Raw genomic sequence first — 57671 nt, 5'->3', positions numbered from 1 at the left:
TTCTCGTGGAGATGGGCAATCTCGAAGACCCAGCCATGCGGCTGTCGGCCGGCGTGCTTGCGGGCGACGCGGTAGAGCCAGCGTTCGATCCCGCCCGTCAGCCGGAAATAGTCCGGGTCGATGGTCAGGACCAGCGAGCGGTCGATGACGCCGCGATAGAACCAGTCGGGCAGCACGAACTCCATGCCCTCGACGCGGCCGTCGTGGGTGGTCATCTCCTCCCATTCGTTGATCCAAGAGAACTGATGCCGACGCCAACGCTCGCCATGGCGGATGGTCGTGGCGATGACGGTCGATTGCAGGCGGGCGAACGCGCCCTTCAGCAACCGGTATTCACGCGCGCCGGTGCCCCGGCCGATCGCCATCAGGAGCTGGTACGGCGTGAAGCGCAGAAAGCGGGATGTCTTCAAGCCATGGTTCTCAGCCTCGACGATCTGGCTTGCAGCCCAGATCAGCACGTCCGCGTCCCAGATGGTCGCCATGCCATGTTCGGGCATGGCGAAGACCTCGACGCGGACGCCGCCGGATTCGTAGAGTATCGGCGTCACCCGCTTGGTCTTGGCGAGCGAGAAGAACGGCCGCTCCATGAGATCGCGCTGGTCGCGGGGCGACGCATCGCCCGTCGCGACGACGAAAGGATCGAGCCTCGCCCGCTCGCTGCCGACAAGGCGTTGCGAACACCGTCCGGCATCGGGAGATGAACCGGCGCGCATTCAGCGTACGCCCCGCTCGGCTGGCGTCAGGGCACGCGCTGGGAAAACACGGGTCGCATCCTTGTCGGTCGTGGATTTGCGGGCGGCGACCGCCGTCCAGGCTTGCAGATCGTCCAGTGCATAGACGACGCGCCCGCCGATCTTGCGATAGGTCGGGCCAGTGCCGTAGGTGCGGTGCTTTTCCAGCGTCCGCAGCGAGATGCCGAGAAAGCGCGCTGCATCGGGCGTGCGCAGGAATCGGGGCGGCAGCCCCGTCTTCGGGTCGATCATGATTGGACCTCCGGGTCGGGTTCAGCGGCTGTCGGCGGCGACAGCGGGCTATGGCGAACCGTGGCGGAGGATCGGCGGCTTGCAGCGTGCCGGAATCAGCGGGGTGTGAATCCGGCACCCCGGCGAGCCAGCCTGTCAGCAGCGCTGCCCTTACGAATTAGAATTACCGTGCTCACGCACTTCGTGACGCTGACGGTTTCGTCAGACTCATGTATTCGAGCGAGAGGGTGTAGTCGGGGGACTTTGCATGATGCGTGACAAGCTCTTTTTACTGAAGCCGGGATTTGAAGATCCGTCTTATCCCGGCCAAATATTTTACTGCTGGCATTGCGCTCTCATGGAAGGCGTATTGGCGTCGTTTCCTGAATTGAGCGAACGGCTTGATGTAGAACGGATTGCGTGGCCTCGACCGAGGAGGACCGTCATTGACGTGGTGGGATTGGAAAATCAGTCTTTACCGCTACTGGTCCTGGCGGAAGGAGAAACATCGTCCCACCAAACCGGCGCCTACCGAGGGCGCGCTTTCGTCTCTGAGAAAGACAATATCCTCGCCGCACTGACAGAGCGGCACGGTTTCCCGAATCCCCATCCGTGAGTTCTGCGCCACGCTAAACGCTGGGCACTCAGCGCCGACGCCGTGGACGGACGGGATAGGTCAGCAGCTCACGATAGCCGCCGCGCATGTAGAACAGGCCGTCCGCAACGAGGCGGCGGACCTTGTTCTTCAAGGGGCTGACCTCCCAATCGTTCTTGGACCGGCCTTGGAAGCCGAGCAGCGCCTCGGCGATGACGCGATAGCTGGCGCCGGCCAGCTTCGCGTCGAGGGCGCGCAGGATCAGGATGTGCCGGTCGCGGGTCTGGGCTGCAAGGTCGTGATGTCGGTCGCCGGGCGGGCGTCCGGCCAGCGCCAGCCAGAAGCGCAACGCCGCTTCGGCGCGCAACTCGAACAGGGTGTCGAGCGGCAGGATGACGACAAAGCCCGTTGGACCTTCGGGTGGAGCGTTCGCGAGCCAGAAGCGATGCTCCCCGCCCGATCCGCGCCGGAGGCCGTGCCAGGTGCCATCGACGGCCGATCGCGCCGCGACGCCGGGAAGCCTCGGCAGCACGATGGGCATGGCAAAGTTGTCGGGCGGATCGCTCGATGGCTGGAGCCGGAAGGCGTCAGGCTGAAGCGCGGGCGTCCAGAAGAGCGATGCGCGATCGGCGGGCTGGTCCGGGTCCGCCGCGAAATCGCAACCCCCATCGGTTCGTGAAGGCGGTCTGCGCGTCGGTGTCGTGACGGGATTTCCGCTTCAGACGATGGAAGTCGCGGCGATACTCGTCGTCGCGGCGGAGATACTCCCAAGCGAAGCCGGCGGCAGGAATGCTCTGGGCATGTCCATAGGCGGCCGGCGAGCGCCAATCAGAACTCGGCATGGCGTCACCTCTTTTCTTCCAGCATGGGATCGGCGCTGGAAAGACGAAGTGTCCACAACTTGGGATATGCTTTGAAGTCAGCGTTACCGGATATGTAGATCGCGCAAAGCGATCAATATTGGCTAATCATTACTTAACGTAGCAAAGTCGATCTGGCGAGCCGGGCGCAGCCAGGCGAGCGGCGGCCGTGGCGACGACACGGCCGCGCCGCCGATCCGGGTCCACGGATCGGCGGAAAATCGGACAGCCGGATACAAGCAAAGCCGTGCAACCGGAAACCCGGCTGCACGGCTTTACGATCATCCGTGTTTCAGGCGCTGCATCCCTTCGGCCAGCGTCCACAGCGCGCGGTTCAGTCCGACATTCTGGTCGATGCCGTTGATCGCGCGGGTTTGGCTGCGACGGATACGGCCTTCGGCATTGGTGCGGCGACCGTCCAGCCCGCCGCGTATCAAGTTCTCCTGAATGACATTGAACGTGCTCCACAGGCTTTGCCCGACATCCTCGCGGCGGCGCGGGGCGATGATCTGATCGGGGCGGACAGGGCTTTCGTCCTCGCCATAGCGGGCGACAAGACTGGCCTCGGCCAATACGCGCTGTTCGTCCTGCGACAGGCGCGTTTCCTTCATCGTCTCGGTCGCATCGATCAGGCGGGGGAAGTCTTCGGCAACGGTATAGACACCTTCGATGATCTGATCCTGTATGCCGCCCTTGTGGGGCACGCGGACTTCCTCGAAGCGCTCGCCCGCGATCATGCTGTTGGTGCAGACGAAGCGCAGCATCCCGGCGAACATCTGGTAGGCCGATGTCCCGTCATGGCTGTTGACGATGATGACTTCCGCCGCCTCGGGTTTGCCGATGCCGTCATTTCGGCGCAGGCGCAGCATATGCTTGGCGTGGCCGTGGCGGCTGCCGTCGCGCGGCACCGACTGGACGGCGAAGAACGGAAACCATCCTTCCCTGCGCAGCCCCTCCACGATCTCGATAGTGGGGACGTACACATATCGGTCCGACCGGCTGTCATGCGCCTCGCGGGCGAAGACGGACGGGACGTGTCGGTAGAGGGCTTCATTGTCGAGGGCTTCGCGGCCGCTGATCTGGTGAGCGTTCCGGCCGAACCGGGTGGCGAGTTGATGATACATGATCTGTCTCCGTGGGTCTGGGTTGGAGCGCAGCGCTGCGCTGCAACCCTGGCCGTCGCCGAGACCGGGGTAGCAAGGTGCAAGGGCGGCCGGGCCGGAGGGGGATCACCCGGCCTGCACGGAACGGAGGAACGACGTGGAGGAAGGCCGGGGACACCGGCCCGGATGAGCGTCAGCGATCCCTTGCACCGCGCGGGGGCAGCGCCCCTAGCAAAAGGCTTCGAGTTCCGTTTAGCATGCTCGTGTGGAAGTACATGGAAGTGCTTTATTATCTTTGAGACTGGCCAGCGCGGATAGCCACGTCAGAGTTGGGAAAGTGGCAAAGATGAGATTAGAAGTTAGAAGCGGCGATGAGAGTTGCGAAGACGCTGTTTCAATCCTGACGATCACGCAGGCGACTGCCGCGACATTCGCCGATCTATTTATACGCCTTACCTTTCTTTGCTTTGTTCAATCAGGCTCAAAGCGAGTGGTCTGTCCGGTTAATGGAGAGATGGTTGGACAGGAGGGTGACCTTCTCATCTTTCCACCCGGCTCAATGATGACGCTAGAAAACCGTCCGCTGCTGAATGCGAGCTATCGCGCGGAGGGTGTCTATTTCGCGCACGAACTCATGGAGACTGTCTTCGCCGATCAGCCGCAGCGCAACGGACCAACGGGTCTTCAGATTGTGAGGGCAAGTCCGCATCGCCCTTTCGAGATCCTCGGCTTGATCCAGCAGACGCTGGGCGATGCAACGCTGCCTTGGCCCATCCGCCAGCATCGCTTGCTGGAGCCGCTGATATGGTTGCGTCATCACGGCGTTCGCCTTCCGATCCCGCATGACGAGCGACCGTTCAGCAAGTTGCGCACGCTCATCGAAACCGATCCAGGCCGACCGTGGCGGGCGGCGGAGGTGGCGAAGCACTTTGCTATGAGTGAGGCGACCTTTCGGCGGTGGCTGGCGAAATCAGGATATGGCTTCTCCAAAATTCTTCAGAACACACGGCTCGAGAGGGGGCTGACCTTGCTCCAGACCACGGGCATTCCCGTGTCACAGATAGCATTGGAATGCGGCTTCACGACACCCTCGCACTTTTCGGATTCATTCAAGAAACGGTTCGGGATCAAGCCTATGGCCATACGATCGGCCGCCGATTGATCGTTTTTCGATAGTTTTTGAGCGGCGACCGGAAGTATCCCGTCCCGCCAGAGGCTAGGTTCGAAGCATCGTCACATCTGAAAAAGGAGAATGTGAACATGCTTCTGAAGAGATATTTCGTCGGTATGGCACTTGCCGGCGCCATCAGTACGTCCGCCTCTGCCCAGGATTTCCAGTTGGCCAGCGCATCGGTCGCCGAGGGCGCCAAGCTCGCGACCGCGCAGGTCTTCAAAGGCTTTGGCTGCGATGGCGGCAATCGATCGCCGGACCTGTCATGGTCGAATGCCCCCACAGAGACCAAGAGCTTTGCGATCACCGCTTATGATCCCGATGCCGCAACCGGTTCCGGCTGGTGGCACTGGAATGTGGTGAACATTCCTGCCAGCGTATCGGACATCAAGCTCGGCGCGAGCGGCACGTCCGAACTGCCGGGCGGATCAGTCGAGATCAGAAACGACTATGGAGTGGCGGGGTTCGGCGGAGCCTGCCCACCCCCTGGCGAGGTGCATCGTTATATCTTCACCGTCCACGCGCTCGGCGTCGAGAAGCTTGATCTGCCGAAGGACGCGAGCAACGCTCTGGCCGGGTTCATGATCCGTGCGAATTCGATAGGCAAAGCAAGCATCACCGCCGTTTACAATCGCTGACCGCGGCTGGGGATCACGGAGTCGGACGTGAATGTGCCGGTTGGTTCAGTGCGGTATCGCCGCCGCACAATCGCAACCCGGCGCTCAAGAACATGCTCGACCTCGCTACCGAAATGAGCCGATCCGCGCGTCTACCTGAAAAGCGTACATCCTGATCGCCGTATTCCCTGACAGGCGGTGACAGCCATGACCATGACGAAGCCCCGCTCGGGCGAGCGGGGCTTCTGGAGATGTCCGGTCTCAGTCGCCGTTGCGGCGCGACCAGATGAGATTGTGGGCTTCGCCGTCCTCGCCCTCGACCAGGCTGGCGTAGATCGGTGCGGGGAAGCTTGGATCGTCCAGCTTGACGGAGAGATATTCGCGCTGCGTCTCGCGGGCCGTCTTCTTCCAGGCCGCGCCAAATTCCGTGGCCCCGGCGAAGATGCGGAAGTCGGGGCCGCGCTCGCTGTCGCCCTCGGTGGGAACGAACTTGGCCTTGACGTTGAGGGTCAGGGTCTTGACCGCGCCGGTGAAGCCCGCGCCGTTTTCGTTCTTGGTGAAGGTGCCGATGGTCGCCATTGTCGTGTTCCTTTTCGCATCCGGCCGCGCCTATCGCGGCCTCGATGGTGGTCGTTCGACCGGGGACGCTTGGCCCCGCACCCGGAGGGCGGGAATGCAATGGACGGCGGACGGCGGCAGCTTTTTTGTCTCGCGATGCAAAGCGCGCTCGCGCGGCGGAAAAAAGCTGGCGACGGACGTTGCGGGGAGACGAGCGAGGCGCAGCCGGTGTTCGGTCAGACCCAATCCATTCGAGGACGCCGTGGGTGTGGCTGACAGGGAAAGCCGAGGAACACGGCACTGGTGACGGCCGGTCCCCGCGCCAGACGTGAAAACGGTGGTGAACCTGCGGGTCGCGTCAACCTTCCCTGACCTTCGACGGCAAGGCCCGTCCATCGTCCACGGGCGGACGTGGACGCTTCCCGATCTTCGCCTTCTTCGCAGCGCCAGTGTTGGCAGGCCGGAGATGACACTCGCCGCAGCAGCGTGACTGTTCTCGCCAGCGGCCGATCCAAGATTCCACGCGGTAGCCTAGCCGAAGGTATCGAGGCCGAGAACGGAGAGACCGCTGTATTGGCCTTGCCGCCATCGCTGTGAGCAGACATCTCATGCCCTTGCTCGCCCGAGCGGGGGGCTTCGCCAGCGGAAAGGCCAGCAACCGCCGCTCTTCGCGTTAGCGATTGAAGCCGAATGGCGGAAGCGCGCTCTTGGCGTGGTTCCGGCGCAGCCGAAAGCGCGGCCCGAAGGGCAACGCCCAGCCCTTCGCGCCTTATAGAAAAGTCCCCTTGACTTAGAGTGCGCTCTAACTCGTATCTGTTCATGCGTCGTGACGAGAACAGGTGCTCATGAAGATTGGTGAACTGGCGAAGCGTTCGGGATTGTCGGCCCATACCATCCGTTACTATGAGCGGATCGGGCTGCTTCCCTATGCGGACAGGAACCAATCGAGCCAACGGGACTACGACGCATCAATCCTGATCTGGATCGAATTCCTCGGGCGTCTACGAACGACCGGGATGCCGATCCGGGACATGCTGCGTTATGCAGCCTTGCGGGAGCGCGGCGTCGGCACGGAGACGGAGCGGCGCGAAATGCTGGAACAGCACCGCGAGCGCGTCCGCACCCATGCAGCCGAACTCCAGGCCTCTCTTCTCGTCCTCGACACCAAGATCGCCGGTTACGCCGGCCAGGAACAGAGGATGAAGGACTATGACGCAACACCACCAGAGCGTCGGCGAAAGCCGGCTGGAACGCGGACGGCGCGCGCTCGCTGACATCGACGGTCAGGCCGGAGAGAAGGTCGTCGCCTCGCTGGCGGATATCGCGCCGGACTTTGCGACCTATCTGATCGAATTTCCGTTCGGCGATATCTACAGCCGCCCCGGCCTTGACGTGCGTGCGCGTGAGATCGCCACCATCGCGGCGCTGACGGCCATGGGCAACGCGGCCCCGCAATTGAAGGTGCATATTGAGGCCGCCCTGAATGTCGGTTTGTCTCGCGGCGAAATCACCGAGATCATCATGCAGATGGCGGTCTATGCCGGCTTTCCGGCCGCGCTCAATGGACTGTTTGCCGCGAAAGAGGTGTTCGCGCACCGTCCCCCTCAGAAAGAGGAGCGTGCGGCATGATGAGCCTCCTTCGCTCTATCGCCATCGGCAGCGCTGTTGTCCTCGCTACGGTCTCAGCCTTCCCGCTCATGATCCCGACAGCCGGTCAGGCCAGTGCGGCGACACCCGAAAAACTCTGGGATGGCTTCAGTTCGCCGGTCGGCATGGCCTTCGATGCGGCTGGCCACCTCTATGTCGCGGAATGGGGCGCGGGGCGCGTCTCGCGAATCGCCCCGGACGGCACGCGCACCACCTTCGCGGATGGACTCTCAGGTCCATCTGGCCTCGCGGTCGGGCCGGACGGCGCGATCTATGTGGCGTCCTATTCCCGTGACGAAATCTACCGCTTCACGCCGGACGGCGTGCGCAGCGTGCATGTGACGGGACTGGCGACACCCGCCGGGATCGGTTTCGACCGCGCCGGCAGACTGCTGATCGCCAACCGCCGCACCAATCAGATTCTCGGGTTGACGGATAAAGGTCGGCTGGAGCCGGTCATCGACGGGCTGCAAACCCCGGTGGGTGCGGTGCAGACGTTGGACGGCGGCTATGTCGTTTCCAACATCGGCGGCGGCGTCACGATCGTCCGACCCGATGGCACACGCATCGAGGCCGGAACGGCCTTCAGCACGCCCGGACCCGGCGTCGCGATGACGAAGGACGGCCGCGTGTTCGTGGTCGATTATGGCGGCACGACCGTTCGAGAAATTCTTCCCGACGGCCAATCCCGCGCGGTGGCCGAGGGCCTCATAAGCCCTGTCGGTCTGGTGCTGGCACCAGATGGGGCGTCATTGCTGACGGCGGCATGGGGCGACGGAACGATCTATCGGATTCCGATCCCGCGATAGGGACAGGACAGGCGGCAGCGGGCCAGCCTGCAAGCTGAGATCGGTCAGCGACTTTCGGAAGGCACGGGCACAGCCAACCGCAACAGGGCCGATACGCCGACGAAGCCGCCACCGATGATGCAGAAGATCTGCCGCCACACCTCGGACGGCACGGCCTCGCGCGTGACGCCGTGGACAAGGGCATAGCCTGCGACAGCGGCGGGCGCGGCGAAGACCAGCGCCACGATCAGCCGCAAGCCCGGCGAGCGCAGCGAGGCGAAAGCGAACACCAGCAGGCCATAGGCTGCGGCCCCGGCGACGAGGCCTACGAGGCCCGCACCGATCAGGCCGGAGCCGCTGGCATAGGCCAAGCGCGCGGCTTCCACGCCAAGCATGAAGGGCAGCGCATAGACGGCGAGCGTATAGGCCAGGACGCACAGTCCCGCGATCAGCGCCACGCTCATCAACATCACGGCGATCATGACAGTTCTCCATAGCGCCGAAGACGGTGGCCGTCATCGGACAGTCGAGGTCAGCCGGTCGCGCGGTGAACACCGCGCGACCGGAATTTTGGAGCGTCGGACGGACGGAAGGCCGGGACCGCTGATGCGATCCCGGCCCGGTCATCACTCGGCGGCAATCTGGAAGGCGTCACCTTCCTGCTGCTGGTCCAGCCACGCGGGCCGCGCCGTGCGCAGGGCGGCGGGAAGCCAGCCGGTTCCGGCCAGAAGCTGTTCGGCAGCCTCCGCCATGTCCGTCTTCTTCAAGCCCGCGATCCGCTCCGCCGCCGCATCGCTGACGGCTTCCCGCACGGCGGCGAGGATATGCGCCTTGGTAACGCGACCCAGATAGGCCCGCACGGTCGGCGTCCAGTGCGCCGTCATGTCGAGCGCCACCGCCGTCGCCAGCTTCTCCGCCGTCGCATGGGCGTGGGGCTTGCGCTCCCAAGGCTGCTTGACCGCATTGACGGTGAGCGAGGCGCAATGGGCGAACAGCGCCATGACGCTGGCATGGTCCAGACCGGCGACGAAGCCCCACAGCTCGCCCGCGTCACGCGGCATGTCCGCCGCCCATCCGGCATGACGATCCGCCAGCGCCTTGCCCGCCGCCGTATCCTCGATGCCGTCCGCATGACTGGCGAGTGCGCTGCTCGTCGGGCGGATTTCGAGGCAGGTGGCGTCCACTCCGCGATAGAAGGTCTGCGCCGCCAGCGCATGGGTGACGGCGATCAGCGCCATGTCCGGCTGCTCGCCCAGCGCAAGGCGAAGGCCCAGCGTCCGGTGCGAGGTCAGGTCGCGGACGAGAAGGTCCGACAGCGGCTTGCCCGCATCCCCGGCATCCTCGTCCTCGGCCTCCGACACGGGAACCGGGTTGCCGTCCGCGTCATCATCGCCGCCCTCGATGATCTCGCCATCTCCGTTGACGGGAACGCCGTCCACCACGCTGCCGCCGTCACCGCCCACATCACCTCCGGTTTCCGGCTTTTCATCCTCGGGCCGAATGAAGCCGCGCTCGATGCGGGCTTCCCCATCATGGGAGAGGATAACGAACACACCACCACGGGCGATCTCGTCGGCATCGTAGGCGTGGCGAAGCGCGTCGATGCGCTCGATCTCGGCTTCCAACTCTCCGAACCGCTGATCCACATCATCAGGCAGTTCCTCGGCGCTGTCATACTGCTCGGTCAGCGCGCCATACTCTCCCTGCGCGGCGGCATAGGTTGCCTCGTCTTCCTCCGACAGCGCCACGGAATGCGGATAGGTGCGGCGAAGGCCGTTGCCGTGTGGATAGTCGATATGGACGGAAGCCCACTTCCAGCCTTCCCCGGCCTTCACGCTCTCCGCGATCCCCTCCAGCTTTGCGATGACCAGCCGGTCCAGCAGGGCGGCATCTTCATAGAAACCGCCGCGATCCTCGGTGAACAGATCACGCAGGATCACACCGCCCGCCTCGGTATAGGCTTCCGCGCCGACGAACACCGCCCGCCGATCCGTCGCCGCGATGTGCATCCGGGTCAGGTCGCGGCGAATGGTCGAGGGGTCCTTGTTCCACGACAGGTTCTCGTAGACCTGCTCCTGCCGGGCCGGATCGTCCACGATGGCGAAGGCCATCAACTGCTCCAGCGTCAAATCCCCGTCGCGATAGACCTGCATCAGCTTGGGGCTGACCGCACCCAGACGCATCCGCTGGCGCACGACATGCGCCGTCACGCCGAACCGGGCGGCGATTTCCTCCGCACCCCATCCGCGCGTTTCGGCAAGCTCGCGAAAACGCTCGAACTGATCGGCGGGCGAGAGGTCTTCACGGGTGACGTTCTCGTCCAGACTGATTTCGCTGGCATCGTTCACCGTGTCGATCACGCAGCGAATGGCTTCCGTCTTCTTGATCTGCTTGCGCTTCACGCGCAGCAACTGCGCCAGTCTGCGGCCCTCACCGATGCTGACGAGATAGAAGCCGGTCGCGGCGCCCTCGGCGTCAAACTCCGGCTCCACCACGAGGTTCTGCAGGATGCCCTTGGCGTGGATGCTCGCCGCCTTCGCTTCGATGGACGCCTCGCTGTGCGGCGTCTTGCGGGCGTTGTTGGGATGCTTCTTGAGCTTGTTGAGCGGGATGAACACCTCCGCGCCCGTCACGGTCACGGCGGCGGGGATGGCGGTGGTTTCTGTGGCAAGGGTCGTCATGGTCTTTCTCCTATGGGCTTGGGTTTCGCGCAGCGAAGCGCCGCGCTGAAACCCTGCCCGTCGGCGAGACCGGGGGGTGCAAGGGCCAGGGCGGCCGGGGTGGAGGGGGATCACCCGACCTGCACAAGCGGATGTCCGTCGTGACGGATGTGCTGAACATCCCATCCGCGCGGAAGGTCGGGGAGACCACCCCGGACGGCGCCGGCTTGCCGGCGCTTTACCCTTGACCGCGCCAGGGGGCGGCGCCCCCAAGCAACCCGCCCGGCGCGAGCGTCAGCGGGAGCCGGGGACAAAAATCGGATCAGGATGTGCAAAGCCTAGAAACCGGAAAGTTGTGCATCCTGATCGCCGTATCGTCTTGGGGCGTTGCGGGGTTTCCCCGGAGAAGGGTTCGGACGAGACTGTGGCTCGGCCGCAGGGGAAAACATTCCCCTCAATAGATATTAGTGCGTATTTAATCTGGGCAGACATGAGCATCGCAAATCGTAAGTGCTTCATGATGGTTCTGCTGTTACTTTAACGGTCTTGATGGGTGGCGCAGATAGCTTTCAGTTCATCGGATACGGGAGCATCTTTGTGGACTTTGAAGATCTCGTCACGGCGCTTTCGCCGCCACCAAACCGCATTGGGAAATCCGACGGGGAGCACGAACACCATCTCTATGAAGGGGCGGTGATGGTCGCCTACGCCATGCACCTCTTGCGAACCGAGGATACCCGTCATGTCCGCGTCCACCCCGATGGAGAACATGGCAAGCAATTCGACTTCTCGGGCTGGCTGCTTCGGCGCGATTTCGTCAAGGTTTCCAGCATCGGCACCACCAGCTATGGCGGCCTCTATCGGAATGCTGCGGGCCAGGAGATCACCGTCAATCCCAAATCGGGTCAGGGGGATGTGGTCGCGGAGGTCGGCAGCCAGGTCATTTCGGCCGAATGCAAAGGCGGAATCATCAACACGAGACATTCGGGTCAGGTGTCCCGGCTCTACAAGGGTCTGTGCGAGACGGTAGGCCTGTTGATGGCGACGCCATCGCAAGGGCGTCAGGTCGCGGTCGTGCCGTTCACGGAAGGCACGTTGCGTCTTGCAGAGCGACTGGCACCGCGCTGCGGGTTGGCCGGCATCGAGATCGCGCTGGTCGGAAGCCGTGGCGAGGTCAGGGATGTGCAGCCGATCGCGGTCCCAGGATAATCCTGCGAGGCTGAGAGGCGGCCGACGTTACACAAGAACAATAAGGGAGAGAGATGATGAAGCGCGTACTGACGGTCGGGGTCACCTATACCGGCGAGACGATCGAAGGGGTCGAGATCGAGAATCTCGGGCTGTGCCAGGCTGGGGTCAATAAAACGCGCGCGGCGTTCCCCCTCTACGAATACGACACGATCATCATTAATCCGCAGAGCTATACGCATTTCCTGTTCGGCGCAGAAGGCGAGTTCTCGAACGAGCCTCACGAACTGGGAAAGCTCAAGCGCCAGAACGAAAGCTACGACATCGACACCGCATTCGACGCGGAAGATCGGGAAAAGGAGATGGAGGCTGCGATTGCGGCCGGGGCAACCGTGGTCTGGTGCCTGTCGGAGCCGAAGCGGATGAATTTTTACGGCTATCGCGAAACCCATCTGGGCTATGTCGCCCCGAAAGTTGCCGCACTCGTGAAACGTTCGGCGCTGCTGGTGAAAAAGGGCCGGCGGATGGGCGCGATCGATCACGACAGCCCCTTCGTGCGCTATTTCGATGTCCTGTCGAAAACGGGCTGGAGCCTATGTCTGTCAGACCCGGCCGAGGGCATGACGTCGATCGCCTCGACGCCCGAGGGCTATAGCCTCGGCGGACACGTTGTGCGGGGAGCCACGGTCGGATGGTTGCTGACACCGCCAATATCGGCAGAGGCCGAGAACCAGTTGGTGCGGGACAGCCTGGCGCTGGAGAAGGCCGATCCGGCACATGAGAAATATCATGGCATATTCTTGAGCCATACCGGCGTCGACAAACCGTTCGTGCGTCGTCTGCGTGACGATCTCCTCGCGCATGGCGTGCCGCGGGTCTGGCTGGACGAGGCCGAAATCGACATCGGGGACTCGCTGATCGCCAAGATCGACGAGGGCATGAAGCTCAGCCGCTACATTGCCGTCGTGCTCTCTAAAAAGTCGATCGACGCGCCATGGGTGAAGAAGGAACTCGATGTGGCGATGAACCGGGAGATCACCAGCGGCGAGGTTGTCGTGCTGCCGCTGCTCTACGAGCCATGCGAGCTGCCTGAGTTCCTGAAGGGCAAGATGTACGCCGATTTCTCAAAGCCAGAGGAATATGAAGCCATGCTGGCAAAGCTCTTGCGCCGACTGCGGATCACCTGATGGCCGACATGGCACCCGCCCCGAACGAAGTAATGTTGCGGGAGATGGCGGAGCTGTGGCGGCTGAGCCCGCCCGGGCCTGACAATCTCCTCGCCGCACCGGCGTTCGAGCGGCTGCGCGACGCCTGCCGTGACGGCTATCCCAGTGCCGGCAAAAAGGGACCGGCTTTCGCACTCTCGACTGCGCTGCGCTCGCTCGGTCTCCCATGCGCGCTTCGCGCGGACGCGGCGCATCTCGCGTCTCCCGTCGAGACGGCGGCAATAGGGCTCGATATGGCGCTTCGTGCGACCCATGCGCGCCGCCTTCATCTCGCGCCGCTGGATATGGCGGAGGAAATCCCACCGTTGGCGTTCGGGTCGGCGCGGGTTGGCCGTTTCACGTCGGACGAGCTTCGCGCGTTCGTCGATACGACACGGTTGCAGCGCATGTTCCAGGGCATGGATTTCGATGCCGATCGATTTTCGGAATTCCACTGGCTGGTTGTCAAGGAGCATGTGGCGCTTGAAAAGGAGCCGGAGGCGCGCGCCGTGCCGGTGCTCTTCATGGATATGCGAGAGGACTTCGGGCGCGTCGAGCCGCACAAGGGGCGATTTCCAAGCGCGCTTGAAGACGCACTGTTCTTCTTCCTGCTCGCGCCTTGGGAAAGTTGGTCGACCATGCCGGAAGTCGATTGGCGCGGTTTCCGCGTCCCATGGGTTTATACGGTCGATAGCGACATCTTCGTGCGCCCCAGCTCACCGCCGTCAGCCGATACGCTCAACTGGGAAGACCGCATCTATGATGACGGCTACGGCGGGACGGTCGAAGTCGAGCGCCCGCTGGAATTGCGACTGTCCGACGAGGCCAAGACGGGGATCACCGTCTGGGATCAACATCGGTGGACAATCGTCGAACAAGCGAAGCGGACGGTCCTGTTCGAAACGCCGATCGCCCACTTCCTCGTCCGCGCATTCCTGGCAGAGGACGTCGATGAGTTTCTGGCGCATGTAACCACCATCGAGGCGGCTTTGGGCCTACAGGCCGACTACCAGAAGAGTTTTCGCGTCGCCCCGGATCGGCACAAGAAAATGAGTCCGACGAAAAAGATGCGTGGACGGGTGGCCGGACTGCTGGGCAATCGCGACTATGCCGACCAGTACGAGACGCTCTTCAACGTCAGGAGCGCTTTCCTGCATGGCCGCGCGATGGCGTCGATCTCGACTGACGAGCAAGTTCTGGCCCGGTCGTTGGCGCGTCGCATCGTCGAAGCGCTCATTCTGGCGACACAGGCCGGACCGATCACCTCGCGCGAAGATTTCTTGGACGATCTGCTCGATAAGGGGATTCAATTGATCCAGGCGCCCGCAGCGTCAACGATCTAGTCGTCTTCGCCATACCGACTACGATAGGCCCCAGGATATCCTCGCCCGAGAGCCGCAAAGTCTGCCTCGCCTGCGCTATGGACGTTTAGCAGCCTGTCCGGGCCAAGGTGCGAGGTGGCATATAGGTCGAATCCGCCCCAATCGGTGTGACATGAGAGGGAGCGCGCGTAGAGTGCGATCACCGCTTTGGCCGCTGAATAGGCGTCGGGCGTGACGCCGAGGGGGACGGCGATTTCGAAAGCGCGCGGGGTGCCTAGATTCGATAGCTTGTAGAGCATCTCGCCTTCTTCGTGATTGAAGTAGGCGGATTCACCACCCCAATGAGCGAGCAGAGATGTGACGCCGCCATCGTCGATGCGCTGCGGGTGAGATGTCATCCAGAACTTGCCGCCGCGCGAGCCGAGTTGGTCATTATGAAAAGGGCTGGCCTCGAAAATCACACGCGCCTCGTCGCTGGTGAAGTCACCATCAGCCACTCGATCAGCAAGGCGTGCGCGCAAGGAGTCCAACGTCGCCGGATAAAGACCATTGTTCCTTGCCGAGGCCACTTCGCGGTCGGTCATGCGCGTATGATGCCAAGCCCGGATCGTGCGGGTCTGCATGACGGCCATTAAATCATCGGCGAAACGATAATAGGCGCTGGCATGAGGGTTGGAGGGGGGTGGCCCCCGCCGGTCCGATGCTTCGCGTTCCAGGTAGTTCGCCCGATCGGTTGCAAAATAATCGACAAAGACCTGTTTTTGGCTGTGCAACACGTCGATCAACGCCGCGTCGAAGGTGTCGAGATTCCAGACGTCGATCGGCGCGGTCATTGTTCGGTCACCGCGTCCAGCCGTTTGAGAAGATTTCATGTCAATTCGGTCTGAATTCCGCCGTCCAAGATTTGGCTGACAGGCGCGATCAAGAGACCGTCCTTTCCGACGAGCGAGAGATCGCCGATCCGTTCTTGCTGTCTCGGCACAAGGGGTTGTCCTTGGAGATACGTAGAGAACAATTCTTCATCCAGGCCAACGAAGCGAACAAGACCAGGATCGGGAAGGAGTTTCGACAGCTCGTTGGCCTGGTCGAGGTCAAGATCGAGCGGCCCAAACGGCGTAATCACCACACCCGAGAAATGGCGCTTCTGATCATCGCCCTGTACCCGCACGCGCCGACTCGGCGTCAGGATTTTTCCACCCTCTCCGCCGGGCTTCAATAATCCGAGACCAATCGCCGTTTGTGCGACATGGGTGCGAGCGACCGCCTGGACCAAGTCTTCGATCTCTTCCGGTGTCAGCTTCTCTCCCTCCGTTTCAGGGTCGAGCACATAGAGATAGGGATCGCGCGACGGTGACGCCAAACCCCATCGCGACATGACGGCCCAACCTTTCACGCTCTTGGAACGCCAGCGCGGACCGCGAACAGTCGGTGTACGCTTTTGCACACGGACACCCATAATTTGTCCCTCCGCGGTCTTGATCGGACCAGGTTTACCGCCGCGCGTGGCATTCCCCTTTTGATGCGAGCCTTTTGCCTCGCCAATGGCGAGTTCGCCTGGCCTGGCGCATATCCAGTCGGGCATTTCCGTAAGCGAGCGCGGTTTCCGGCTGACGCGCCAGTTTGGTGAGAGGTGGAAATTGTCGCCATCGATCGCAGCGAACCAAACGAAATCATGGTTGAGCTGGAGATAGGCGCGCGCGAAGAAGCGTCCGAAGAGGGCGGAGAAAGCACGGCGCATTTCCGTACCGCGACCTGGACCCTGTTCGCGCCAGACGAGATTGGTGCCCGGTTCAAGCAGATCTTCGAGGAATGCAAAAAGAGACGTTGCTCGTGGCGCGGTCTGGAGAATCTCATTCCATGCGCATCGCGCGACATCGTCCATGTCGAAGGACATCTGACTCATCGGGTGCCCGCTTGGCATCCGCAGATGGGCTGGGCACGCGCTTGGAGGATCGATTATGTAGCGTTGGAATCTCGTGCTCATCCTGGGCGGGCCTATAAAAACGAATGCACGGTCAACGCGCCTGCGACGCTGGAGCCGACCCATTTCTCACCGTCCGCAGCCTTGAGGTCGATCGCATCGGTTTCATAGTTGACGCAAACGAGCGTCTGGACGGCCGGCTCGTCGAGCTGTGTCAAAGCCTCCACGAGACGGCGCTTGTTGTCGCTATCCAGGCCCAAAAACAGGCTGGAATCCACGATGATCATCCAAGGGGTCGGCTTTGGGTCTGCCCGGATCATTCGGAGAAGGACGTCGAACAGCGCGAAGCTATGTTCGGAACCAGCCAGTCCTCCCGTCTCATAAAAGAAGTCACTGCCGGCCGAGCGGACCTCCGCGCGATACTCGCCGATCCGGCGAATTCGCGATCCGAAGGTCGAGCTACAGAACAACTCTTCGCGCAGCGCGTCCCAGACCTGATCCTCGCTCATCCCAAGCTGCGGCGCGAGCGCGCGCAGATCTCGGCGAAAAGGGTCTTTGATCCGGTTGGGTTTCAGGCTTTGACTATCCAAGTATACGATGTTGAACAGCGATCGAGGCCAGTGTGCTGCGACGTTCCCGTTCACCTCTATATGAAGACGGGTCTGATGGAGTTTCGGGACACGTTTGAGGGCCACAGGCTCTTCGCTGAGCCGCACGGTTGTTCTCGCGCCGTTCACTGAGACGGCCGCCTCGATCATCATTGACGGAGAGCCAGCCCCGAAGAGGCGCCAGCGTTTGCGGAAATTCTCGAAGTTCACGCCGCCTGCAAAGGCCGCAATGCTCTCGCAAAGACTGGATTTCCCGGAACTGTTCAGTCCGAAAACGACATTGTGCCGACCAAGGGAGATGCTGGTCCGTTGGCGAAACGGACCGACATTCTCGATGGAGATGTTGGTAATTCCATGCTTGAGCAAACTGTCGGCGCTGGCGATGCGCGCGAAGACCCATTCCTGGTGTTGCGATTTCCAACGTTTCAGATCGTCAGCGGTGTGTCGGCTGGGATTGTCGTCGATCTGTTTTCCGTGGAGCTGGCACATCCAGATGCCGTTGGCCTCGCTCGCCCGTTCTTCAGACGTGAGGTTGCCGTCGTAGCGCGGCCCTCCTGACGAGGCGGCGGTGATATGGGCGCCCACTCCGACCATCGTCAGGCCCGACCTGCGATCGTCGGACGGGCCAATCGTCAGTTGTCGGCAATCAGGATAGGAACACATGTATCCGGTGCGCTGCGCCATCAGCCTAAGCGTAGGTTTCGTAAAATCATCGCGCGCGCCTGTCGAGGTCATAGGCGCCCCGATGCGCGCAACGGGTTGATGATCGTGACGCCGGCAAAGTCTTTCTCGTTATCGGTGACGACGGTGCATCCGTGAGCCTCGGCGACGGCGGCGATGATCGTGTCGAGCGCGCTGCGGGGCCGACCCTGCGATTTCCCCTCGGCCATCAGGCGTGCCCAGATCAGGCCGGCGTTTTCGTCGAAGGGGAGTATGCGGCCGACGAAAAGTGCCTGTGGACCCTCTGGCCCTGAGAACCATGCCTCAAGCTGATCGCGGCGTTTGCCGGCCGGCTTCTCCAGAACACCTCGACGGATTTCGGCGATGGTCAGCGAGGCGATGAAAAGGTCTTCGTCGTTTTGCTCCCCCATCCATGCGAGCAAGGATTCCGACGGGGCCGGTTTTGCGATGTCGCTGATGATGTTGGTGTCGAGCAGGTAGCGCATCAGATTTCGACGTCTCGCCCTTCTTTGCGGACCCGGACGAGATCAAGGTCAGCGCCCACGAGAGGGGAGCGTCGTAGCGCAGCCAGAATTCCCCCCTTCTTCGGCGGCTCGCCGCCGATGGTCTGGCTCACTGCCGCGCGGAGACGCGACGCCTCTGGGCCGTCTTCCGCAAGGCGACGGGCCAAGGACCGGATAAGGTCGCGATCGGCATCTCGCGCCAGTACCTCAAAGCGCGCCAGGCCGCGCTCGCTCAAGCGAGATCGATAGTTTTGAATGGCACGTTTTTGCGAGCTGCCCATGGCTACCTCCTGGATATTTCCAGTAATATAGCCGCACGGCACAATTTTTCAAGGATGCTCTGAAAGGCGAAGGCGCAGCCTCTCGCAACCATCGAAAACTTAGAAGGCCTATCAGATGAGAGGCATCTCCAAGGCCAGTGACGCGATGGTCGTGGCAATTGAAATGGGCGCAGTGCGGCACTAGAGGGCTATAGCGTAGATGTAGTGCTCATCATCGTCGGGCGCGGCCCGCCAGGTTTAAGGCGCTGCGGATAGAGGCTGCGATTAGCCGTATCTGAGCGTCCATGCCTCTGATTCGCCTCACGATTTAGGCTTTAGAGATTGCAGTGTAGAGGCACGATTTCTACAACTCAAAGAGGAAAGTGCCCGATAAATTGTGATGGTTTTGCCACATTTCTGAATGCTCTGCCTTAAGGTCAAGGTCTGCCGCGCCTTTTTGATGGTGGACTTGCGGACAATCCTGCACACCTTGCATGGTGCGTAAAATGCTACAGTCATGCTGAAGCTATGCGCTGTGTAATTTGGGAGAGGCCGAATGGCTCGGGCGAACGACGGACAACGCGAAACCGCAGGCTTGAACTCCGTTTCGCCGACTGTGCCGGTGATTGGCCCGGATTGCTCTACCCAGGATCGGCGTAAATTTCAGGGCGAAGCGGCACTTCAGCCTGTTTCCGTCGCCATCAAGCCCGCACAGCCAAGGCGTCCCGCGCGGCGGGGTGCGCTCCTGTCTTCGACCTTATTCCCGGCCCTGCGTGTTTCCGTCGTCATCGCCGGCGTTCTCGCGTGCAGCATTCCCGCTTTCGCGGATGGCGGAATAGGCGGCTGGGCGCAGGATTCTGGTTCTATCAGCTGGGCGGGCGCCGGAGGTGTGGATTCAACGACCGCTGCAGGTGGCGCGGGTGGTGGCGGCAGCGGCAGCGCCAGTGGCGGCGGTGGTGGCGGCGCAGGTGTCACCGGCGGTGTCGGCGGGGCTGGCGCCCCCGATGGTGGTGGCGGCGCCGGGGGCGTGAACCCGGGTGACGCCGGCAGCGTTGGATCAGGTGGTGCTTCGGGTGGCGGCGGTGGCGGCGGTGCGCACGGCCTCACAGTGACCACTGGCGGCAGCTACACTCAGACCGGCACAGTCACCGGCGGTGCGGGTGGCGTTGGCGCGATCGGGGCCGTCGCCGCTGGCGGTGGCGGCGGCGCGGGTGGTTACGGCGCAGTCCTCGGTGTTGGAGCAACGATCAACGGAAGCGTCATTGGCGGCGCAGGCGGCGCGGGTGGTTTTTCCGGCGCGGTCAACGAAGCCACGGCGGGCGGCTCGGGCGGCTCGGGTGGAATGGGTCTTTATTTCACCACCGGGACACTGACGATCAACAGTGGAGCCGCAATCCGCGGCGGCTTGGGTGGTGTCGCGGGCGACACCAATGACGGTAGTGCCGGGTCGAATGGCGCGGGCGGCATGGGCTTGATGGTCGCTGGCAATCTCGGTGCCATCAGCAATGCGGGAACGATCTCGGGCGGTGTGGGCGGGCCATTCGGCTCCGCTTCGTACGGCGTCAGCGGCATAGGCATGGAGATTGCCGGAACGGGTAACACGTTCAGCAACTTGAGCGGCGCCTCTATAATCGGTGCCTCGCGCCCCATGATGGCATCCGGTGTGGACAACGGCGGCGTTGGCCTGCTCATCTCCGGCAACAGCAACATCGTGACGAATGCCGGCACGATTGCGGGCGGTAGTGACGGCAATGGTCCGCCCATGGGTACCGGCGTCCCGGGGGTGGTCATTTCCGGCGATGACAACACGCTGACGCTTCAGTCCGGCCTTGTCTATTCCGGCGGCTTTGCGGTGATTTCGGTCAGCATCACCGGAGACAACAATACGCTCGAACTTTGGAGCGGAGGGATCAACTCCAGTACGCGTGCCATCTCGAGCGGGGCGTTAAATACCTTCGTGCTTGGCGGCTCGACCGACGGCACGTTAGATCCCGCTCTATTGCACCCAACCGCTCCGGTTTCCGGAGATCCCGGATATTCCGGTTTTTCCCTTCATCAGAAGGACGGCACGTCCACCTGGTCCATCACGGGCTCGTCCATCGCAGGCGAAACCACCAACTGGCAGGTGCTCGACGGCACGCTCGTGGTTGGCACGCTGGCCGGCTCCGGAACCAGCGCGACAGCCTTTCAGGCGAACGTGGATGTCATCGGCGGCATGTTGGAAGTCGCTGTCGTTGTCGGCGGTAACACCACAAATCTGATTGGCAATGTCGATGTCCGGTCCGGCGCGCTCGCGCGGGTGGTGGCCGGAACCGTGACAGGCAATATCACCGTCCACAATGGCGGCGAACTCGACTTCTTCCGCCCGTTCAATAACGGCGCGGCCACCGTCACCGGAAGCGTGACGGTGCAGAGCGGCGGCATACTCTCGGTTAAGTCCAATGCGCTGCCGACCACTGCGGTTTCGACAGTCGGATCGCTGGTGATGAACACGGGCGGCAACCTGAATGTGGAAATTGGTACTCAGGTACCAATAATCCAAACTATGACGGTTACCAACCTCACGCTCGACGGGACGATCAACGTTACCGGTGACGTCTCCTGGATCGGCGCCAACCCCTATCTCATCATAAATTACACGACGCTGGTCCATAACGGCGTGACAGCCGGCACGGCCCCAGCGGGCTATACATTCACGGTTAGCGATACCGGCTCGGCCATCTACTTGAACTTTGCCCAGGCTGCCTTGGGCCTCTACTGGAACGGCGGGTCCACCTCCGGCGGTCCCAATGGCGGGACGGGCACCTGGAATAGCACCAACACCAATTGGACCAACGCGGCCGGCACGGCCCCATCCGCATGGGATGGCAGCGTCGCCATCTTCTCGGTGGCGCAGGTGACCAACAATGTGACTGTCGTTGGTCCGACGCCCGGCGATATCAGCGTCAAGGGCATGGACTTCCAAGTCGACGACTACAACATCTCAGGCGACACCATCACGCTTGCGGCGACCTCGGGCCAGACCGGGATTGCTGTGGCAACCGGCGCGTCCGCCACCATCTTCTCGGTTCTGCGGGGCACCACCGGCCTGGAGAAGACCGGCGACGGAACCCTGCTTCTCACCGGCGCGAACACCTATACTGGCGGCACCACCATCACCGGCGGCACGCTCTCGATCGGCCATGGCGGGACGAGCGGTTCGGTGGTCGGAAATATCGCCGATAACGCGGCGCTGATCTTCAACCGCTCTGACGCCCTCACCTATGCCGGCGTGATTTCCGGCACTGGCACGGTCGAGAAGCTGGGGGCGGGGACGCTAACGCTGACCGGGGCCAACATCTATACCGGCGGCACCACGATCACGGCGGGTACGCTTGAGATCGGCGGCGGCGGCAGCAGCGGCTCGATCAGCGGCGCGATCACCAACAATGCGACGCTGGCGTTCAACCGCTCGGACGATGTGTCCTATGCCGGCGTGATCTCCGGTAGCGGCGCGGTGTCCAAGCTCGCCGCGAACACGCTGACGCTGTCCGGCGTGAACACCTATACCGGCGCGACCACGGTTTCGGCGGGAATATTGAGGATCACCGGCGCCTCCGGCCTCGGCACGAATGCGGCGGGCACCACGGTCGTTTCCGGGGCGTCCCTTCTGTTCGATAGCGGATCGGCCATGACGGTGGCGGAGGGCCTGACGATCTCCGGTTCCGGCGCCTCGGGCCAGAACGGCGCGCTCATCGGGGGCTCCACCTCGGCGACCCTCACGGGCGGGGTCGTGCTGGCGGCGGACGCGTCGGTCGACGGCGGCAACGGCCTTGAGATCGCCAGTCAGGTCAGCGGTTCCGGAAAGAATTTGAGCCTTATTGCCGGTGGCACGGTTTCCGGCGTGATCGCGACCGGAAGCGGCCAGGTCATCAAGGCGGGCTCCGCCATCTGGGTTCTCTCCGGGGCGAACACCTATAGCGGCGCCACCACCATTTCGGGCGGGGCGATCGTCGCCCAGAATGCGACGGCGCTCGGGACGACGGATGCCGGCACCACCGTGTCGGCCGGCGGGTCGCTGGTGATCGATGGCAACGTCGCCGTAGGGGCTGAGGCGCTTTCGCTGTCCGGAGCCGGTTTCGGCCCGTTTGGCGCCCTCACGGGGAACAACGGTGCGGGCAGCTTCGCCGGGGCGATCACGCTGGCCGCCGACAGCCGCATCCTCGTGGGGGTGGCGACCGCGAGCAACACTTTAAGCCTGAGCGGCGGCATCACCGGTTCGGGCATGAACCTGACGATGGCCGGCGTCGGCACCGGAACGGAATCCGGCGCGATCGCCACGGGCGCGGGGACGGTGACGAAGACCGGCACCGGCAGCTGGATTCTCTCCGGCGCTAACACCTATACCGGCGCGACGACGGTCTCCGCGGGGACGCTGGTGGTGGCCAATGCCACCGGTCTGGGCACGATTGCAGGCGGCACGACGGTCGCATCGGGCGCGACGCTATCCTTGACGGGCAATATCACCGTGGGCGCGGAAGCGCTGACGCTCTCCGGGACCGGCGTATCGAATGCCGGCGCGCTGAACAGCAGCGGCACCGGCGCAGCGACATTCCAGGGTGCGATCACTCTGGCGGCGGATACCACGATAAATGCCAACGGCGCGACCTCTCTGACTTTGTCGGGCGGGATCACCGGGTCAAACACGAACTTGGTACTTGGCGGGACGACCAACACGGCAGGGACCGTCAGCGGGGTCATTGCCATCGGCTCCGGCTCGATAATCAAAAACGACGCCGACATCTGGAACCTCTCGGGCGCCAATACTTATACCGGGCTGACGACGGTCGCCGCGGGCTCCCTGGTGATCAGGAACAGCCAGGGTCTCGGCACAACGGACAACGGCACGGTCGTGAGTTCGGGCGCATCTATGGCCCTCTTCACGGGCGTGAATGTCGGCGCGGAGGCACTGACGCTTTCAGGTACCGGTGTCGGCAATTTAGGTGCCCTTTATACGGGCGCCGGTGAGAGCAGCTATGCTGGCGCGATCACACTTGCCGCAAACGCCAGCATCAGCGCGGGTGTCAGCACGACATCCGGGACCGTGGTTTTGTCGGGCGGCATCACCGGGGCGGGTAGAAATCTGACATTGATCGGCCCCGGCACCGGCACGGTCTCGGGCGTGATCGGCACGGGCGCGGGCACGCTGACCAAGACCGGCACCGGCACCTGGGCGCTGACGGCCGACAATACCTATAACCGGTTCCACCATCATTTCGGCGGGCACGCTTTCCATCGGCAACGGCGGCACCACCGGCTCGATCGATGATACCGGCGGCATCGTCAACAATGCGGCGCTGGCGTTCAACCGCTCGAATGCCGTGACCTATGGCGGCAACATCTCCGGCTCGGGGACGCTCAACAAGCTGGGCGCGGGCGTTCTGACGCTGACGGGGGCGAGCACGTTCGCCGGTCTCACCACGGTGAGCGCCGGCACGCTCGAACTGTCCGGCGGCAGCCTCACCGGCGCGGTCAGCGTCGCCAGCGGCGGCGCGCTGAAGGGCGGCTCCAGCGCGGGCATTATCACGGGCACGGTCAGCATCGCCGCCGGAGGCACTCTTTCGGGGGCTTCGGGCACCACCGCGCTGTCGCTTGGGGATCTCACCTTCTCCGCTTCGACCTCGATTTTGTCGATCACTTTGGCCGCGCCGTCGACGACGGCGGCGGTGTCGGTTGGCGGCAACCTGCTGCTGGACGGCGTTCTGAACCTGAGCACGACCACGGGTTTCGCCTCGGGCACCTACCGGCTGATCGATTATGCCGGAACCATCACCGATTCCGGTCTGAACGTCGGCACCGCGCCGAGCGATTCCCTGTTCACCCTTCAGGTCGACACCACCAACAAGCAGGTGAACCTGCTGGTGGTGGCGGGACAATATTGGAACGGCACGACAGCAGGCAGCACCGGCCCGATCATCGGCGGCTCCGGCACCTGGACCGCCAGCAACACGGCCACCAACTGGACCAATGCCGCCGGCACGACGGCAGCGGCCTGGGGCAACGGCCTGGCCATCTTCAGCGCCGCAGGCGGCGATGTGACGGTCGACACCACTGCGGGTGCGGTCTCGTTCCAGCGTATGACGTTCAAGTCGAACGGCTATACCATCCTCGGCGGCAACCTGACGCTCGGCGCCACCAGCGGGCAGACGCAGATCAATGTCGATAGCGCCGTCTCGGCGACCATAGCTTCCGTTCTTGCGGGCAGCACGGGGCTTGAGAAGGCGGGCCTGGGCACGCTGATCCTCACGGGCGCCAACACCTATCAGGGCGGCACGACGATCACCGCGGGCACGCTGCAGTTCGGCGATGGAACCACCGATGGCCTCTTGCCCGCCGGCAGCGGCGGCGTGGTGAACAACGGCACCCTGGCCTTCAACATCGCCGGTCCCATGACCGTGGCGAACGTGATCTCCGGCACCGGCGCGTTCGTGAAGGACGGCGCCGGCACGCTGACGCTGAACGGCCTCAACACCTATACCGGCGCAACCTCCGTTCTCGGCGGGACGCTGGCGCTCGGCAATGCAAACTATACCGGCGCCATCACCATCGCCGCCGCCGGGACGCTCCAGTTCAATCTGAACTTGGCCGGCACGTTCTCGAACAACATATCGGGCGCCGGCACGCTGGAGGTCGCCAAGAACACCGCCAGCGCGATCACCACCACGGTGACCGGCGCCATCAATGTTGGCGCCGTCACGCTCACCGGCTCGAGCCTCAAGATTGGCAATGGCACGATTGGGTCTTTGGCCGATGCGTCTGTGACGACCTCGTCCGGCCTGAGCCTGCGGTTCAACCTGCCGGGCGCGGTGACGTTCGGCGGCCTGATCTCGGGCGCCGGGGGCCTCGCCAACGATGGCCCCGGCTCGCTGACCGTGACTGCGGACAACACCTATTCGGGCGGCACGACGATAGGTGCGGGCCTTACGCTCCAGGTCGGCAACGGCGGTTCCACCGGCGACATCGGCGACGGCAACGTGACCAACGGCACGGCGGGCAACGGTGGTTCGCTCATCTTTAACCGCACCGGCACGCTGAGCTATGGCGGGGTCATCACCAACGGCAAGCTCAAGGTCACGGGCGGGGTGAACCTGGAACTGACTGGGGCCAACGCGCTCGAGGCAGCGGCGGACGCGGTCACCATCGACAGCGGCAGCGCCATCACGCTGTCCGGCGGGCGGCTCGGCAACGCCGCCAATATCGCGGTCGTGAACAATGGGACCCTGACGTTCAACATCGGCGGCTCGCCGTCGGCCAGCTATAGTTTCCTCAACGATGTCAGCGGCACCGGTAAGCTGGTTAAGAACGCCACCGGTAGTTTCGTGGTGCTGAACGGCAACCTGACCATGACCGGCGGCATTGAGGTCAATGCCGGGCTTCTGATCATCGCCAACGGTCCCACCGGGTCCTACGACGGCGACGTGGTGATCAACGGCGGCGACTTCGCCATCAGCCGGACCAACAATTACACCTATTCCGGCAACATCACGCACACCGGCAGCGGCGGACGGTTCGGCGCCGGCGCCGGTTCCGCAGGAAGCCTGGCCGCTGTCACCACCATCCTTGGCTCGATCGATGCGGGCATTTCCTCCTACATCTCCGGCGCGACGCTCCAGATCGGCGACGGCACCTCCACGGCGGGCACGATCGCCGGCCCGATCGCCACGGACTATTTCACCGTGATCGGCCGTCTGGCGATCAACCACAACGCGGACGAAGTGTTCGCCAACGTGATCTCGGGCCTTGGCCAGTTCCAGCAGATGGGCGGTTCGCTGGGCAATGTGGTGACCGTGACGCTGACCGCTGCGAACACCTGGTCCGGCGGCACCATCATTGACCAGTATTCGGTGCTCCAGGTCGGCAACGGCTCGGTCAACGGTGTCGTGGACGGCGTCAACGCCATGGGCAATGTCCTGAACGACGGCGCCCTGATCTTCAACCAGCCGAACGCCTTCACACTGGTGGGGGCGGTGAGCGGCACCGGCAGCCTGACCAAGCTCGGCGCCGGAACACTGACGCTGACCGGTGCCAGCACCTATACCGGCGGCACCACGATCACAGACGGGACCCTGCAAATCGGCGACGGGGTGTCGATGGTCGCGGGCATCACCGGCAACGTGCTGAACAATGCGGCCCTGGTGTTCAACCTCGTGGGCAGTTCCACGCTGACCGGCGACGTAACCGGCAGCGGCACCGTGACCAAGCTGGGCGCCGGCACCTTGACGGTGGTGGGGGACATCGGCTCCGCGGGCGCCAAGTCGGTGCAGGGTGGCACGCTACAGGTGGGTGATGGCGTTACCGTCGGCAAGGGCTCGATAACCGGCAACGTCAGCGTGAGCTCGGGCGCGACTTTGGCGTTCAACCGGCCGGACGTCGTCTACGCTTATGGCGACGTCATCTCCGGCGCGGGCGGCGTGCAACTGCTCGGCAGCGGCACTGTCACCTTCACCGGCGAAAATCAATATACCGGCGGGACCGAGATTTCCGGCGGCGGCACGCTCGTGGTGGGCGACGGCGCCGTTAGCGGCTCGATCATGGGCAATGTCGCCACGAGCAACGGCTCCACCTCGGGCACCCTGGTCTTTAACCGGACCGGCACGCAGACCTTCGCAGGGATCATTTCCGGTACCGGCCAGGTCGACCAGCGCCTCGGCACCGTGATCCTCACCGGCGCGAACACCTATACCGGCGGCACCACCATCGCGAGCGGCGCGACGCTCAAAATGGGCGACGGCTCGGTCGACGGCGTGGATACGTCGGTGGCCGGGGTCATGGGCAATGTGGCCAATGACGGGGCGCTAATCTTCAACCAGCCCGACGACTTCACCTTGTCCGGCAACCTGACCGGCGCCGGCACGCTTGAGAAGCTGGGCGCGGGCACGCTGACGCTGTCGGGGACGAACAGCTACAGCGGCGCGACGACGGTTTCGGCGGGGACGCTGGTACTGTCCGGTGGTTCGGCGATTGGAGATCTGAGCGCCGTGACGGTGGCTGGGAGTGCTGCACTGACCGTAGGTGCAGGTGCAAACGAGACCGTCGGTTCGCTGGCTGGTTCTGGTGCCGTGGTGCTGCATGCAAGGTTGGTTGCCGGCGGCGACAATGTCGACACCACGTTTTCCGGTACGATCTCTGGTGACAGCAGCATGGACAAGTTCGGCACCGGCACGTTCACGCTGGTCGGCACCGACCCGTCCGCAGCGGCGTTTTCCGCCACCGGCGGGTTCAATGCGGCGGCCGGGACGGTGATCTTTTCAGGCGGCAACGCGATCGCCGACAACGTGGCCATTTCGGTTCAGTCCGGCGCCACCGTCGTTCTGGCATCGAGTGAGACCGTCCGCGCCCTTGGAATTGGCACCGGCTCGATCGTCCTCGGCGCTAATACGCTGACGGTTGCCTTGGATACTGGAAATTCCGGCTTTTCAGGCTCAATCAGCGGCACGGGCGGGATCACGAAGACTCTTGCCGGTGCGTTTAGTTTGACCGGTACCAATACCTATACCGGCGCCACCACCATCAATGGCGGCATTCTGCGGGTTTTCGGGGGACACGCGATTGCCGATTCCAGCGCCGTCATCGTTGGCGCAGCAGGCACCTTTCAGCTTTATGGCAGTGAAACGGTGGGCTCCCTCTCGGGTGCGGGCGCGGTCACGTTTATGCTCAATTCCCCGACCCTGAGCGTCGGCGGCGATGCCACCAGCACCACCTTCTCCGGCACCATCGGTGGTGCGGGAAGCCTGACCAAGATCGGTGCCGGCACACTGACGCTGGCCGGCGCCAACACCTACACCGGCACCACCACGATCTCTGGCGGCACGCTCCAGGTGGGCGATGGCGGGACTGCGGGTAATCTGGGCACCGGGGCGGTGGTCAACGACGCGGCGCTCATCTTCAACCGTTCTAACGCGTTGATCGTTGGGAGTGCTATTTCGGGCACGGGCACGCTGACCAAGCTCGGCGCTGACACCCTGACCCTGACGGGCGCGAGCACCTACACCGGCGGAACCACCGTCACGGCTGGCACGCTTGTTATTGGCGATGGTGCGACGTCGGGTTCGATTGTCGGGGATGTGGCGAACAGCGGGACGTTGGTGTTCAATCGGTCGGACGACATTTTGGCGCCGGGTGCGGTGACCGGGTCGGGGGCGCTGGTTCAGCGCGGGACCGGGGAACTGGCGCTGGTTGGGGCGAACAGTGCGTTGGCGGGGACGAGCGTCGAGGCGGGGACGCTGGCGATCGTCGGCGGGGCGACGCTGACTGGCGATGTCACGGTGCTGTCGGGCGCGACGCTGCGGGGCGAGACCGGCGGGGCGTCGGGGACGGCGATCACGGGCGCGGTGAGCGTCCAGAACGGCGGCCATCTGCTGGCGGCGCCGGCGACGGCGACCGGCATGTATGGGCTGTCGATGAGCAGCCTGACGCTGGCGTCGACCGCCAACATCGACGTTGTGCTGGGGGCGAACACCGGCAATGCGGTGTTCCAGGCGGGAACGCTGGCGCTGGACGGCGTGCTGAACGTCACCAACGCGGGCGCCATGTCGCTCGGCGTGTACCGGATCATCGACTTCACGACGCTGGCGTCGAACAACGGCGTGGTGCTGGGCGATACCCCGCTGCAATACGCCTATCAGATCCAGCTTCTGTCGAACCAGTTGAACCTCGAGGTGCTGCAGGGCGGGATCCTGTACTGGAACGGCGAGACGACCACGGCGGACGGGACGATCCACGGCGGCAGCGGCATCTGGACCAACAATTCCGAGCAGACCAACTGGACCACCTCGACGGCGAACCAGGCGCGGTCCTGGGACAGCACGTTCGCGGTGTTCTCGGTCGCGGGTGGCGATGTCACCATCGCGGGCACGGTGTCGGCGACCGGCGTCCAGTTCATGGTGGACGGCTACGCCGTGGACGGCGGCACGCTGACCCTGGCGGCGCCCTCGGGCCAGACCCAGATCCGGGTGGGCGACGGGACCGCGCAGGGCGCCACTTATGTGGCGAGCATCGGCTCGGTGATCACCGGCAGCACGGGGCTTGAGAAGACCGACCTCGGGCTTCTGGTCCTGAGCGGTGAGAACACCTACACCGGCGGCACCACGATCACCCAGGGCGCGCTTCAGATCGGCGACGGCGGGACCTCGGGGTCGATCCTGGGCGATGTGGTCAACAATGGCGTGCTGATCTTCGACCGGTCCGACGACACCGGCTATGCCGGGGTGATCTCGGGCACGGGCGGGCTGATCAAGGCGGGCGAGGGCACGCTGACGCTGACCGGCATCAACAGCTTCAGCGGCGGCACGACGGTGAGCGAAGGCCGGCTGCTGATCGGCGGCGGCTCCTCGCTGTCGGACACGGTGGGCACGCTGGTGATGGCCGGCGCGATCCTGGAGCTGATGGACAGCGACGAGACGGTCGGCGGCCTGTCGGGCGCCGGCGCGGTGACGCTGAACAGCTATTGCCTGACGGTGGCGGGTGCGACCAGCACCGCCTTCTCCGGCAGCATCTCGGGCACCGGCTGCCTGACCAAGACCGGCCCCGGCACGCTGACGCTGTCTGGCGCCAGCAGCTATAGCGGCGGCACCAACGTGTCGGAGGGCACGGTTGCGCTCGGGGCGGCGGGTGCGCTGGGCACCGGCACCATCGCGCTGTCGGGCACGGGCGTTGTGCGGTCCACCGGGACCTACAGCTACGACAACGACGTGACGCTGGCGGCAGGGCTGACCGGCGGGTTCGAGGTGGACGGCACGCTGGAGAACCCGGCGGTTGAGACGCTGACCCTGACCGGCAGCATCACCGGCCTCGGCGATCTCAACAAGACCGGCTTCGGCACGCTGCTGCTGAACGGCACCAACAGCTATTCCGGCGCCACCAACGTGACGTCAGGGGTGATGATCGCCGAGGGCGGCAACGCCATCGGCGATAGCAGCGCGGTGAGCGTTGCGGCTGGGGCGCAGCTGATCATCCGGCCGAGCGGGGCCACCGAGACGGTGGGTTCGCTCAGCGGCGCGGGCGCGCTGGAGCTGACCGGCAATCTGATCGCCGGCGGCGACAACACCAGCACGACCTATTCCGGGGTGATCTCGGGCGGCGGATCGTTCGAGAAGACCGGCACCGGCGTGATGACGCTGTCGGGTGCCAACACGTTTACCGGCGCGACCAGCGTGTCGGGGGGCGAGCTGGCGCTGGCGGGCGGGTCTTCGCTGTCGGACACGGCTGGGCTGGCGGTTTCCGCCGGGGCGCTGGTGACGCTGACCAATGCCAATGAGACCGTGGGCGGGCTCGACGGCGCGGGCAATGTGAACCTGAACGGCTACTGCCTGACGGTGGCGGGCGGGGGCGCGTTCTCGGGCACCCTGAGTGGGGCCGGCGGCTGCGTGACCAAGACCGGCGCCGAGACGCTGACGCTGACCGGGACCAGCACCTATTCCGGCGGCACCACGATCTCCGAGGGTGCGATCGAGATCGACAATGCGCTGGCGCTCGGCACCGGGGCGCTGGCGCTGCAGGGCGCTGGCGCGTTGAACGTCACGACGAGCTTCGCCTATGCCAGCGCGATCTCGCTGACCCCCATCGAGGGCTCGGGCGGCGGCACGCTCGGCGTGGCCGAGACCCAGACGCTGACGCTGACCGGGGTGATCTCGGGTGCGGGCGAGCTGACCAAGACCGGCGTCGGCATCCTGCTGATGACCGGCCTCAACACCTACACCGGCGCCACCAGCGTGGCGGACGGGGAGCTTCGGATCGGCGGCGGGCAGTCGCTGTCCGACACCGCGCGGCTGAGCGTGGCGGCGGGTGCGCTGCTGTCGCTGACCGATGCCAACGAGAGCGTGGGCTCGCTGGCGGGCGGCGGCGAAGTGGCGCTGAACGGCTATTGCCTCACCACCGGGGGCGACGGGACCTCGTCGAGCTTCTCCGGCGCGATCACCGGGGCGGGCTGCCTCACCAAGACCGGGGCCGGCACGCTGACGCTGACCGGCGACGGCAGCAATTACAGCGGCGGCACGACGGTGGCCGAGGGCACGGTCCAGGTGTATGGCGCCAATGCGCTGGGCACCGGCCCGCTGGCCCTGACCGGTTCGGGCGTGCTGCGGGCCAGCGACACCTTCACCTATGCCAGCGCGATCAGCCTGGCCACCGGCCTGACCGGCGGGTTCGAGGTGGACGGCACCCTCGACAATCCGGCGGTCGAGACGCTGACCCTGACCGGACCGATCACCGGGCTGGGCAATCTGAACAAGACCGGCCTCGGCACTTTGGTGATCTCCGGCATCAACACCGGGTCCGGGGCGACCAACGTCACCGCCGGCATCCTGATCGCCGAGGGCGGCAACGCCCTGGGCGATGCCAGCGCGGTGAGCGTGGCGCTTGGCGCGCAGCTGATCATCCGCCCGAGCGGGGCGACCGAGACCGTGGGCTCGATCGGTGGCGCGGGCGCGATCATGCTCGACGGGGCGACCCTGGCGGCGGGCGGCGACAACGCCAGCACCACCGTCTCGGGGGTGATCTCCGGTTCCGGCGGCCTGACCAAGGCGGGCACCGGCACCATGACGCTGTCGGGCGCCAACCTCTACACCGGCGACACCAATGTATTGGGCGGCGGCCTGGTGGTGGCGGGGAGCCTGGACAGCGACGTCTATGTCTACGACCAGGCGACGCTGTCAGGCTCGGGCAGCATCAGCAAGACGGTGCATGTGCTCTCGGGCGGCACGCTGGCGGGGGTGCAGGGCAGCGGCCTGAGCATGGGCGCGCTGGACCTTCAGGGCGGGTCGAACGTGAACGTGACGCTGGGGGCGCCGAGCGAGGCGACCACGGTGTTCACGGTGGCCGGCAATGTGACGCTGGACGGCACGCTGAACGTGACGCCGACGCCCGGGTTCGGGATCGGCATCTACCGCATCATGACCTATGGCGGGACGCTGACCGACAATGGGATGGAGGTCGGCGCGCTCTCGGGCGGTCTGTCGGGCGGCATCCAGTCGAGCATCCAGGGGCAGGTGAACCTGTTCGTGGAAGGCCCCGACAGCCCGATCCTGTTCTGGAACGGGTCGAACACGACGCCGACCCAGAGCGTGCTGGGCGGCACCGGAACCTGGACCGCGGGCAGCCAGACCAACTGGATCAACGCCAGCGGCACCATTCCGCGGGCGTGGAACGGCGGGTTCGCGGTGTTCCAGGGCGCGGCCGGCACGGTGACGGTGGACACCACCGACGGCCCTGTCATGGCCATCGGCATGCAGTTCGTGGAAACCGGCTATGTGGTGACCGGGGGTCCGATCGCGCTGACCGGCGGTGCGCCGGTGATCCGGGTCGGCGACGGGACGGAAAGCGGCGCCGCGACGGTCGCCACGATCCAAAGCGTGCTGACCGGCGTGGCCGGTCTTGAGAAGGCGGACTTCGGCACGCTGATCCTGACCGGCGCCAACAGCTATACCGGCGGCACCACGATCTCCGGCGGCACGTTGCAGCTGGGCGACGGCGGCACCTCGGGCGCGGTGCTGGGCGATATCGTCAACAACGCCGCCCTGGTGTTCAACCGGAGCGACGATACCAGCTTTGCCGGCGTGATCTCGGGCACCGGTTCGGTGCTGAAGACCGGCGCCGGCACGCTGGCGCTGACCGGGACCAACACCTATAGCGGCGGCACCAGCATCAACCAGGGCACGCTCCAGGTGACGAGCGCATCGGCGCTCGGCACCGGCGCCCTGACGGTGGGCGGCACCGGCGTGCTGCGGGCCAGCGGCAGCTTCGCCTATGGCAACAGCGTGACGCTCACGGCAAGCGTCGGCACGTTCGAGGTCGACACCAGCCAGGCGCTGACCCTGTCGGGTGTGGTGGGCGGCACGGGCGGCCTCACCAAGACCGGGGATGGTCTGCTGATCCTGACCGGCGCCAACACCTATAGCGGCGTCACGACGATCTCGGCGGGCACGCTGCAGATCGGCAATGGCGGCGAGACGGGTGCGATCGTCGGCGACGTGGTGAACAATGCCAACCTGGTGTTCAACCGCTCCGACACCTATGCCTTCACCGGTGCGATCACCGGCGCCGGCCAGGTGACGTTCACCGGCGGGGGCACGGTTGAGTTCTCCGCGCCCTACCAGGGCCCGGTGGCGGTCGACAACAGCTTTGTGCAGCTCCAGGCGGGCTCAACCACGGTCTCGCCGTTCACGGTGAACGCGGGCGGCGTGCTGGGCGGGACGGCGACCATCGGCGGCCTGACGGTGAACACCGGCGGCACGGCGGCGCCGGGCTACTCGCCGGGCACCCTGACGGTCAACGGGGCGGTGACCTTCAACGCCGGCTCGGTCTATGCGGTCGATGTGAACACGGCGGGGGCCCACGACCTGATCATCGCCACCGGCACCGCGACCCTGTCCTCCAGCGCCCATGTCGAGGTTCTGGCGGAATACGGGCGCTATCCCGCGCTGAGCCAGATCACCATCCTGACCGCCGCGGGCGGGGTGAGCGGCACGTTCAGCGAGGACGTGACCTCCAACTTCGCGTTCCTGACCCCGGAACTCAGCTATGACGCGACCAACGTCTATCTGACGCTGACCTATACCGGCATCGACTTCGTGGAATACGCGCAGACGCCGAACCAGGCCAATGTGGCTGTGGCGGCGCAGGCGCTGGGCGCGGGAAGCCCGGTGTTCGAGGCGATCTTCGGGCTGGCGGCGAACGAGGTGCCGGCGGCGTTCAACCAGCTCACCGGCGAGATCTATCCCTCGATCAACACGGTGATCCAGCAGGAATCCACCTATCTGAGGGACGCGGTCGGCGCTCGGCTGCGCCAGTCGGTGACGCCGCAGGGCGCTTCCGCGCTGAGCTATGCGGCGCAGGCGGCTGGCCCGGCCAACACCAGGCTGAGCCAGGACCTGACGCCGACGCTGTGGATGCAGGGCTATGGCGGCTGGGGCAATGCCTTCGGCAACACCAATGCGGCCTCGATCTCCAGCACGGTGGGCGGGTTCTTCGCCGGTCTCGACGTCAGCGTGCTGGACAATGTGCGGGCCGGCGTGGTGGCCGGGTTCAGCCAGACCCAGTTCGACGTGGACGCCCGCAACTCCTCCGGCACGATGGATAATTACGACATCGGTTTCTACGCCGGCGGTCAGTTCGGCGCGTGGGCGCTGCGCGGCGGGGCGTCCTACACCTGGCACGACATCAGCGTGTCGCGCTCGATCGTGTTCCCCGGCTTCTCGGGGTCGACCAGCGCCGGCTACACGCTGGGCACGACGCAGGTGTTCGGCGAGGTGGGCTACGACTTCAACATCGGCGCCTATGCGTTCGAGCCGTTCGCGGGGCTCGCCTACCTCAACATCTCGGGCGGAAACCTCGCCGAGAGCGGCCTTGCCAGCAACGGGGCGGGGCTGAACGTGAGCACCGACAGCCAGAACACGCTCTACACCACGCTCGGCATCCGTGCCGCGACCTCGCTGTCGCTGGGCGGGCGGACCCTGACGCCGAGCGCCACTCTGGGCTGGCAGCACGCCTTCGGCGACACCACGCCGACCGCCACCATGTTGTTCCAGAGCGGCGCGACGCCGTTCGCGATCTCCGGCGTGCCGATCGCTGAGAATACCCTGCTGCTGGGCGCGGGCCTGGCCTACGCCCTCTCCGACCTCGCCACCTTGCAGGTCAATTACACCGGCCAACTCGCCGGCGACGCCTCCCAAAACGCCTTCACCGCCCAGTTCTCCCTCAAGTTCTGAGGGGGGGAAGGCATCGGGTTGAACCCTCTCCCGCGTCCGGGCGTTCTGCAAAAACCGACCTCGCTCCTCGCGGAGCGTGGCGCTCGATGAAGGACGATACCGGCGGTTCCACCTCGCCCCGAGGGGGAGAGGTCGGCTGCGCAGCAGCCGGGTGAGGGGGCTCCGGCATCTCAGAACGGGTGAGGGTGGCCCCCCTCACCCCAACCCTCTCCCCGTCGGGGAGAGGGGGCGCATTGCACCTGGCGCAGCAGTCTCCAAGGGCGAGATGCGCCCAAAGGTTCTGGTCAAAGACCCCCGCGCCGGCTATGCCCCGGCGGGTTCCATATCGGCGGCCCCCAATGGGCGTCCCGATGGGCACACACACAGATGACGGATCACGAGACATGATGAAGCGTTCGGCACTGTTCCTCGCGAGCGCCCTGTCGGCGCTGACCCTCTCTGCGCTGACGCTCGCCGGCCCGGCGCAGGCGCAGCCCAAGCCTGCGGCGGCCCCCGCGGCGGACGCCCAGCCCGGCGCCACCACGGCGACCTACCAGGACTGGCTGATGCGCTGCGTGAGCGCGGAGAAGACCCGCACCTGCGAGATCGTCCAGAACCTGCAGGTGCAGGGTCAGGGCGTGGTGGCGAGCATCGCGGTCGGCAAGGTGGAAGCCGCCGGCCCGCTGCGCCTGGTGGTGCAGGTGCCCGCCGGGGTGTGGCTGCCCGCCGGCCTCAAGTTCCAGGTCAGCGAGAAGGCCAAGCCCCTGGCGCTGGAATACAAGCGCTGCCTCCAGGGTTGCTTCGCCGAGTTGGAGCTCGACGCCGCCACCCTCCAGGCGCTCAAGGGCGCCGGCGAGCCCGGCAGCTTCACGTTCGAGGATGGCGCGCGCAAGTCCGTCACCCTGCCGGTCTCGTTCAAGGGCTTCACCCCCGCCCTCGACGCCAGCCTCAAGCCGTGAGCCAAGCGCGGGGGTGAGGTCTGACGAGGACCACAGCCCCGGACCCGAACCTCCCGCGCTTAAACCTCCATTACGCTGCGGTCCCCGCTCAGGCGGCTCCGCGGCCCTTCGTCATGCGGGCCGCCCGCGGCTCCTCCTCCTGCGAAAGCATTGCCCGTGACCGACCAGACCCCCGCACCCGCCACCCCCGCCACCCCGACCCTGCCGCTGTTCTACCGCGCCCCGACGCTGCTGCGGTTCGCCGACCATGCCGGCTTCGGGCTGCGCCGCGCGGCGGACTACGCCGTCGCCGCCGGCGCCACCGCGATCCCCCTGGTGGCGGCGGAGTTCGCCTTGGCGGGCCGGCACTACCCGATCGTGTTCGCCTCCGACGCCAGCGCCATGCCGCTGGCGGTGACCGGGGTGAGCGTCGGGCGCAACCTGTTCGTCTCCACTGAGGGCCAGTGGGCCACCGGCCGCTACATCCCGAGCTATGTCAGGCGCTATCCGTTCATCGGCATGGCGCTTGAGGACGGCGGCACCACCATGCTGGGCATCGACGCCGCCAGCCCGCGCATCAGCACCGATGCCGCGCGCGACGACGCCGACCTGCTGTTCACCCCCGACGGCAAGGCCACCCCCACGGGTGAGGCCGCCATGGCGCTGTGCGATGCCTATGCCATCGAGCACGAGCGCACCGTTGCGTTTGCGAATGCGCTCAAGGCCCACAACCTCCTGGTCGAGCGCTCCGCCGAAATGCGCTACGCCGACGCCACCCAGGCCCTGGTCCAAGGCTTCCGCCTGATCGACGAACACGCCGTCCGCGCCCTTCCCGCCGCGACCGTCACCGAGTTCCACGCCAAAGGCTGGCTCGACGCCATAACCCTCCACCTCGCATCACAACTCTCCTGGCAAAACCTCGTCGAAGCCTCAGCGCCGAACGTCGGGTGAAGGGGGAGGGGGGACTCACGCTTGAGCCGACAGGGCTCGGGCGTGGGATTTGTGTGGCTTGTGTTGCCGCGCGATGTTTCATGTCGGCCGGGCGGGATGCGGCCGGGTCGCCAAATTGCGTGGTGAACCGGGCTCGATGCAATTGTGCCGCAGGTCCTCTCTCGCCTCGGTTTGTCGCTGTATCGATTGAGAAAAGGCCCGAAATCAGAGGGTTTTGCGGGTGTCGCGTCCAAAAGACGCTGATCGGTTCAAACATTGCGCACACGATCAGGTTGCAAAGTCCAGCTTGAGACCCGACAGTCCGGCCTGAAACCCACGTTTCACGGATGAGCCGATGTCCAGCAGGGAGCAGTCTTTTCTCGCGCGGGTGCGCCGAGTGCTGCCGGCCCTGCATCCCGCCGAGCGGCGGCTCGGCGAATTTGTCTGCGATTTTCCCGGCGACCTCGCCAGCTACAGCGCCTCGGAACTGGCGGCGTTCGCCGATGTCTCCAAAGCCACCGTCTCGCGCTTCGTGCAGCGGATCGGCTACGAAAACTATGAAGCCGCGCGGCGGCATGCCCGCGCCGAGAAGGAGACCGGCTCCCAATTCTTCCTCGCCACCTTCTCCGGGGAGCGCGCGGACCATCCGCTCCAGGCCCATGTCGCGCAGAGCGCGGCAAACCTGGAGGCGACGTTTCTCGCCATCACGGAACGCGACGTCGACGCGGTCGCGCGGGCCATGCTGGAGGCCCGCAAGGTGTGGGTGATCGGCTTTCGCTCCGGCCACCCCTTCGCCTCTTATATGCATTGGCATCTGATGCAGGTGCTGGAGCATGTGGCGGCGGTGCCGGGCACCGGGCAGACCCTGGGGGAGCATATCGTCGGCATCGCACCCGAGGATGTGGTGGTGGTGTTCGGGCTGAGGCGCCGGGTCGCCCGCACCAATCTGATGCTCCAGCAGATTGCGCGCAGGAACGCCGCGCTGCTCTATATCTCGGACGAGGGGGCACCGGCGGTGCGCGGGGCGACGTGGCATTTTCGCTGCCACACCGCGACCTTGGGCACGCTGTTCAACCATGTCTCAGTCATGGCCGCGTGCCACCTTCTGATCTCGCGCACCATGGAATTGGCGGGATCCGGCGGGCGGGCGCGGCTGCGGGATATCGAAAGCCTGAACGACGGGCTTGAGGAGCTTTGAGCTGATATCGCGGCGCGCTTTTCACGCGATCGACCGGGGCGAAAATCGGAACCTCGCAACAAAATCATGGCGAGACCGGCACGCGGGACCTGGAGGGCCGGCAACCCCATGGCGATCCGGCCTTATGCGTATGTAATGGGTGATTTCCCTTACGTCGCAGAGCTTTGTCTGATCCTCCCGACGGCGGTAGGCACGTCCGTTTCATTACCGGATGTTTACCATAATCATCGGGATGCCGCATTTTTGCCGTCTTATCCGCCACTGATCTGTCCATCGGGGCGTTGCCATGTCATAGATGGCATTGACCCTTTTTAGGTGGGGCAGCGATTCCGGATTTTCCGGTCGCGATACGACAGGATGGATATGACGCGAGAGCTTCAGATCGGATCCGGAATGCGCGCCTGGCGCGGGACATTCGGAATCGGCGTCCTGTGCGTTGCGCTCGCAGGGTGCAGCGGGGGCAATAAGCTCGCCAACCTGATCGACCCGAAATACGGCGTCTCCGCGAGCCCGCGTGTGGTCGCCGATGGCCAGGCGATCCCCCAAGGGCACCGGCGCCTATCGCGTCGGCAAGCCTTATGTGATCGCCGGCCGGACCTATTACCCGGCGGAAAATCCCAACTACAAAGCCATGGGCGTTGCCTCATGGTACGGCGATGAATTCCACGGCCGCCTGACCGCCAACGGCGAGGTGTTCGGACCGCACCTCGATTTCCGCCGCGCATCCGACGCTGCCCATGCCGTCTTATGTGCGCGTCACCAATATCAAGAACAACAAGTCGATCATCGTGCGCGTCAATGATCGCGGGCCGTACCACGCGGACCGCATCATCGATGTTTCGCACAAGACCGCCGACCTCCTGGGCTTCCAGAGCAGCGGTGTGGCCCGCGTGAAGGTGGAATATGTCGGCCGCGCGCCGCTGGAAGGGTCCGACGACCGCAAGCTGATGGCGACGCTGCGTGACGATGGCCCGGCCGAGGCGCCGTCCAATTCCGCCGTCATGGTCGCTTCGGCGACGCCGTTCGTTCCGTCCCTGCCGCGCCCGGTCGCCGCCACGGTTTCGGACGGCGATGTGCCGATGCCGAGCCAGCGGCCCTATGATCTCGGCCATGATCTCGACGAGCAGGTGAGCCGTGTGGCGGTCTCGCAGGCATCCTCACCCCAGCGCACCGCACAGTCCGGCCAGCCGCCGGTTCGGCAGGCTTTCCAGGCCAGCGAGCCCGAACAGCCCCGTAGCACGGTCGTCGCATCCGGCTGGTCGGTGGGCGCTGCGCCCGCATCTGGCCTCGGCTATTCAGGTGTTCCTGTCTATGGCGCAACGCGCTGATCTCAAGGTTTTCCGCGTGATGGGCAAGGCACAGGCGCGCTTTATTTTTGCTGCCGCGCTTCTTTCAGTTGGTGTTTTCGCCGCCGCGCCGGCTTCGGCGCAAAGCACGCTCCAGACGGCGGTGCCGAGCGCGATCCTGGTGGATTTCACCACCGGGGCGATCCTGTTCGACAAGGACAGCGAAAAGAGCTTCCAGCCCGGCAGCACCGTCAAGATCATGACGGCACTGGTGGTGTTCGACGATATCCGCTCGGGCCGGATCACCCCCGATACCACCTTCACGGTGAGCGAGAACGCTTGGCGGCGTGGCGGCGGCCCTTCGGGTGGCGCGGCGATGTTCGTTCCGGTCAAAAGCAACGCCCGCGTCGCCGACCTTGTGACCGGCATGATCACCGTGTCCGGCAACGATGCCGCCATCGCGCTGGCCGAGGGTGTCTCCGGCACCGAGGGCGAATTCGCCAATAAGATGAATGCCAAGGGGCAGGAACTCGGGCTCACCAGCTCGGATTTCCGCAATGCCACGGGCTTTTCCGATCCGGGGCAGAAGTCCAGCGCCCGCGACATGGCGCAGATCTCGCGCTACCTGATCCGCAGCTACCCCACCCTCTATCCGATGTTCTCGGTGCCCGACATCGAGTGGAGCAAGGTGAAGCAGCGCAATCGCAATCCGCTGCTGAACGCGGGTGTCGGCGCAGACGGGCTTCAGGTCGCCTGGATCAAGGACGGCGGCTACCACCTGGTCGGCTCGGCGGTGCAGAACAACCAGCGCCTGATCGTTGCCGTGATGGGGGCGAAGTCGGAGAAGGAGCGCATCGAGGAGGCCAAGCGGCTTCTGGAATGGGGCTTCCACTCGTTCGAGCATCGCCAGCTTTTCGCGGCGGACACGGAGCTCGGTCGGGCGAATGTATTCGGCGGTTCGGCAGGCTCGGTCGGGCTCGCGGCACGCGGGCCGGTGATGCTGCTGATGCCGCGCAACAGCCAGGACAAGATCGTCGGCAAGGTCACATACACCGGTCCCCTCAAGGCGCCGGTGGCCAAGGGTACCGAGGTGGCGCGGCTTGAAATCTCGCGCGGCCCGCTCAAGGTCCTGGATATTCCGCTTGTGACCACGGACGATGTCGCCGTCGGCACGCTGTGGCAGCGGGCGCTGGACGGGGCGGGGGTGCTGGTGGGCGACACCGCGCGCGACCTCAGCAGCAAAGTCATGGCCAAAGTCGGCAAATGACCCATGCGCCGGGTCGCTTCCTGACCCTGGAAGGCGGCGAGGGAAGCGGAAAATCAACACAGGCGCGGGTCATCGCAGACATGCTCCGGGCGCGGGGCGTGGAGGTGGTGCAGACACGCGAGCCGGGCGGCTCTCCCGGCGCGGAGGAGGTGCGTGCGGCTCTGCTCTCCGGCGCGGTCCAGCCGCTGGGCGCCGATGTGGAGGCGCTGCTGTTTGCCGCCGCACGCGCCGACCATGTGGCGCAGACCATCCGGCCCGCGCTTGAGGCCGGGCGCTGGGTGATCTGCGACCGGTTCATCGATTCCACACGGGTCTATCAAGGTGCGGTCGGCAAGGTGGACGTGCGCCTGCTGCGCGCACTGGAGCGGGTCGCTGCTGCCCATGCGCGCCCCGACCTCACCTTGATCCTCGACCTGCCGTCGGAAATCGGGCTGGAACGCGCGCAGGTGCGGGGCAAGGGCGCGGTGGCGGACAGGTTTGAGCGCGAGGGGCTGGCCTTCCATCAGGCGGTGCGGGATGCGTTTTTGGATCTGGCGCGTGAAGACCCGGACCGCTGCGCTGTGGTGGATGCCAGCGGTACGGCCGAGGAGGTGGCGGCGCGGATCGCGGACACCGTGACGCGCCGGCTCGGCGCGTGGCTGCCGGCCGTGGTCCCCGCATGAGCGAAGGCGATCTTCTTTCCGGAGCACCCCATCCGCGCACCCGCACCCGGCTGTTCGGCCATGCGGGGGAGGAAGCGGACCTGATGGGCGAATGGCGCGCCGGCCGGTTTCCCCACGCCCTGCTGATCGGCGGCCCTGAGGGCATCGGCAAGGCAACGTTGGCCTATCGCATCGCGCGCTTCGTGCTGTCCGGCGGTGTCGCGCAGCCGGGCCAGCATGATTTCTCGGTCGCCGAGGGCCACCCGGTCTCGCGGCAGGTGGCGGCGCTCTCGCATCCCGATCTTCTCGTGCTGCGCCGGGCGGCGGAAGCGGGCGAGGAGAAGGTGCCGACCATGATCCCCGCCGAAATGGTGCGCCGGGTTCGGCCGTTCTTCGGCTCCACGGCGGCTGGCGGCGGCTGGCGGGTGTGCATCGTCGATGCGGTCGATGATCTGAACGCCTTCGGCGCCAACGCCTTGTTGAAGACATTGGAAGAGCCGCCGTCGCGCGCGCTGTTTCTCCTGGTGTGCCATGCGCCGGGGCGGGTGTTGCCGACCATTCGCTCGCGCACCCGCAGCGTGCGCCTGCGCCCGCTTTCCGATGGCGATGTGCTGGCGGCGCTGGATGATCTGCGGCCGGATGTCGAGGGCCTGGAGGAGACGGCCCTGCCTTCGGCGGCCCAGGCGGCGGGTGGCAGCGTGCGCCGGGCTCTGGTACTGGCGCGCGGCGCCGGGCTTGAGGTCCGCGCCGCGACCCTGCGGATGCTGAGCCAACTTCCTGATGCGCGCCCAGAGGAGATGCACGCTTTGGGCGCGCGGCTCCAGGGCGATAGGGGCGACGGGCTCGACCTGTTCGTGGAGGCGGTGAGCGACTGGATCGCGGAGACCGCGACCGACGGCGGCTGGGAGCGGCGCCGCCTTGTCCGGCTGGGCGAGGTGTGGGAGAAGGTGCGGCGCGCCGCGGCCGAGGCTGATACGTTCAATCTCGACCGCAAGGCGCTGGTATTTCGCATCTTCACCGAGCTTGCCGAAGCTGCGCGCGCCTGAGCGCGGAACCGGCGGGCTTTTCGCGCCTTTCATGGCCGAATGCACACCGGACCGGGCCTCATGTCTGCGAAGCCGCCCTTCTACATCACGACCGCCATCGCCTATCCCAATGGCGTGCCCCACATGGGCCATGCCTACGAGGCAATCGCGACCGACAGCATCGCCCGCTTCAAGCGCCTTGACGGCTATGACGTGCGCTTCCTCACCGGCACGGACGAGCACGGCATCAAGATGCTTCAGACCGCCCAGAAGGCCGGGCTGACGCCGCGCGAGCTGCTGGAGCGCAACGTGCCGCGCTTCCAGGCGATGGTGGACGGCTTCGGCCTCTCCATCGACGACTTCATCCGCACGACGGAGGCGCGCCACAAGGCGGCGTCGCAGGCCATCTGGGAAAAGATGGCGGCCAATGGCGACATCTATAAATCCACCTATGCCGGCTGGTACTCCATCCGGGATGAGGCCTATTACGCCGAGGACGAGACCAGCCTGAACGGCGATGGCGTGCGTCTCGGCCCGCAGGGCACGCCGGTGGAATGGGTGGAGGAGGAAAGCTATTTCTTCCGGCTCTCCGCCTACCAGCAGAAGCTGCTCGACTTCTATGCCGCCAATCCCGGCTTCATTGCCCCGGACGCGCGCCGCAACGAGGTGGTGAGCTTCGTTTCCGGCGGGCTCCAGGACCTCTCGATCTCCCGAACCACGTTCGACTGGGGCATTCCGGTGCCCGGCGATCCCAAGCACATCATGTATGTGTGGGTGGACGCGCTGACCAATTACATCACCGCCCTCGGCTATCCCGATACGCAGGGTGAACTGTTCAGCACCTTCTGGCCGGCGGATGTCCACGTCATCGGCAAGGACATCACCCGGTTTCACGCGGTCTATTGGCCGGCGTTCCTGTGGTCGGCGGGGCTTGCGCCACCCAAGCGGGTGTTCGGGCACGGCTTCCTGTTCAATCGCGGGGAGAAGATGTCCAAGTCGGTGGGCAACGTGGTGGACCCGTTCGAGCTGGTTGCCGCCTATGGCGTCGACCCGGTGCGCTATTTCTTCCTGCGCGAGGTCTCGTTCGGGCAGGATGGTTCATACAGCCACGAAGCCATCGTCAATCGCATTAATGCGGACCTCGCCAACGATCTGGGAAATCTCGCCCAACGTTCGCTCTCCATGGTGGCGAAGAATCTGGATGGCATCGTGCCCGTGCCGGGTGCGCTGTCGCCCGAGGACGAGGCCATGCTGGCGCTCGCCGACGGCATGCTGGCCAAGGCGCGCGACGCCATGGATGTGCAGGCGATCCATACCTATCTCGCGGCGGTTTGGCATGTGGTGGCGGAAGCCAACCGCTATTTCGCCGCTGCCGCGCCGTGGGCCCTGCGCAAGACCGACCCGGAGAAGATGGGCACGGTTCTGTGGGTGACGGCGGAGGTGATCCGCCAGGTGGGCATTCTCGCCCAGCCGGTGATGCCGCAGAGCGCGGAGAAACTGCTGGACCTTCTGGCGCTTCCCGCCGACGCGCGCGATTTCGCCCATCTGGGCGCCGGCCATCGGCTGGCATCGGGCGGCCAGTTGCCGACGCCGGTGGGTGTGTTCCCGCGCTATGTGGAGCCCGAGGCGACCGCCTGATCCGCTTGCGACCATCCCCGGGCTTCACCCGGGGATGGGTTTGATCTGAGGGCTCAGTAAAGCCCAGTCAGGTAATAGAAGCCGATCACGAAGAACACGGCGGCGGTCTTCACCAAAGTGATGGCGAAGATGTCGCCGTAGGACTGGCGATGGGTCAGTCCGCAGACGGCGAGCAGGGTGATGACCGCGCCGTTGTGGGGCAGGGTGTCCATGCCGCCGGAGGCCATGGCGGCGACCCGGTGCATCACCTCCATGGGAATGCCGGCCGCGTTCGCCGCCGCGATGAACTGCTCCGACATGGCTGCAAGCGCGATCGACAGGCCGCCGGACGCCGAGCCGGTGATGCCGGCGAGCGCGGTGATCGAGATGGCTTCGTTCACCAGCGGGTTGGGGATCGCGCTCAATGCGCTCTTGATCACCAGGAAGCCGGGTAGGGCGGCGATGACCGCGCCGAAGCCGTATTCGGAGGCGGTGTTGAGGCCCGCCAGTAGCGCGCCGGCCACCGCCGACTTCGAGCCGTCCGCGAACTGAGCCGCGACCCGCTTGAAGGAGAAGGCGAACACCGTGAGGATGCCGAGCAGCAGCGCGCCCGCGACCGACCAGATGGCGGTGACGGATGAGACCGCAAGGCTGATCTCATGGTCGCCCGGCGTGAGCAGCGCGCGCGCCGTGTCGCCATAGGCCAGCGGAATGAGCCGCCCCAGCGCCAGATTGGCGATGCCCACCACGAGAAGCGGCGAGATGGCGATGAAGGGGTTCACCAGCGTCTCTTCGGCGCGCAGCACCGGCTCGTTGGAATGGCCCTCGCCGTAGGTCTCGCCCCTCTTGGCGGCCTGCCTGCGGCGGAAATCGAGATAGCTGAGCCCGACCACCAGCATGAAGGCGGTGCCGACAATGCCCAGGATGGGCGCGGCATAAGCGGTGGTGTGGAAGAAGGTGGTGGGGATGATGTTCTGGATCTGCGGCGTGCCCGGCAGGGTATCCATGGTGAAGCCGAATGCGCCGAGCGCAATGGCGGCCGGAAGCAGGCGCTTGGGAATGCCGACCTGCCGGAACAGCTCCGCGCCGAACGGATAGACCGCGAACACCACCACGAACAGCGAGACGCCGCCGTAGGTCAGCACCGCGCCGACAAGGACGATGGCGAGGATCGATTGCCCCGCGCCCAGAACCTTGATGATGGCCGAGACGATGGAGCGGGAAAATCCGGAAAGCTCGATCACCTTGCCGAACACCGCGCCCAGCAGGAACAGCGGAAAGTAGAGCTTTATGAAGCCCACCATCTTGTCCATGAACAGGCCGGAATAGATCACCGGCACCGCGGCGGGATCGGTCAGCAGCACGGCGCCGAGCGCGGCGACGGGCGCGAACAGGATCACGCTGAAACCGCGATAGGCAACGAACATCAGGAACGCGAGCGCGCCCAGGCAGATGAGAAAGCTCATCGTCAGCCTCTTCTAAGGGGAGAGATACGGCGCCGCCCCGCCGCGATTTCGCCACCATCCTAGAGCGTGGCAAGGCCGGGGCAAAGCACTCCCTTGGTCGCACGCCGAAATCCTAAATCCCTGAACAGGCTTAGGAAATCTATGCGGCATCCTTCCGTTGCGAGAGCCGATCGAGGACGTGCGGCAGGAGGCGGGCGACCAGCGGGGCGACCAGAGCCTGCGCCACCACCACGACGATGACGCCGCCGATGATGCCCACGAGGCGGTTGATGGCCGGCATGATGTCGGCCGAGGGGCCTAGCCCCGGCAGCATCGACATGGCGACGGCGACGGCGGCCTGATGGCCGCTATAGGCGGCGTCCCCGCCGCCGTGCTTGACGTGGCAGGTGACATAGAGCCCGGCGAACATCAGCATCAGCCAGGAGACGATGTCGTCGTCGATAAAGTGCATGCAGAGCAGGCCGAAGGCGCCGCCCAGGAGGCAGCCGGCCACCCGGTTCAATGCCGCCCACCACGGCTCCTTGCGCATCATGACCATGATGACGAAGGCCGTGACAGGGGTCTGGCCGAGGCCGGGAAGCTGAAGCCCCTCCCATATGGCCGGGATGCTTGCGGTGGCGATGCCGCCGGTGATGGCCGTGACCAGGAGCCCGCGGTCGATCGGCAAGGCAAAGATGCCGGGTCGCCGCTTTGCCGGCGCGGCCGCCTCCGGCGGGGCGAGAAACACCTCGATGACGTAGGACACCGCCACCCCGACCATGATCTCCAGCGCACGGTAGACCGCGATGCTGAGAGCCGCTTGCGGGGTTTCCATCGAGCCGAACATCACCAGGATCACGGTGACGGCGCCGAGCAGCGCGGCATAGCCGTGCTTGCTGCGCTCCACGGAATAGATGCCGAACACCGTAGCGCCGGCACAGATCAACTGAAACACCAGGTGCTCGGCTACGAAGCGGGCGCCGATATACCCGACCGTCGCGCCGGCGATGGTGCCGAGGCATCGATCGATGCAGCGCGCGAAGGTCGCGGAGACGTTCGGCTGGACGATGGCCAGGGCCGTGATGCCGGCCCAAACGGGGGTCTCAAGGTGGAGCATCAGTGCCACCACCATCGAGAGCACGCTGGCGAGCGCGGTGCGGAAGGCGAGGCTCGCGATCTCGCCGCGAAACGTCAGGGCGCCGAGTTCACGCCGCAGCCCGGTTGAATAGCGGTGGTGAAAGAGGCCCTTGGCTGGCATGCGCCGGCCTTACGGAAACAGCAGGACGCGGGCGTCCGCGCCCATGAACAGCGGTACGTCCTTGGGCCATGGGTCCAGAACCAGCGTGACGGGAAGGCGCCGCTTCAGGCGGATCCAGTCGGTGGTCGGCGCCACATAAGGCAGCAAGCGGTCGGCCTCCTGCTCGCGGGAGATGCCGCGACTGACGCCGACCACGCGCGCCGGAAACAAGTGCCACGGGTGGCTGTCGAGCCAGACCCAGGCGCGCATGCCCGGCTTGAGGCGGGCGGCGACGTATTCCTTGAAGTTCGCCATGATCCGCCACTGGTTGTCATCGACCAGACCCACCAGCGGCGTGCCGACGCTGGCATAGGCGCCGGGGCGCAGGGACAGGTTGTTGACGTAGCCTGAGACCGGAGCGGTGATGCGGGTGCGCGAAAGCTCATATGCGGCCACCGCGAGTTCCGCCTTGGCGATATCCACCTCCGCCAAGGCGGCTGTGACCTCGCCGGTATTGACCCGCGCCTTGGCCTGCATCTCGGCGAGCGCGTCGATGGCCTGCTGGCGCTGGTCGGTCGCCCGGTCCATTTCCGCCTGAGAGAGGTCTTGGGCATTCACCAGGGAGCGGATGCGCTGGTATTCGCGCTCGGCCAGCGTGAGCGCCGCCCTGGCGGTGCCTATGTCCGCCGCAATAACCTGGGCGCCATCTTGGCGAACCCTGGCCTCGGCCTCCGCGCTGTCCACCCGCCGCTGCTTGAGGCGCCCGACGAGGGTGAACGGCTCGTCATCAATGAAAGCCAGTGGATCGCCCGCGGCCACCTTCTGATCGTCGGTCACGACGACCGATTTTATGACACCCGCGACCTGGGGGGCGACCGCCACGAAATCCGAGCGCACATAGGCGTCCTCGGTATAGGCGACGACCCAGTCTGCGGTGAAATAGAGCACGGCCAGCACGGCCAGGACGGCGGCGACGATCCAGGGCAGGCGCGGCTTGCGGTCCGGGGCGGGCGTCGGCGTTTCGTCGGGCGTAACTGACACGATCGCTAAACCCCTGGCGGCAGCATCGGATGTCTCCACTTATAGCGGACCTGTGGGCTGTGGGGAGGGGTTTCCGCCTGAGAGTTAAGGCGCTTCAAAGTGAGGATGCTTGCCCGCCCGCCGGTAATTTTCCATCCTCCGGCGTCGGGCGCGGGGGCGTTCGTACGTCCTTGAAATGACATGTCGAGGAAGGCCAAGGAATGTCACCGACCACCGCCGATCGCGAACTCGTCCTCACCCGCCATATTGCGGCGTCGCCATCCGCGCTCTATCGCGCCTGGACCGAGCCGGAGCTTTTGAAGCAATGGTTCACGCCCGCGCCCTACACCACGCCCCACGCGGAGCTTGATGTCCGCGTCGGCGGCGCGAGCCTGATCGTCATGAAGGCGCCGGACGGCCAGGAATATCCCAACCGTGGGGTCTATCTGGAGGTGGTGGAGAATGAGCGGCTGGTGGCGACCGACGCCTTCGTCTCCGCCTGGGAGCCGTCCCAAAAGCCGTTCATGACCCTCATCGTCACGTTCGAGGCGGAAGACGGCGGCACGCGCTACACCGCACGCGCACGGCACTGGACCCTGGAAGACAAGGAAGCCCACGAAAAAATGGGCTTCCACGAAGGCTGGGGGAAGGCGACCGACCAGTTGGAGGCGCTGGTCGCGACGCTCTGATGCGTTCTTCCTTCCAAGATGGGCGCCGCAGGAAGGCGCCCGCTTTCAGGTGTTGGCCAGTTCGTCGCAGAACACCTTGAAGCTCACCAGGGTGTTCGGCCCGAAGGTATGCGTGATCGGAACATCGGACGCGTCGCGCCCTTGGGCGATCAGGATGCGGCCGATACGCGGCTCGTTGTTGCGCGGGTCGAACGTATGCCAGCGCCCATCGAGATAGGCCTCGAACCATCCGGCGAAATCCATCGGCGCGTCGGTGATGGGCACATCGATATCGCCGAGATATCCCGTGCAATAGCGCGCCGGAATGTTGAGGCAACGGCAGAAGGTGATGGCGAGATGCGCATAGTCGCGGCAAACGCCGTTGCCTTCGGTGAACGCCTCGAAAGCGGTCTTCGTGACGCGCGCGTGTTCGTAGCCGAACTTGATGTGGTTGTGCACGAAGTCGCACACGGCCTGCACCCGGCCCCAGCCCATCGGGCCGTCACCGAACAGTTTCCAGGCAGTCTCGCTCAGGCGGTCTGTTTCGCAATAGCGGCTGCCGAGAAGGAAGCTGAGTGTCTCGGATGGAAGATCCTCGACTTTATGCTGCCAGGCGGTGGGAAATACCGGATCGGGCAGGCCGGAATCATTGATGATACCATTGGCCGACAGGCGAACGCGTCCGGCGGGCGCGAGCGTGCGGCTGCACCAGTTGCCGAAGCTGTCCCGATAGGCAGTGACGGGAACCGACGGGCTGATGACCAGATGGTCCGGCACGATCATGTCTGACGCCCGGCTAAAATGGGTGCCGAGAACCATCACCATCGGGGTGGGCTGCGGGAAGTCATAAATCAGCTCGTAGCCGACCCGGATGCGCATTCTCACCTCTGCTATTGCGCCAGAACTGGGTCCGACTTCGTTCGTTGCCGAAGTTCGGACAATCCTAGGCTGCGGGAAATCCAGTGAACCAGCGTTATTTGCCCTCGCCAACCGGCAAGCTTTCGCACCGCGCCAGATTCGATATGAGCATTCGTGCCATTAGAGGCGACGGTACGCTGAACGGCGGCATAAGTCGTGCGGATAATATGCGCTGCAACATGCACAAGAAGCTGTCGGATGACAGTGGCCGGTTGCCGGCCACTGACCCTGATCATTCCGCTCACGCCGTGCGGGCGAGCCTTGTCGCGACATAGGAGATCAGCGCGAGAGCGATGACCACGCCGCCATAGATATGGGCGGTGTGCGTCAGGCCGATCTCAGGGGCAAGCAGCCCCGCCGCGAGTGAGGGCAGGCTGAATGAGAGAAAGCTCTCCACATAATAGCTCGCGAGCAGCCCCGCGCGCTCATCCTGCGCCGCCAGCGGCAGCAATGCGCGCAAGGTGCCGGAGAAGGCCGAGCCGAAGCCGACGCCGGCGACAACCGTGCCGGCAATCATCAACTCGACCCGCTGAAGCTCGATGCCGCCCAGTGTGATCACCACGCCCAGGACCAGGCCGAACACGCCGATGGCGAGCAGTCGCGCGAAGGGCTGATCGCGCAGGGAGAGTACGGTGCCGACCGCGGTAATCATCAACGCGGCCACCACGACTGCGCCGACCATGGGGGAGTTGAGCCCGGTCGCGGCGCGCACCACCGAGGGCATGAGCGAGAGATAGAGTCCGCCGAGCGCCCAGGCGGCGATATTCAGCGGCGTAATGCGCAGGAACGTCGCGCGCGCCTGCTTCGGCACGCTGACATGGGGCACCAGCGAACCGAGCGCGCCGGGACGGATGACGCCAGTCTCGGGCATGACGGCCAGCAGAGCGATGCCGATCACGCTGATCACCAGGAGAACGCCATAAATCATCTGGGTCGGCGCCGGCGCAAAGGTGATGAGCAGGCCGGCGCCGAGGGAGCCGACGGTATGGCCCATAAAGGCGGTGATGCTGTTGAGCAGGGGGCCGCGCGCCCGGTTGGTGTCGAGGATCGCGGCACCCAGGGTTGTGGTCGCGATGCCGGTGGCGAAGCCCTGGACCGCGCGGGCGGCAATCAGCGTGGTCGCGGAGCCGGCGAGGATGAACAGCACCATGGCGCCGACATTCATGACGAGGGCCGCCAGGATCACCGGACGGCGGCCGACATAATCAGACAGCGAGCCGGCGGTCAGCAGCGCCACCAGGAGCGACATGGAATAGGTGGCGAAGACGATGGTGACGAGGAACGGGGAAAGCCCGATCTGCTCCTGATACAGGCGATAGAGCGGTGTCGGGGCGCTGCTGCTCGCCGCGATCGTGACCGCCGCGAGAACGGAAAAGACCGTCATGGCGCGGGGGCTGAACATTGCGCGGGAGCCTACGGTCATTTCGACTGAACTGCTGCTGGACATGGGCCTAGCCCTTCTCTTAAAGCTAAAAAATAGCTTTAATCGGGTGTAGGTCCGCGCCACAATTAATGCAACTTTTTTGCGTTAGTGGATATATGCTCCCGGGTTATGGCCGCCATGCGAGCAGCGCGGGGCAGGGGAAACATCATGAGTGCCAAGGAGATGGTCCGTTTCGGTGGGCGCAGCGCGCGGATCCAGGCGGCGGTTCACCAGGCTGTCCGTGACCTCTCGGAAGAGATGGACCGGGCGGAGATCACCGTGCCCATGATTGCTGCACGCGCCGAGGTCACGCCCTCGACCATCTACCGGCGGTGGGGCGATCTTTCAGAACTGATGGCGGATGTCGCGGTTCAGCGCCTACGGCCGGTGGCGGACCCGGCGGATACCGGCGGGCTGTGGAGCGACCTTGAGGCATGGACGGAGCAATATCTCGAAGAGATGTCCTCGCCGCTCGGTCAGGGTCTGCTGCGCGACGTCCTCTCGACCCTTGGCCAGTCCGGCCGGCCTGAACAATGCTGCCAGTTCACCGTCCAGCACCTGGAAACCATCTGCGCCCGTGCGTCGGAGCGGGGCGAAGCGCCCTTCGATGTGGACGAGGCGATCGATCTCGTGGTGGCGCCGCTGGTCTACCATATCCTGTTCGGTGATCGGGAGATCGGCCCGGCCTATTGCTGTGACCTTGTGGAGCGCCTGAAGGCGCGCCAGCTCGTCGCGCTGCAGCCGTCTCAGACGCTGGCGGGTGTGCGGCGGAACGGATGAGATCCGGCATCTTCCACGCGTTGGAAGCCTTCGAGGGTCCAAGCCTGCTCGGCCGGCGTGCCGATCATGTTGCAGGAGACCGTACCGGGATAAAGGTTTTGCGGGTTCCGGTAGAAATTGTCGGCGCTGAACAGCGGCGGCAGGTGCCAGTGGAGCGCATAATTGTGGCTCCAGAGATATTCGATCAGGTCGCGTGACAGGTCCGGGCGGTCGTTCTCGACATAGAGAAGGGGCCGGGAGCGCGACAGGGTTTGCTGCGCGCCCTTCAGCACCGCCAACTCAAAACCTTCGACATCGATCTTGAGCAGCCCGACCAGCCGCTCGCCGACCATCGTATCGAGCGTGTGGCAGGGAACCGTCAGGCCGGCGCCGTTGGTTGCCTGAGAGACCGGAACGCCGCCGAAATTCTGGCGCGTGTGGATGTTCAGGATCGGGATCTGAACCGTGCTCTCCTGCTCGCCGCAGGCGGCATATTGGGTCAGCACGTTGGTCAGGCCATTGAGGGCCAGGTTCGCGCAAAGCTGCTGGAATACGAACAGTTGGGGCTCGACCGCGAGGAGCATTTGCGACTGCTGGGCGGCCAATTTCGCCAGCGGCACGGTGAGTGCGCCCATGTTGGCGCCCACTTCCACGATCATTCCCGGCGTGGTCGCCAACTGACGCAGCAACTCGAATTCCGCCGCGCTGTATTCGCCATAGGCGAGCAGCGACTGGCCGACATAGGCGTCATTCGGGTTGACCAGCATCGGCCCGTGCCGGGTCTGCCGGAGCAGATAGGGCGGGGGAATGGTCAGGTCGGAATGTTCGGAGGTCATGGGCGCCTGCGGGAAACGAGCTTGAGCCTGACGTCAGCTTTTCCCGTCGCTGCCGCATCTTGCCGGATGGGATACCGGCAAGATGCATCGCAACGGTGGCGTCAGGTGCCTGTGAAGACGGCCTTGCGCTTCTCCAGGAAGGAATTGATGCCCTCCTGGAAGTCGGCGCTCTCATAAACCACGCGGCGCATGTCCTGGATGCGCTCGAAGACCTGGGCAGCGATCGGCTGATAATCGGTGAGCACCCGCAACTGCTCCTTGATCACCGCCACCGCCAAAGGCGCCTTCGAGACCATGCCTTGCGCCAGCGCCAGGGTGAAGCTCTCAAGCTCCGCGGACGGCACGAGATGGTTCACGATATGCCACTTCGCCGCGTCTTCCGCCTTCAAGGGCGTCGCGGTGAAGAACATCTCCTTGATCAGGTTCATCGGCAGCCGGCCGATGAAATGCAGCAGGCCGGTGGTGTTGTAGGGCAGGCCGAGATTGACCGGCGTGATAGCAAAGCTCGCCGTCTCGTCCGCAACGATCATGTCGCAGGAAAGAACCAGGTCGAATGCGCCGCCCCACACCGTGCCGTGCACCATGGCGATGACCGGAACGGGGAGTTCGCGGATCGCCCGCAATGCCCGCTCCAGCGGATCGGCATATCCGAGCGGGTCTTCATGGCCTTTCGGCAGTTCCTTGATGTCGTGTCCCGCCGACCAGACGCTAAGTCCGGGCGCCGCTTTCAGGATCACCACGCGCACGTCTTTGGTGTCGAGGCCCTTCAGGCCCGCGATCAACGCGTCAAGCAAAGCCTTGCTCAGCGCGTTGCGCTTTGCGGCATTGTTGAGCGTCACTATGGCGACGCGGTCCTTGACCTCGACCGTCACCATCTCGGGGGCGGCGACTGCCGCCGGGGCAATATCGCTCAAGATGCGCTCCCCACGAATTCGGCCAGGATCTTGGCGCGGTCGGCGTCAAGCTCAGGCGGCGGGGAATAGGTGGACGGCTCCACGGCGCCAACGACCTTGATGGGATTTCCGGCCACCTTGATCTCGCCGGCAACCGGGTCCTGCACCGTGATGATCATGTTGCGAGCCGCCACCTGGGGCTCCAGCATCATGTGCGGCACGTCGTTGATCGGCGCGCAGGGCACGCCCTTGCCGTTCAATGCGTCGAGCCAGGCCGCCACCGACTTGGTCTTCAGCGTCGTCTCCATCTCGGCCTGGAGGGCGTCGATGTTGGTATGACGCAGGTCATTGCTCTTGAAGCGCGCGTCGGCGAGCAGGTCCGGGCGCTCCAGCGCCTGGGTCATCAGATCGAACAGATGGTCATTGCCCGCCGCGATGATGACGTTGCCGTCCTGCGCATCGAACGCCTGGAATGGCGCGATGGAGGGGTGGCGGGTGCCCTTCGGCCCCGGCACTTCGCCGGTTTTTGCATAGGCTGTGACGGCGTCTTCCAGGATCGCCACCTGGCAGTCGAGCATGGCGATGTCGATCTTGCTCGCGATGCCGGAAACGGCCCGCTTATAGAGCGCGGCGGTGATGCCGTTTGCGAGATAGATGCCGGCGGTGATGTCGCCGATGGAGATGCCGACGCGCGCTGGCGGCTGATTGGGATAGCCGGTCATGCTCATGACGCCGCCCATGCCCTGCACCACCATGTCATAGGCGGCACGCTTGGAGATCGGCCCGCTGTCGCCGAAGCCGGAGGCCGCGCCATAGATCAGGTGGGGGAATTTTTCGTGCAGCGTCTCCCAGCCGTAGCTGAGCTTTTCCATCGTCCCGGGACGATAGTTCTCGATCAGGACGTCCGCCTTCTCCAGCAACTTTTCGAATATCACCCTGTCGTCGGGGCTTTTCAGGTTGAGCGCGATGCTCTCCTTGTTGCAATTGATGGCGGAGAAATAGAGCGATTTGCCGTTGTAGAACGGGCCGAAGGCGCGGGAATCGTCACCAGTTCCGGGGATTTCCACCTTGATAACGCGGGCGCCCATATTCGCGAGCGTCATGGTGCAGAACGGTCCCGCAAGCACGCGGGACAGATCTATGATGGTCACGCCCGACAGCAGGCCGTCCGCAACCTTCTCGCCAGCGCCGCTCATGCCTTTTCCCCCCAACTCATTGTCGCGGCGACCCTAGCATGGGCACCGCGTCGCCTGTCAACGGGCCTAAATCATTGCCGAACAAGGGCAAGTCGGCATGCCGTGCGGTAGCAAGGTGGGGCGTATTGTCTGATCATGATTTCTCACGCACGTAGCGTCCCGGCGCGTCCTCGATAGCGTTGAACACGCCGCCGCCGACTTGTCGCGCGGGCACCTCGTCCGGATGCTGGTTGCTGAACCAATTCATCCAATCCGGCCACCAGGAGCCGGAATGCTCCTCGGCGGTCTTGAGCCAGTCCTCGTATTCCCCACCGACCGGCCCGCCGGTCCAGTGCTGGTACTTCTTCTTGGATGGCGGGTTCACCACGCCGGCGATGTGGCCGGACCCTGCGAGCACATAGCGCACCGGCCCGCCCAGCAGGCCGGCGCCGATGAAGGTGGAGCGGGCGGGGGCGATGTGGTCCTCGCGGGTCGCCAGCTCGTAGACCGGCAGCGTCACCTTCTTCATGTCGATGCGCACGCCGGCGATCTCCGCCAAACCCTTGGCGATATTGTTCTCGAGGTAGCAGTTGCGCAGATAATAGGAATGGTTCGCCGCCGGCATCCGGGTCGAATCCGCGTTCCAGAACAGCAGGTCGAACGGGAAGGGCGCTTTGCCCCTCATGTAATTGTTCACCACATAGGGCCAGATCAGATCGTTGGAGCGCAGCATGTTGAAGGCGCTCGCCATCTTGCGCCCTTCAAGATAGCCGAACTCCTTCATCCGCCGCTCCAGGACGGTGAGCTGCTCCTCGTCCACGAACACCTTGAGATCGCCGGCATAGGTGAAATCGATCTGGGTGGTGAGGAAGGTGGCGCTGGCGGCGCGGTTGTCGCCGGTCGCCGCCATATAGGCGAGCGTGACCGCCAGCAGCGTACCGCCGACGCAATAGCCGGTGAGATGCGCCTGCGGCTCGCCGGTGGCTTTCAGCACGGTATCCAGAGCGGCGAGAATGCCGTCGCGCATGTAGTCGTCGAAACCCTTGGCGGCGAGGCGCGCGTCGGGGTTCACCCAGGAGACGACAAACACCGTCAGGCCCTGGTCGACCAGCCATTTGATGTAGGACTTCTCGGGCGTCAGATCGAGAATGTAGAACTTATTGATCCACGGCGGCACCAGCAGCACCGGCACCTTCTTCACGTTTGGCGTGGTCGGTTCATACTGGATGAGCTGCATCAGCTCGGTTTCGAAGATCACCTTGCCCGGCGTCGTCGCGAGATTGCGGCCCACCTGGAATGCAGACATGTCGGTCTGCCGGATGCGCAGGTCGCCCTTGCCCTCGATCAGATCCTCGGTGAGGTTCTTCATGCCCCGCACGAGATTTTCGCCCGAGGAATTGAAGGTCTCGCGCAGCAGTTCGGGGTTGGTGAGAATGAAATTCGAGGGCGAGATGGCGGCGGTGAGCTGGCGGACCAGGAATTCCGCCTTGTGCTTGACGTGCGGATCGAGGCCTTCCGCCTCGTGCACCATGGCGTCGGCCCAGTTCGAGGTTACGAGATAAGTCTGCTTCAGCGCGTCGAAGAACGGGTTGGTCGTCCATTCCGCATCCTTGAAGCGGGCGTCCTTCGCGTCGGGCGCCACATTCGTGTCGTCGCCTTGCTCGCCGGACATCTTCTTCAGCGCTGAGGTCCAGACCCCGAGATAGCCCGACATCAGCCGTGACTGCGCTTCCACCATCCGTTGGGGATCGACCATCCAATAATTGGCGACGTTGCCGATGGTCTTCACCGCGTCGGCCACGTCGTCCGCCAGATCGTCCTTCTTTCCCGCCTCGCGGGGGCGGATATAGGCGGCGAGCGCCTTGCCGCCTTCTTCCACAAGCTGCGCGAGATTGTGGGCGAATGCGTCCATGTCGAGCTTTGCGGGACGGGGGTCCGTTGTGACTTCCTTGGCCGGCATGAAGCTTCCCTTGGTTGACGTCACATGAAAGGCGGACGTCTAACCCTGTATCGCGTTTCCTAGTTCGGGCATATTAACGAGGCTGAAGGCAACGGGCGAGGGCGGCGCTTGCTGCGAAGGTCGAAAAAAGTCCGGCGGGGAACTTAGATGGGACAGGTTCAAGACGGGTCGCGTAAGGACGGCACGCTTCGGCGTCTCCGGCTGGGGCTTCTGCTCGGGGCCGCGCTGGCGCTGTCGGGCTGCGCGACCGAAAGCGTGTTCGCCGTCTTCGACAAGGGGCCGGACGTGCCCAAAGCGCCGGAAGGCCAGTTCCCGACCTTTGCCCCGACCTCCACGATCAAGCGCCCGCCGGTGCTGGACGCGAAGGGTCAGGCCAGGATGGAAAGCGACCTGACCAACCTTGGCAAGCGAACCCAGCAAAAAGGCGAGGCGGCGGCCAAGGAAGCGCCTTGACGCAAGGGGTTCCGTTGAGCCATGACCATTCCTGAACGGAACAGCTCGGGGGAGCTTGTCCTTGGTCCAGGGTCAGGGTTCTGCGTTGGCGCGAGGCCCCATTCTCATCGTCGGATACGGCGGTATCGGTGATCACATCCGATGCTTCGCCCTCGCGCGACATGTGGCGGCGCTGTATCCCGACGCGCCCATCGATTTTCTCTGCCGCAGCCCGACCGACAAGCTGGTGCAGTTCGTGCCCGGCATCCGCAATGCTTTCGTGGACGATACGCCGCACGGCAAGATCGGCCTTTCCCACAAATTCCGTCTCGCGGCCCGCCTGCGTCAGCAGGGGTATCGCCGGGTCTATGTGGTCAGCCGCACGCTGAAAGCGGCCATTATTCCCTTTCTCGCCCGCATCCCGGAGCGGATCGGCTGGTTCGGCGAGGGGCGCGCGCTGCTCATCAATAAGGTGCGCACCGGAGAAGGCGCGATCTACGGCGAAACCGAGAAGGTCTGCGCGCTCGCCTTCTCCACCGGGAAATGCACCGGGCTGCTGCCGCCTGTGATGCGGGTGGACTGTGCCGCCCTGGCGGAATGGCAGCGGACCACCCTCGGCGGTGCGCCGACTGC

45 protein-coding genes and 1 pseudogene (2 of these 46 running past the window's edge) are annotated in these 57671 nt (G+C 64.9%); 24 read left to right on the top strand and 22 right to left on the bottom strand.

Annotated elements, in window-relative coordinates:
- Together ADADO0_RS19970 and ADADO0_RS19965 are read right to left on the bottom strand one after the other, a co-directional pair.
- Nucleotides 1-713, bottom strand: partial view of a replication initiator protein A gene (locus ADADO0_RS19970; protein ID WP_511306952.1) — the 5' portion only. The gene continues 382 nt to the left of window position 1, outside the view; 713 of the gene's 1095 nt are visible here — the first part of the coding sequence; it begins with the start codon at nucleotides 711-713; the stop codon falls past the left edge of the window.
- Entirely contained in the window at nucleotides 714-983 is a 270-nt protein-coding gene (locus ADADO0_RS19965) for a helix-turn-helix transcriptional regulator (RefSeq protein WP_511306951.1), read from the bottom strand.
- A 247-nt stretch (nucleotides 984-1230) separates the two neighbouring features.
- Between ADADO0_RS19965 and ADADO0_RS19960 the strand changes: the two genes are divergently transcribed.
- Nucleotides 1231-1578 (top strand): DUF3088 domain-containing protein, encoded by a 348-nt coding sequence (locus tag ADADO0_RS19960; protein ID WP_511306950.1) that lies wholly within the window; start codon nucleotides 1231-1233, stop codon nucleotides 1576-1578.
- A gap of 28 nt (nucleotides 1579-1606) precedes the next feature.
- Here the strand turns inward: ADADO0_RS19960 and ADADO0_RS19955 are convergent, their stop codons facing one another.
- The 3 genes from ADADO0_RS19955 to ADADO0_RS19945 all read right to left on the bottom strand — a co-directional run bounded on the left by ADADO0_RS19955 (nucleotide 1607) and on the right by ADADO0_RS19945 (nucleotide 3541).
- Nucleotides 1607-2098 carry a DUF2285 domain-containing protein gene (locus ADADO0_RS19955; protein ID WP_511306949.1) on the bottom strand — a complete coding sequence of 164 codons (492 nt, stop codon included), beginning with the start codon at nucleotides 2096-2098 and terminating at the stop codon, nucleotides 1607-1609.
- 46 nt (nucleotides 2099-2144) lie between these two features.
- Nucleotides 2145-2399: a transcriptional regulator domain-containing protein gene (locus ADADO0_RS19950; RefSeq protein ID WP_511306948.1), complete on the bottom strand. Its 255-nt coding sequence runs from the start codon at nucleotides 2397-2399 to the stop codon at nucleotides 2145-2147.
- A 299-nt stretch (nucleotides 2400-2698) separates the two neighbouring features.
- Nucleotides 2699-3541: a DUF932 domain-containing protein gene (locus ADADO0_RS19945; RefSeq protein WP_511306947.1), complete on the bottom strand. Its 843-nt coding sequence runs from the start codon at nucleotides 3539-3541 to the stop codon at nucleotides 2699-2701.
- Nucleotides 3542-3866: 325 nt separating this feature from the next.
- On the opposite strand from ADADO0_RS19945, the gene ADADO0_RS19940 reads away from it, so the two are divergent.
- Nucleotides 3867-4682, top strand: a complete 816-nt coding sequence (locus ADADO0_RS19940) for a helix-turn-helix transcriptional regulator (RefSeq protein WP_511306946.1) — start codon at nucleotides 3867-3869, stop codon at nucleotides 4680-4682.
- Between the two features lie 98 nt (nucleotides 4683-4780).
- The gene (locus tag ADADO0_RS19935; protein WP_511306945.1) at nucleotides 4781-5329 is read left to right on the top strand and encodes a YbhB/YbcL family Raf kinase inhibitor-like protein; all 549 of its coding nucleotides are present in this window, start codon (nucleotides 4781-4783) and stop codon (nucleotides 5327-5329) included.
- Between the two features lie 240 nt (nucleotides 5330-5569).
- Here ADADO0_RS19935 and ADADO0_RS19930 read toward each other — a convergent pair whose 3' ends face one another.
- Entirely contained in the window at nucleotides 5570-5887 is a 318-nt protein-coding gene (locus ADADO0_RS19930; protein WP_511306944.1) for a DUF736 domain-containing protein, read from the bottom strand.
- Between the two features lie 824 nt (nucleotides 5888-6711).
- On the opposite strand from ADADO0_RS19930, the gene ADADO0_RS19925 reads away from it, so the two are divergent.
- From ADADO0_RS19925 to ADADO0_RS19915, 3 genes are read left to right on the top strand one after another with little or no spacing between them, the layout of a single operon-like run.
- On the top strand, nucleotides 6712-7140 hold the full coding sequence (locus ADADO0_RS19925) for a MerR family transcriptional regulator (protein ID WP_511306943.1): 429 nt from the start codon (nucleotides 6712-6714) through the stop codon (nucleotides 7138-7140).
- The gene (locus tag ADADO0_RS19920) at nucleotides 7076-7495 is read left to right on the top strand and encodes a carboxymuconolactone decarboxylase family protein (RefSeq protein WP_511306942.1); all 420 of its coding nucleotides are present in this window, start codon (nucleotides 7076-7078) and stop codon (nucleotides 7493-7495) included. Before ADADO0_RS19925 ends, ADADO0_RS19920 begins: the two co-directional genes overlap by 65 nt.
- Nucleotides 7492-8322: an NHL repeat-containing protein gene (locus tag ADADO0_RS19915; protein WP_511306941.1), complete on the top strand. Its 831-nt coding sequence runs from the start codon at nucleotides 7492-7494 to the stop codon at nucleotides 8320-8322. The genes ADADO0_RS19920 and ADADO0_RS19915 overlap by 4 nt, the downstream gene beginning before the upstream one ends.
- Before the next feature lie 44 nt (nucleotides 8323-8366).
- Here the strand turns inward: ADADO0_RS19915 and ADADO0_RS19910 are convergent, their stop codons facing one another.
- Entirely contained in the window at nucleotides 8367-8783 is a 417-nt protein-coding gene (locus ADADO0_RS19910; protein ID WP_511306940.1) for a hypothetical protein, read from the bottom strand.
- Between the two features lie 144 nt (nucleotides 8784-8927).
- A complete protein-coding gene (locus tag ADADO0_RS19905; RefSeq protein ID WP_511306939.1) occupies nucleotides 8928-10982 on the bottom strand; it encodes a ParB/RepB/Spo0J family partition protein in 2055 nt (684 codons plus the stop codon).
- A 576-nt stretch (nucleotides 10983-11558) separates the two neighbouring features.
- On the opposite strand from ADADO0_RS19905, the gene ADADO0_RS19900 reads away from it, so the two are divergent.
- Genes ADADO0_RS19900 through ADADO0_RS19890 form a run of 3 tightly spaced genes read left to right on the top strand, consistent with a single transcriptional unit; the run spans nucleotide 11559 to nucleotide 14697 of the window.
- Nucleotides 11559-12170: a hypothetical protein gene (locus tag ADADO0_RS19900; protein WP_511306938.1), complete on the top strand. Its 612-nt coding sequence runs from the start codon at nucleotides 11559-11561 to the stop codon at nucleotides 12168-12170.
- A gap of 56 nt (nucleotides 12171-12226) precedes the next feature.
- A complete protein-coding gene (locus ADADO0_RS19895; protein WP_511306937.1) occupies nucleotides 12227-13336 on the top strand; it encodes a toll/interleukin-1 receptor domain-containing protein in 1110 nt (369 codons plus the stop codon).
- Complete coding sequence (locus ADADO0_RS19890) at nucleotides 13336-14697, top strand: hypothetical protein (protein WP_511306936.1); 1362 nt, start codon at nucleotides 13336-13338, stop codon at nucleotides 14695-14697. The genes ADADO0_RS19895 and ADADO0_RS19890 overlap by 1 nt, the downstream gene beginning before the upstream one ends.
- Here ADADO0_RS19890 and ADADO0_RS19885 read toward each other — a convergent pair.
- The 5 genes from ADADO0_RS19885 to ADADO0_RS19865 form a co-directional block, all read right to left on the bottom strand.
- Nucleotides 14694-15509, bottom strand: coding sequence for a hypothetical protein (locus ADADO0_RS19885; protein WP_511306935.1), 816 nt, complete (start codon nucleotides 15507-15509; stop codon nucleotides 14694-14696). The two genes, ADADO0_RS19890 and ADADO0_RS19885, sit on opposite strands and share 4 nt — an antisense overlap.
- Nucleotides 15510-15544: 35 nt before the next feature.
- Nucleotides 15545-16570 carry a hypothetical protein gene (locus tag ADADO0_RS19880; RefSeq protein WP_511306934.1) on the bottom strand — a complete coding sequence of 342 codons (1026 nt, stop codon included), beginning with the start codon at nucleotides 16568-16570 and terminating at the stop codon, nucleotides 15545-15547.
- A 101-nt stretch (nucleotides 16571-16671) separates the two neighbouring features.
- Entirely contained in the window at nucleotides 16672-17889 is a 1218-nt protein-coding gene (locus tag ADADO0_RS19875) for an AAA family ATPase (protein WP_511306933.1), read from the bottom strand.
- A 47-nt stretch (nucleotides 17890-17936) separates the two neighbouring features.
- The gene (locus ADADO0_RS19870) at nucleotides 17937-18371 is read right to left on the bottom strand and encodes a type II toxin-antitoxin system VapC family toxin (protein WP_248117506.1); all 435 of its coding nucleotides are present in this window, start codon (nucleotides 18369-18371) and stop codon (nucleotides 17937-17939) included.
- Nucleotides 18371-18670, bottom strand: a complete 300-nt coding sequence (locus ADADO0_RS19865; RefSeq protein WP_511306932.1) for a ferritin family protein — start codon at nucleotides 18668-18670, stop codon at nucleotides 18371-18373. Before ADADO0_RS19865 ends, ADADO0_RS19870 begins: the two co-directional genes overlap by 1 nt.
- A gap of 866 nt (nucleotides 18671-19536) precedes the next feature.
- On the opposite strand from ADADO0_RS19865, the gene ADADO0_RS19860 reads away from it, so the two are divergent.
- The 11 genes and pseudogenes from ADADO0_RS19860 to metG all read left to right on the top strand — a co-directional run bounded on the left by ADADO0_RS19860 (nucleotide 19537) and on the right by metG (nucleotide 44293).
- Nucleotides 19537-19680, top strand: a complete 144-nt coding sequence (locus ADADO0_RS19860) for a hypothetical protein (protein WP_511306931.1) — start codon at nucleotides 19537-19539, stop codon at nucleotides 19678-19680.
- Nucleotides 19677-23957, top strand: coding sequence for a beta strand repeat-containing protein (locus ADADO0_RS19855; RefSeq protein ID WP_511306930.1), 4281 nt, complete (start codon nucleotides 19677-19679; stop codon nucleotides 23955-23957). Before ADADO0_RS19860 ends, ADADO0_RS19855 begins: the two co-directional genes overlap by 4 nt.
- 52 nt (nucleotides 23958-24009) lie before the next feature.
- Nucleotides 24010-35391, top strand: coding sequence for an autotransporter-associated beta strand repeat-containing protein (locus ADADO0_RS19850; RefSeq protein WP_511306929.1), 11382 nt, complete (start codon nucleotides 24010-24012; stop codon nucleotides 35389-35391).
- Between the two features lie 383 nt (nucleotides 35392-35774).
- A complete protein-coding gene (locus tag ADADO0_RS19845) occupies nucleotides 35775-36329 on the top strand; it encodes an invasion associated locus B family protein (RefSeq protein WP_511304615.1) in 555 nt (184 codons plus the stop codon).
- A 156-nt stretch (nucleotides 36330-36485) separates the two neighbouring features.
- Nucleotides 36486-37259, top strand: a complete 774-nt coding sequence (locus ADADO0_RS19840) for a SapC family protein (RefSeq protein WP_511306928.1) — start codon at nucleotides 36486-36488, stop codon at nucleotides 37257-37259.
- Between the two features lie 334 nt (nucleotides 37260-37593).
- Nucleotides 37594-38436 carry a MurR/RpiR family transcriptional regulator gene (locus tag ADADO0_RS19835; RefSeq protein WP_511306927.1) on the top strand — a complete coding sequence of 281 codons (843 nt, stop codon included), beginning with the start codon at nucleotides 37594-37596 and terminating at the stop codon, nucleotides 38434-38436.
- A gap of 393 nt (nucleotides 38437-38829) precedes the next feature.
- Nucleotides 38830-39764: pseudogene (locus tag ADADO0_RS19830) on the top strand (septal ring lytic transglycosylase RlpA family protein).
- Nucleotides 39748-40989, top strand: coding sequence for a D-alanyl-D-alanine carboxypeptidase family protein (locus ADADO0_RS19825; RefSeq protein WP_511306926.1), 1242 nt, complete (start codon nucleotides 39748-39750; stop codon nucleotides 40987-40989). Before ADADO0_RS19830 ends, ADADO0_RS19825 begins: the two are co-directional and overlap by 17 nt.
- Nucleotides 40986-41651 (top strand): dTMP kinase, encoded by a 666-nt coding sequence (gene tmk, locus ADADO0_RS19820; RefSeq protein ID WP_511306925.1) that lies wholly within the window; start codon nucleotides 40986-40988, stop codon nucleotides 41649-41651. Before ADADO0_RS19825 ends, tmk begins: the two co-directional genes overlap by 4 nt.
- Nucleotides 41648-42676 (top strand): DNA polymerase III subunit delta', encoded by a 1029-nt coding sequence (locus ADADO0_RS19815; RefSeq protein WP_511306924.1) that lies wholly within the window; start codon nucleotides 41648-41650, stop codon nucleotides 42674-42676. The genes tmk and ADADO0_RS19815 overlap by 4 nt, the downstream gene beginning before the upstream one ends.
- Nucleotides 42677-42736: 60 nt before the next feature.
- Nucleotides 42737-44293: a methionine--tRNA ligase gene (gene metG / locus ADADO0_RS19810; RefSeq protein WP_511306923.1), complete on the top strand. Its 1557-nt coding sequence runs from the start codon at nucleotides 42737-42739 to the stop codon at nucleotides 44291-44293.
- A 53-nt stretch (nucleotides 44294-44346) separates the two neighbouring features.
- Here metG and ADADO0_RS19805 read toward each other — a convergent pair whose 3' ends face one another.
- The 3 genes from ADADO0_RS19805 to ADADO0_RS19795 all read right to left on the bottom strand — a co-directional run bounded on the left by ADADO0_RS19805 (nucleotide 44347) and on the right by ADADO0_RS19795 (nucleotide 47995).
- Nucleotides 44347-45738, bottom strand: a complete 1392-nt coding sequence (locus ADADO0_RS19805; protein ID WP_511306922.1) for a GntP family permease — start codon at nucleotides 45736-45738, stop codon at nucleotides 44347-44349.
- Between the two features lie 139 nt (nucleotides 45739-45877).
- Nucleotides 45878-46975, bottom strand: coding sequence for an FUSC family protein (locus tag ADADO0_RS19800; RefSeq protein ID WP_511306921.1), 1098 nt, complete (start codon nucleotides 46973-46975; stop codon nucleotides 45878-45880).
- Nucleotides 46976-46984: 9 nt separating this feature from the next.
- Nucleotides 46985-47995, bottom strand: coding sequence for an HlyD family secretion protein (locus ADADO0_RS19795; RefSeq protein ID WP_511306920.1), 1011 nt, complete (start codon nucleotides 47993-47995; stop codon nucleotides 46985-46987).
- Nucleotides 47996-48195: 200 nt separating this feature from the next.
- Here ADADO0_RS19795 and ADADO0_RS19790 point away from each other — a divergent pair, with 200 nt between their 5' ends.
- Nucleotides 48196-48663, top strand: a complete 468-nt coding sequence (locus ADADO0_RS19790) for an SRPBCC family protein (protein WP_511306919.1) — start codon at nucleotides 48196-48198, stop codon at nucleotides 48661-48663.
- Between the two features lie 45 nt (nucleotides 48664-48708).
- Here ADADO0_RS19790 and ADADO0_RS19785 read toward each other — a convergent pair whose 3' ends face one another.
- Nucleotides 48709-49521, bottom strand: a complete 813-nt coding sequence (locus tag ADADO0_RS19785) for a transglutaminase-like domain-containing protein (RefSeq protein ID WP_511306918.1) — start codon at nucleotides 49519-49521, stop codon at nucleotides 48709-48711.
- Nucleotides 49522-49801: 280 nt separating this feature from the next.
- Complete coding sequence (locus tag ADADO0_RS19780) at nucleotides 49802-51007, bottom strand: MFS transporter (RefSeq protein ID WP_511306917.1); 1206 nt, start codon at nucleotides 51005-51007, stop codon at nucleotides 49802-49804.
- Between the two features lie 144 nt (nucleotides 51008-51151).
- Between ADADO0_RS19780 and ADADO0_RS19775 the strand changes: the two genes are divergently transcribed.
- Nucleotides 51152-51763, top strand: coding sequence for a TetR-like C-terminal domain-containing protein (locus tag ADADO0_RS19775; protein WP_511306916.1), 612 nt, complete (start codon nucleotides 51152-51154; stop codon nucleotides 51761-51763).
- On the opposite strand, the gene ADADO0_RS19770 is transcribed toward ADADO0_RS19775, so the two are convergent.
- From ADADO0_RS19770 to phaC, 4 genes are all read right to left on the bottom strand, one after another.
- Nucleotides 51730-52578, bottom strand: a complete 849-nt coding sequence (locus tag ADADO0_RS19770) for an FkbM family methyltransferase (protein ID WP_511306915.1) — start codon at nucleotides 52576-52578, stop codon at nucleotides 51730-51732. The genes ADADO0_RS19775 and ADADO0_RS19770 overlap by 34 nt on opposite strands.
- A 101-nt stretch (nucleotides 52579-52679) precedes the next feature.
- On the bottom strand, nucleotides 52680-53492 hold the full coding sequence (scpB, locus tag ADADO0_RS19765; RefSeq protein ID WP_511306914.1) for a methylmalonyl-CoA decarboxylase: 813 nt from the start codon (nucleotides 53490-53492) through the stop codon (nucleotides 52680-52682).
- Complete coding sequence (locus ADADO0_RS19760) at nucleotides 53489-54667, bottom strand: CaiB/BaiF CoA transferase family protein (RefSeq protein WP_511306913.1); 1179 nt, start codon at nucleotides 54665-54667, stop codon at nucleotides 53489-53491. The genes scpB and ADADO0_RS19760 overlap by 4 nt, the downstream gene beginning before the upstream one ends.
- 133 nt (nucleotides 54668-54800) lie before the next feature.
- On the bottom strand, nucleotides 54801-56606 hold the full coding sequence (gene phaC / locus ADADO0_RS19755) for a class I poly(R)-hydroxyalkanoic acid synthase (RefSeq protein WP_511306912.1): 1806 nt from the start codon (nucleotides 56604-56606) through the stop codon (nucleotides 54801-54803).
- Between the two features lie 147 nt (nucleotides 56607-56753).
- Between phaC and ADADO0_RS19750 the strand changes: the two genes are divergently transcribed.
- Nucleotides 56754-57059, top strand: coding sequence for a hypothetical protein (locus ADADO0_RS19750; RefSeq protein WP_511306911.1), 306 nt, complete (start codon nucleotides 56754-56756; stop codon nucleotides 57057-57059).
- Nucleotides 57060-57120: 61 nt separating this feature from the next.
- On the top strand, nucleotides 57121-57671 hold the 5' portion of the coding sequence (waaF, locus tag ADADO0_RS19745; protein WP_511306910.1) for a lipopolysaccharide heptosyltransferase II. It continues 472 nt past the right edge of the window; 551 of the gene's 1023 nt are visible here — the first part of the coding sequence; it begins with the start codon at nucleotides 57121-57123; its stop codon lies beyond the right edge, outside the window.

This window comes from Aquabacter sp. (assembly GCF_965279295.1).
GTDB lineage: Bacteria > Pseudomonadota > Alphaproteobacteria > Rhizobiales > Xanthobacteraceae > Aquabacter.
Note: the sequence above shows the minus strand (reverse complement) of the source record. Positions and strands in the feature narration are given on the sequence as shown.

Coding starts and splice junctions, on each gene's coding strand:
- ADADO0_RS19915 (WP_511306941.1), top strand. CDS start 7,492: ATGATGAGCCTCCTTCGCTCTATCGCCATCGGCAGCGCTGTTGTCCTC.
- ADADO0_RS19800 (WP_511306921.1), bottom strand. CDS start 46,975: ATGCCAGCCAAGGGCCTCTTTCACCACCGCTATTCAACCGGGCTGCGG.
- ADADO0_RS19790 (WP_511306919.1), top strand. CDS start 48,196: ATGTCACCGACCACCGCCGATCGCGAACTCGTCCTCACCCGCCATATT.
- metG (WP_511306923.1), top strand. CDS start 42,737: ATGTCTGCGAAGCCGCCCTTCTACATCACGACCGCCATCGCCTATCCC.
- ADADO0_RS19835 (WP_511306927.1), top strand. CDS start 37,594: ATGTCCAGCAGGGAGCAGTCTTTTCTCGCGCGGGTGCGCCGAGTGCTG.
- ADADO0_RS19845 (WP_511304615.1), top strand. CDS start 35,775: ATGATGAAGCGTTCGGCACTGTTCCTCGCGAGCGCCCTGTCGGCGCTG.
- tmk (WP_511306925.1), top strand. CDS start 40,986: ATGACCCATGCGCCGGGTCGCTTCCTGACCCTGGAAGGCGGCGAGGGA.
- ADADO0_RS19750 (WP_511306911.1), top strand. CDS start 56,754: ATGGGACAGGTTCAAGACGGGTCGCGTAAGGACGGCACGCTTCGGCGT.
- ADADO0_RS19885 (WP_511306935.1), bottom strand. CDS start 15,509: ATGACCGCGCCGATCGACGTCTGGAATCTCGACACCTTCGACGCGGCG.
- ADADO0_RS19875 (WP_511306933.1), bottom strand. CDS start 17,889: ATGGCGCAGCGCACCGGATACATGTGTTCCTATCCTGATTGCCGACAA.
- ADADO0_RS19895 (WP_511306937.1), top strand. CDS start 12,227: ATGAAGCGCGTACTGACGGTCGGGGTCACCTATACCGGCGAGACGATC.
- ADADO0_RS19930 (WP_511306944.1), bottom strand. CDS start 5,887: ATGGCGACCATCGGCACCTTCACCAAGAACGAAAACGGCGCGGGCTTC.
- ADADO0_RS19780 (WP_511306917.1), bottom strand. CDS start 51,007: ATGTCCAGCAGCAGTTCAGTCGAAATGACCGTAGGCTCCCGCGCAATG.
- ADADO0_RS19925 (WP_511306943.1), top strand. CDS start 6,712: ATGAAGATTGGTGAACTGGCGAAGCGTTCGGGATTGTCGGCCCATACC.
- phaC (WP_511306912.1), bottom strand. CDS start 56,606: ATGCCGGCCAAGGAAGTCACAACGGACCCCCGTCCCGCAAAGCTCGAC.
- ADADO0_RS19940 (WP_511306946.1), top strand. CDS start 3,867: ATGAGATTAGAAGTTAGAAGCGGCGATGAGAGTTGCGAAGACGCTGTT.
- ADADO0_RS19815 (WP_511306924.1), top strand. CDS start 41,648: ATGAGCGAAGGCGATCTTCTTTCCGGAGCACCCCATCCGCGCACCCGC.
- ADADO0_RS19905 (WP_511306939.1), bottom strand. CDS start 10,982: ATGACGACCCTTGCCACAGAAACCACCGCCATCCCCGCCGCCGTGACC.
- ADADO0_RS19965 (WP_511306951.1), bottom strand. CDS start 983: ATGATCGACCCGAAGACGGGGCTGCCGCCCCGATTCCTGCGCACGCCC.
- ADADO0_RS19960 (WP_511306950.1), top strand. CDS start 1,231: ATGATGCGTGACAAGCTCTTTTTACTGAAGCCGGGATTTGAAGATCCG.
- ADADO0_RS19890 (WP_511306936.1), top strand. CDS start 13,336: ATGGCCGACATGGCACCCGCCCCGAACGAAGTAATGTTGCGGGAGATG.
- ADADO0_RS19825 (WP_511306926.1), top strand. CDS start 39,748: ATGGCGCAACGCGCTGATCTCAAGGTTTTCCGCGTGATGGGCAAGGCA.
- ADADO0_RS19950 (WP_511306948.1), bottom strand. CDS start 2,399: ATGCCGAGTTCTGATTGGCGCTCGCCGGCCGCCTATGGACATGCCCAG.
- ADADO0_RS19760 (WP_511306913.1), bottom strand. CDS start 54,667: ATGAGCGGCGCTGGCGAGAAGGTTGCGGACGGCCTGCTGTCGGGCGTG.
- ADADO0_RS19910 (WP_511306940.1), bottom strand. CDS start 8,783: ATGATCGCCGTGATGTTGATGAGCGTGGCGCTGATCGCGGGACTGTGC.
- ADADO0_RS19945 (WP_511306947.1), bottom strand. CDS start 3,541: ATGTATCATCAACTCGCCACCCGGTTCGGCCGGAACGCTCACCAGATC.
- ADADO0_RS19775 (WP_511306916.1), top strand. CDS start 51,152: ATGAGTGCCAAGGAGATGGTCCGTTTCGGTGGGCGCAGCGCGCGGATC.
- ADADO0_RS19770 (WP_511306915.1), bottom strand. CDS start 52,578: ATGACCTCCGAACATTCCGACCTGACCATTCCCCCGCCCTATCTGCTC.
- ADADO0_RS19955 (WP_511306949.1), bottom strand. CDS start 2,098: ATGCCCATCGTGCTGCCGAGGCTTCCCGGCGTCGCGGCGCGATCGGCC.
- ADADO0_RS19865 (WP_511306932.1), bottom strand. CDS start 18,670: ATGGGCAGCTCGCAAAAACGTGCCATTCAAAACTATCGATCTCGCTTG.
- ADADO0_RS19880 (WP_511306934.1), bottom strand. CDS start 16,570: ATGTCCTTCGACATGGACGATGTCGCGCGATGCGCATGGAATGAGATT.
- ADADO0_RS19920 (WP_511306942.1), top strand. CDS start 7,076: ATGACGCAACACCACCAGAGCGTCGGCGAAAGCCGGCTGGAACGCGGA.
- ADADO0_RS19805 (WP_511306922.1), bottom strand. CDS start 45,738: ATGAGCTTTCTCATCTGCCTGGGCGCGCTCGCGTTCCTGATGTTCGTT.
- ADADO0_RS19870 (WP_248117506.1), bottom strand. CDS start 18,371: ATGCGCTACCTGCTCGACACCAACATCATCAGCGACATCGCAAAACCG.
- ADADO0_RS19785 (WP_511306918.1), bottom strand. CDS start 49,521: ATGCGCATCCGGGTCGGCTACGAGCTGATTTATGACTTCCCGCAGCCC.
- ADADO0_RS19935 (WP_511306945.1), top strand. CDS start 4,781: ATGCTTCTGAAGAGATATTTCGTCGGTATGGCACTTGCCGGCGCCATC.